This window comes from Caulobacter sp. GW821-FHT09B11, from assembly GCF_059418205.1.
On the sequence record NZ_JBWKPK010000031.1, the window covers coordinates 1 to 55,940 of the forward strand.

Sequence of the window (55,940 nt, forward strand, 5' to 3'; positions counted from 1 at the left end):
AGGTGGCGCGGCGCTATCAGCGCCGTGACGGAGGGGGCGAGTGACAGAGCGCTGAGCCCGGTCTCGCCCCCTCCACCACTGCGTGGTCCCCCTCCCCCGCAGGCGGGGGAGGAGAAGGATCAGTACGCCGGCTCGGGCTGTTTCACGTCGCCCTTGAGCAGCGCGAGATAGGCCTCGTCGGTGGTGAAGGGGATCTCCTTCACGTCGATCAGCACGCTCTTGTTGGAGCCGACGATCAGGATCTTGGGCAGGTAGAAGCCCTTGAACGTGTTCTGCACGGCGTAGGGCGTCGTGCCCACGCCGATGGGGCCGGTCCAGCCCGTGACCTCGATGGCCAGGCCGCCGACGAACTCGTTGTCGCGGATCAGCTGGATGCCGGTGGTGTAGTTCGGCGCCGCGCCCTGGACCTTGACGTTGAAGAAGCCCGGCGTACGCAGGCCGGTCCAGACGTAGGTCGCCTCGGCGGTTTCGAAAGGTTCGGGACCATAGAAACCCATCACGTGTCTCCTCTGGTTGTTGATCGCCTCGCTGGGCGACGCCCGATCGATAGCGCGTCACGGAAAACACAATCTGTGCGCGCATTCACAGAATAACCATTTCAAGCTGCACAATGGCGAGCTTCCCGCGAAACGGTCGTGAAAAAGGCGCGCGGCCTCGTAAACCTTGGCCTCGTCCCATACGTATCTTCCAGGCCAAGCCCGGAGACTCCGCGATGCTGATCCGCCACCGCCCCGACCTGACCGAGAACGACGTCACCGACCGGGGCCTCTATCTGCGACGGCGGGAGTTCATCGCCGGCGCGGCGGGGCTTGGGCTGGCGGGCCTGAGCCTTCCTGGATTGGGCGGAGCGGCGGCGGCCGCGCCGCTGGCCTTCACCAAGGGTTTCTCCACCCAGGAAAAGCCGACGCCGAAGGACGACGTCACCAGCTACAACAACTTCTACGAATTCGGCGTCGACAAGTCCGACCCGGCCGAGAACGCCGGCAAGCTGAAGACCCGCCCCTGGACCGTCCGCGTCGACGGCGCCTGCGAGGCGCCGCGCACCTTCGACATCGACGAGCTGATCAAGGGCCAGAAGCTGGAGGAGCGCATCTATCGCCTGCGCTGCGTCGAGGGCTGGTCGATGGTCATCCCCTGGGTCGGCTTCCCGCTGAAGGACCTGATCGCGGCGGTCAAGCCGACCTCGAAGGCCAAGTTCGTCGCCTTCGAGACCTTGATGCGGCCCTCGGAAATGACCGGCCAGCGCTGGGACGTGCTGCAATGGCCCTATCGCGAGGGCCTGCGCATCGACGAAGCCACCCACCCGCTGGCCCTGATCGCCGTCGGCCTCTACGGCGAGACCCTGCCCAACCAGAACGGCGCGCCGCTGCGGCTGGTGGTGCCGTGGAAGTACGGCTTCAAGAGCATCAAGTCGATCACCCGCATCAGCCTGGTCGAGCGCCAGCCGCCGACCGCCTGGAACCTGTCGGCCCCGCGCGAGTACGGCTTCTATTCCAACGTCAACCCGGCCGTGGACCACCCCCGCTGGTCGCAGGCCTCCGAGCGCCGCATCGGCGAGTTCCGGCGTCGCGAGACTCTGGCGTTCAACGGCTATGGGGAGTGGGTGGCGGACATGTACCGCGGCATGGATCTGAAGCGGAACTTCTGATGATGGACGACGCCGAAGCCACCCGCTCCTCCCCCGAGAAACGGGGGAGGTGGCGCGCTGCGGATACGCAGCGGGACGGAGGGGGCGAGGGACGGAGCGCCGTGCGTGCGGCCGCCCCCTCCACCCCTTCGGGGTCCCCCTCCCCCGCGCGCGGGGGAGGAGCAAGGAAGAAGCGCCCCTCCCGCACCCGCGACAACCTCGTCTACGCCGCCGTCTGGCTGGCCTGCGCCGCGCCGCTGGCGTGGCTGGCCTTCCGCGCCTTCACCGGCGACCTGGGGGTCAATCCGATCGAGACCCTGGTGCGGCAGCTGGGCGTTTGGGGCCTGCGGCTGCTGCTGGTCGGGCTGGCGATCACGCCCGCCGCCGTGATCCTGAGGAAACCGCGCCTGGTGCGCTTCCGCCGCACGATCGGCCTGTTCGCCTTCGCCTACGTCACCCTGCACCTCTCCAGCTACATCGGCGTCGATCTCTTCTTCGACTTCGGACAGCTGGTGAAGGACATCCTCAAGCGGCCGTTCATCACCCTGGGGATGGCTGCGTTCGCCCTGTTGGTTCCGCTGGCGGTGACCTCGACCAACGGCTGGGTGGTGCGGATGGGCCGCGCGGCCTGGAGCCGGCTGCACTGGCTGATCTACCTGATCGTCCCGCTGGGCGTGGCCCACTACTACCTGCTGGTGAAGGCCGATCACCGGCCGCCGCTGGCGTACGGCGCGATCCTGGCGGTGCTGCTGGGGTGGCGGGTTTGGCGGAAGGCGGCCGCCAAATAGGAACCTCCCCCTATGGGGGAGGCGATCGCGCAGCGATCGGTGGGGGGAATATCTTCCGAGGCCTCGAAAGCTGAAAACGTCCCCCCTCCGGCCCTCCGGGCCACCTCCCCCAGAGGGGGAGGATCTCGGTCGGCGCCGCGCCAGATGCTCCCCCTCTGGGGGAGCTGTCGGCGAAGCCGACTGAGGGGGTCCTACTTCGCCGCCGTCTTCGCATAGGCCTGCGCCTGGCCCAGCAGCCGCAGCACATTCCCGCTCCAGATCGCCTCGACGTCGGCGTCCGAATACCCCGCCGCCTTCAGGCGCGCGGTGATCTTGGGCAGGTCGGCGACGTCCTCGAAGCCTTCCACCCCGCCGCCGCCGTCCCAGTCGGCGCCGACGCAAACGGCTTTCGCCCCGCCGATCTTCAGCACGTGGTTCATGCTGTCCATGAAGATGTCGAAGTTGGCGCGGATCGGGGGGTACTTCTTGTCGAGCTCGCCGCGCTTCTTGGCGTAGGCGACGACGTCGGCCTGGGTGGCGACCTCGTCGGCCGGCGGCTTGCCCAGGGCTTCCAGGGCGGCCTTGCGCTCGGGGCTGGCGGGCGCGGCCTTCAGATAGACCGAGTTGATGCAGATCGCCCCGCCGCTGTCGGCGATGCGCTTGATGTGGGCGTCGTCGAGATTGCGCGGATGGTCGAAGACGGCCTTGGCGCCCGAGTGCGAGGCGATGATCGGAACCTTCGACAGGGCCACGGCCTGGTCCACCACGTCGTCGGAGGCATGGCTGACGTCGATCAGGATGCCCAGCCGATTGGCCTCGTCCAGCCAGCGCAGGCCCAGCGGCGAGAAGCCGTTCCAGATCTTGCCCTTGGGGTCGGTCGAGCTGTCGGCGAACTGGTTGTTGCGGAAGTGCACCGGCCCGGCCATCCGCACGCCGGTCTTGTAGAAGGTCTGCAGCAGGGTCAGGTCTTCGCCGATCGGCCAGCTGTTCTCGATGCTCTGGAAGGCGAACTTCTTGCCGGCCTTGTTGATGCGGACCGCGTCTTCGGGCGTGTAGGCCAGCTCGAACTTGTCGCTGTGGGCGGCGACCATCTCGCGGATCTCGGTCGCCCGGGTCAGGGCGAAGTCGCGGGCGTAGCGATAGCCCTCGGCGGTCAGGTCGCCCTGGCCGGTGTAGATGACGAAGAACCCGCCATCCAGGCCCCCGTCGTTCATCCGCGGCAGGTCCACCTGGGTGAAGTCCTGCCCCACCGTGTGGCGGTCGGTCATGCTCCAGCCCGGCCGCGAGAAGTGCTCGGGCGTGTCGAGGTGGGTGTCCAGCGTCAGGATGCGCTCGTGCAGCGCCCGATCGACCTTGGAGACCTCGGTCTTGCCCCCCTCATTCTTGGGCGCGTCGGCGGCGTTGGCGGAAGCGCCCAGCAGGGCGGTCGAGGCGAGCAGGACTGACAGCAGGCGACGCATGGGACACTCCGGAACAGCTGATCCGGTCAAGCTCGGGGGCGCCGCGCCCGGCGTCAAGGACATTAGATTTTCTTCGCGCCCACTTTTCGCGGGTGAGCGTCAGATCAGCCCCAGCGCCTTGAAGCTGGCCACCCCGTCGCGGCCCACCACCAGGTGGTCGTGGACGACGATGCTCAGGGCCTTGCCGGCGGTGATGATCTGCTTGGTCATCTCGATGTCGGGCCGCGAAGGGGTGGGGTCGCCGCTGGGGTGATTGTGCAGCAGGATGATGTTGGAGCTGGCCAGTTCCAGCGCCCGTCGCATCACCTCGCGCGGATAGACCGGGGCGTGGTCGACCGTGCCGTGGTTCATCACCTCGTCGGCGATCAGCTGGTTTCTCTTGTCGAGGAACAGCACCCGGAACTGCTCGCGGGACTCGTTGGCCAGGGCGACGCGCACATAGCCCAGCAGCGCCGTCCACGACGAGATCACCGGCCGCTTGGCGATGGTCTCGCGGCCGGCGCGCAAGGTGGCCTCGTGCAGGATCTTCAGCTCGACGGCCGCGGTCTCGCCCACGCCGGAGACGGTCTTCAACTCCTCGACGCTGGCGCCCAGCACCCCGGCGAAAGAGCCGAACCGGGCCAGCAGCGCCTTGGCCAGCGGTTTGACGTCGCCGCGCGGCAGGCTGCGGAAGAGATAGAGTTCGAGCAGTTCATAGTCGGGCAGCGCGGCGAGGCCCGCGGCCCTGGCCCGCTCCCGCAGGCGCTCGCGATGGCCGGTCTGGTGCGCGGGCGCGGCTTTGGCCGGCGCTCTGGGCGCGCGCGGCGCGGCCTCCGACACCTTCAAGGACTTGCCGCTGACCATCGCACCCCCTTGCGAGGGAAGGATTAGAGCTTAGCAATCTGGAGTTGTCGAGAGACCTTCCTACCCCAACGTTCGTCATCCCGGCCGAAGCGAAGCGCAGAGCCGGGACCCAGGGGCCGCCGCACCGCACCGGCGACCGCCCGGGTGGACGACCTCGCCGCCGAGCCCAGTCCCCTGGGTCCCGGATAAGCCCTGCGGGCTTTCCGGGATGACGACCTCTGGGATCTAGGGAAGCGAAATCAGAACGCCGGAACGACCGCGCCCTTGTACTTCTCCGCCAGGAACGCCTTCACCTCGGGCGAGGTCAGGGCCTTGGCCAGCTTGGCCACGCGCGGGTCGCTGGCGTTGTCCGGGCGGGCGACCAGGAAGTTCACGTAGGGGCTGGTCTTGTCCTCGATCAGCAGGGCGTCCTTGGCCGGGTCGAGCTTGGCGTCCAGCGCGTAGTTGGTGTTGATCACCGCCAGATCCACCTGGTTCAGCACCCGCGGCAGGGTCGCCGATTCCAGCTCCTTGAACTTCAGGTTCTTGGGGTTGGCGGTGATGTCCTTCAGGGTCGAGACGGGGTTCTTGAGATCCTTCAAGGTGATCAGGCCGTTGCGGGCCAGCAGCAGCAGGGCGCGGCCGCCGTTGCTGGGCTCGTTGGGGATGGCCACGGTCGCGCCGGCCGGCAGGTCGGCGATGGCCTTGATCTTCGAGGAATAGGCGCCCAGCGGCTCGATGTGCACGCCGGCGACCTTGACCAGGCCCCAGCCGCGGTCGGCGTTGACGGTGTCGAGATACGGACCGGTCTGGAAGTAGTTCACGTCCAGATGCTTCTCGGCCAGCTGGGTGTTGGGCTGGACGTAGTCGTTGAACACCTTGACGTCGATCTTCAGGCCTTCGGCCGCCAGCTTCGGCTTGATGAACTCCAGCACCTCGGCGTGCGGCACGGCGGTGGCGCCGACCACCAGGGTGTCGGCGGCCGACGGCGCGGGCTGACGGCTGCAGGCGGCCAGCAGGGCGAAGGCGGCGAGGCTGAGGAGGGCGGCGCGGCGGGCGACCATGAACGGCTCCGGTAAGTCGATAATTCCGGATGGGTATTGCGCGAAAACGCCGCCGGGGCGGAATCAGTTTTCCTGAGGCGGGGAAGAGGGTGACGTGGCGCACGCCCCTTTAACTCCCGTCATTCCCGCCCTTGTGGCGGGAACCCCTCTGTCAGCCGCAAGGGCGGTTGGGGCGGCGCGCCGAGCGCGCCGCTGCCGCTTCACGTGCAAGCGGAACCAGGGGTTCCCGCCACAAGGGCGGGAATGACGGGCGTTTAGGGGGATAGGTCCCTACGCCTCGTTGGCCGGATCTTCCGGCCCCTGGATCGTCCAGTTCGAGACGAAGTCGGGGCTGTCCAGCACCTCGCCGTTGGCCAGGGTGTAGGCGCCCTTCAGGGCCGGCTGGATGTTCGAGGTCTGGGGCGGCAGCAGGTAGGTGTCGCCGTCGTCCTCCTCGCCCAGCAGGTCGATCAGGATGCCCTCGTCGGCTTCGGCCGACAGGATGACGCCGTGGAACTGCTCGACCGCTTCGATCTCGCCGTCGGCGTCGAGGAAGGTCAGGCCCACCAGGATGGTCTTGCCCGGCAGGGTTTGCGCCAGGGCCTCGTCCCAGTGCTCGGGCGGCGGGGCGGGGAGGATGATGTCTTCGCTCATATCGGGGGTTTTAGGCGCCAGAAAGGGCCGCTGCAATCACCCCGGCCGCTTGGCCCGCGTAAGGTTCAGCGGCGCGTAGCCGGCGGCGGCGAAGAAGGCCTGGGCGCCCGTGTTGTCGGCCCAGGCGTCGAGAACCACGCTCGCCAGCCCCAGCAGGCGGGCCTCGTCCTCCAGCGACGCCAGCAGGGCCGAGGCGAGGCCCTGGCGGCGAACCGCCGGGTCCACCGACAGGTGATGCAGGTAGAGCCGTCGCCGCGCCAGGGCGAACGGCGTCTCGGGGCGGTCCTGGATTTCGGCCCAGGCATAGCCGACCGTCGCGCCGTCCAGCGCCGCCACCCGCAGGCGATGGCTCGGCTGATCGAGAAGCCCGCGCAGGAAGGCCGCCAGTTCGTCCGGGTCGACTTTCGGCTTGAAGACCTCGGGCGACAGCGCCGCGTGCAGGCTCTGGACCACGGCGTTCAGCGCGACCAGGGCCGGGATGTCGCTTTCGACGGCGGGCCTGATCGCGAGCGTGCTCACCGGTGCGAGACCCGCCGCACCACCGTGTCGCCGACCATCTGCAGCACCTGCACAAGGATCAGCAGCACCACCACGGTCACCACCATCACGTCGGTCTGGAAGCGCTGGTAGCCGAAGCGGATGGCCAGATCCCCCAGCCCCCCGGCCCCGACCACCCCGGCCATGGCGGTGTAGGAAACGAGCGCGATGGCCGTCACCGTCGCCCCGGCGATGATCCCGGGCATCGCCTCCGGCAGAAGCGCGCCCAGCACCACCTGCCGGCGCGAGCCGCCCAGGGCGAAGCTGGCCTCGACCACGCCCTTGTCGACCTCGCGCAGGGCGGTCTCGACCAGGCGGGCGTAGAACGGCGCGGCCCCGACCACCAGCGGCGGAATGGCCCCGGCCACGCCCAGCGAGGTGCCGACCAGCAGCACGGTCAGCGGGATCATCACGATCAGCAGGATCACGAACGGCACCGAGCGCAGGATGTTGACCAGCAGGCCCAGCACCGTATGTGCAGCCTTGTTCTCCAGCATCTGGCCCTTGCCGGTCAGGAACAGGATCACGCCCAGCGGCAGGCCCAGGATCACGGTCAGGGCCATGGAGCCGCCGAGCATGGTCAGGGTGTCGAGCGTGGCGAAGCCGATGTCGCTCCAGTCGATATTGGCGAACAGGCTCATCGGGCGTCCTCCAGGCGGTCGACCCGCACGCCGGCGGCCTCGAAGCGGGCGATGGCGGCCTCGATGTCGCCGCCGGTCAAAGCGAGGGTCAGCTGGCCGTAGGGGGCGTCGCGCAGCTTGTGGATGCGGCCGCCGAGGATCGAGTAGTCGACGCCGGTCTCGCGGGCCACCGCCCCCAGCACCGGCTTGTAGGTGGCCTCGCCCTTGAAGGTCAGCCGCACCAGCACCCCGGCCGGCAGGGCGACCTCCGAGGCCTCCTCCGCCTCGCCGACGAAGCGGCGGGCCGTGCCGCTGGCCGGATGCAGGAACACCTCCTCGACCGGGCCTTCCTCGACCACGCGGCCGGCCTCCAGCACCGCCACCCGGTCGCAGACGCGGCGCACCACGTCCATCTCGTGGGTGATCAGCACGATGGTCAGGCCCAGCTCGCGATTGAGGTCGGAGATCAGGGCCAGGATCTGCTCGGTGGTCTCGGGATCCAGCGCGCTGGTGGCCTCGTCGCACAGCAGGATCTTCGGCCCCGTCGCCAGGGCGCGGGCGATGCCGACCCGCTGCTTCTGGCCGCCAGACAGCTGGGCCGGATACTTGGTCGCGTGGTCCGACAGCCCCACCCGCGCCAGCAGCTCGGCCGTGCGGGCCTTGATCTGCGCGGGCTCCCAGCCCGCCAGCTTCAGCGGGAAGGCGACGTTCTGCTCGACGGTCTTGGACGACAGCAGGTTGAAGTGCTGGAAGATCATCCCCACCCGCCGACGCAGCGCCCGCAGGCCGGCGACATCCAGCGCCGCCACGTCGTCGCCGTCGACCACGACCTTGCCGCCGGTCGGCAGCTCCAGGCCGTTGATCAGCCGGATCAGGGTCGACTTGCCGGCCCCCGAGGCGCCGATGACCCCGAACACCTCGCCCTGGGCGACCTCGAGCGAGGCCTCGCGCAGGGCCGCATGACCAGACGCGCCGCGCGAGGCGGCGTAGGTCTTGGAGACGGAGTCGAAACGGATCACCGGCGGCGGGTCCTTACTTTGCGGCGGCGGCCACCGGCGTGGCGGCGCGCGGCGGGGCGTTCTTGACGTAGCGGTCCATCCAGTCGGTCATCTCCCACAGGGTGTGCATCACCGACTCCCGGGCGCGATAGCCGTGGGCCTCGTAGGGCAGCACGGTGTAGCGCACGGTGGCCCCCGCCCCCTTCAGCGCGGCGTAGAAGCGCTCGCTCTGGATCGGGAAGGTGCCGGAATTGTCGTCCGCCTGGCCGTGGATCAGCAGGATCGGCTCGTTGATCTGCTTGACGTAGGTGAACGGGCTCATCTTCGTATAGGTGTCGGTCGCCTGCCAGTAGGTGCGCTGCTCGGACTGGAAGCCGAACGGCGTCAGGGTGCGGTTGTAGGCGCCCGAGCGGGCGATGCCGGCCCGGAAGAGGTCGGTGTGGGCCAAGAGGTTGGCGGTCATGAACGCGCCGTAGCTGTGGCCGCCCACGGCGATGCGGTCGCGGTCGGCCACGCCCAGGGCCACTACCGCGTCCACCGCGGCCTTGGCGTCGGCGGTCAGCTGTTCCACATAGCTGTCGTTGGGCTCGGCCCCGTCCTTGCCGATGATCGGCATGCCCGGACCATCGAGCACCGCATAGCCCTGGGTCAGCAGGAACAGCGGGCTGGCGCCGCCCGGACGGGTGAAGCGGTTGCCCGCGTCCACCGTCTGGCCGGCCACCGAGGCGTCGGTGAACTCTTCGGGATAGGCCCACATCAGCATCGGCAGCGGGCCGTCCTTGGCCTTGTCGTAGCCGGCCGGCAGGTAGAGGTCGCCCGACAGCTTCACCCCGTCGGGGCGGCTGTAGGTGATGGTCTGCTTGGTGACGCCGGCGAACTGCGGGGCGCGGTCGGCGAAGGTCGTCAGGGCCTTGCCGTTCCCACCCTTCAGGGGTTTGACGAAGTAGTTGGGAACCTCGTCCTTGCTCTCGCGGCGGGTGATCAGGGTCTTGCCGGCCTCGTCGGCCAGGGCCACCGGCGCCTCGTAGTACGGGGCCTTGGCCTGCCAGACGCGCGCGGTCTTGCCGTCGGCCAGGTTCATGACGCCGACGAACGGATACTCGCCCTTGGCCGTGGCCCCGGCGCCGGTGACGAACACGCCCTTGCCGTCCGGCGTGAAGTGCAGCACCGCCTCGCCCTGGGCGTTGCGGCGGCTGACCGCGTCGCCCGGATCGCCGTAGCGGTCCTGGTAGTTGCGCTCCAGCAGCAGGCGGCCGGCGCCCGGCTTCGAAGGATCGACCGCCAGGCGCTTTTCCTTGCGGTTGTCGAACCAGCGGCTGGTGACCAGAGCAAAATCGCCACGGCCCCAGTCGATCCCAGCGTAACGCAAATCAAGGTCGATCAGCGTGGCCGGGGCGACGTCGAACGGCGCGGCCTGCATCAGCACCCGGTCGTGGATCTCGACCTTCTTCTTCGGATCGCCGCCGTCCTGGGCCTCGGCCCAGACCAGGGTGGCCGGCGCGTCGGCGCGCCACTCGGCGCTGCGCGGACCGGCGACCACCGCGTCGAAGGCCGACGACAGGTTATCGGCCAGCGGACGGTCGGCAAGGGTCTTGACCAGCTTGCCGTCGGTCGCGTCCAGCACCTGGATCTCGGTGGGGAAGCGGCCGGCCGGGACGAGGTAGCTGTAGGGACGCTTCAGGCGGGTGACCAAGAGATAGCGACCGTCGGGCGAGGTGGAGAAGCCGTTGACCACGCCGGCCGCGCCCACCGGGGTCGCCGCGCCGTCGGCCAGGGCCACGCGGGTCAGCTGGCTGGTGAAGTAGTGGTCGAACAGCGCCTCGTCATGGGCGTCGGCCAGCAGGTCCTGATAGGTGCGGATGGCGGCGGTGCGGCCGGCGGCCTGCTGCACGATCGGGCCTTCCGGCGCCGCCGGCTCGGCGGGCGCCGCGCCGCGACCGGCCGGGATCTGGCGCACCAGCAGGCCGCTGTCGCCCGGCAGCCAGTCGTAGCCGGCCCCGAAGGCGGCGTTCAGCACCGGGCCGGTCAGCCTGCGCGCCGTGGCCGTCTTCAGCTCGGCGACCCACAGCTCCAGGCCCGTGGGCGCTTCCATCACGAAGGCCAGGTGCTGGCCGTTCGTCGACCAGCGGGTCTCGATGAAGCGCGTGCCCTGGGGCAGAGCGACCTGACGCACCGCGCCGGACTTCACGTCCTCGAAGGCCAGGCTGTTCATCCAGTTGGTGCGGGCCTCGATCGGACCGTTGGTGCGCGGGTTCAGGCGATAGCCGCCCAGGCGCAGGATCGGATCGGCCACGGCCCGGATCGGCGGCAGGTTCTCGCGGCCCAGCACGGCCAGGGTCCTGCGATCGGGGCTCAGGGTCACGCCCGGCGTCGGGGCGGCGTCGAGGATCTGGGCGATCGGCGCCGGCGGCGTCCGATAGGCCTCGCCGGCCGTGGCGGCGGACGCACCGCCGATCAGAACCGCCAGCACGGCGGTCGAAGCCAGGGCCGCGGCGCGGCGACCAAAACGCGTATCGAACATGAAGCCCCCGGAACTCACAGGAAGGGGCAGCAATAGGCGGGCTTACGGCTCAGGTGAACGAAAAAGCGAGGGGGAAAGAGGGCGGCGGGCCCATTTTTGCCCTCGCGCTCCCTCCTCTCCCGTCATTCCCGCCCTCGTGGCGGGAACCCCTCTGTCAGCCGCAAGGGCGGATGGGCGGCGTGCTCAGCACGCCGCTTGCATCTCACGTGAAAGCGGAACCAGGGTTTCCCGCCACAAGGGCGGGAATGACGGGAAGTAAGGGAAGCGGGGACTGGCTCCCTACCGCCTAACCACCACCCCGCCCTTCATCACGAACACCGGCTTCTCCAGCACCGTCACGTCCGCCAGCGGGTCGCCGGACACCGCGATCAGGTCGGCGTAGCGGCCCGGCGTCGCCTGGCCGACGTCCTTGTCGCGGCCCAGGGCCTGGGCGGCGTTGAGGGTGGCGGCCTGGATGGCCTGCAGGGGCGTGGCGCCGTAGCGGACCATGACGGCGAACTGGCGGGCGTTGTCGCCGTGCGGATAGACCCCGGCGTCGGTGCCGTAGATCATCTTCACCCCGGCCTTCAGGGCCTTGCGGAAGTTCTCGCGCTGGACCTCGGCGATGTCGCGGTCCTTGCGCAGGTTGTCTTCCAGCACGCCGTTCCTGGCGCCCTCGGCCTGGGTGTAGTCGGTGTTGTAGATGTCCATCGAGAACCAGGTTCCCTTCTGGGCGGCCAGCTTGATCCCCTCGTCGTCGACCAGGCTGGCGTGCTCGATGGTGTCGATGCCGGCGCGGATGGCGTCCTTGATGCCGGCCGCGCCGTGGGCGTGGGCGGCGACCTTGAGGCCGGCCATGTGGGCCTCGTCGGCCACGGCGGTCATCTCGGCCAGGGTCAGCTGCTGCTGGCCCGGCTCGTCGCCGCGCGAGAAGACCCCGCCGGTGGCGCAGATCTTGATCACCTGGGCGCCGTATTTCTTCAGCGTCCGCACCGCCTTGCGGGCCTCGTCGGGGCTGTCGATGTTGTAGGGGGCCTTCTGGTCCATAGACGGCGGGAAGAAGGTGCTGTCGCAGTGCCCGCCGGTGGCCCCGATGGCGTAGGTGGCCGTCACCACGCGCGGCCCGGGCACCACGCCCTCGTCGATCGCCTCGCGCAGGCCCACGTCGTTGAAGCGGTCGGCGCCGACGTTGCGCACGGTGGTGAAGCCGGCGTTCAGCGTGGCCTTGGCGTTGGCGGTCTGGGTCACGCTCCAGAAGGCGTCGCTGAACTGCAGGGAATTGTAGCCGCCGTAGACGGGCGAGGCGTCGAGGTGCACGTGCATGTCGATCAGGCCCGGCAGCAGGGTCGCGCCCGGCAGGTCGACGGTCTCGGCGCCCTGCGGAATGGCGATCTCGCCGGCCTTGCCGACGGCGGTGATCCGGCCGCCGACCACCAGCACCAACGGGTTCTCGACATAACGCCCAGTGGCGACGTCCAGCAGCCGCGCGGCGGTGACGACCTTGGTCTCGGCCGCCTGGGCCAGGCCCGCCCCCAAGGTCGCGCTCAGCGCCAGGGCGGCCGCCAGGGTCGAAATCGTCAGTCCACGCATCCGGTCGCCTCGCGCTGATTTGCGAAACCGACGCTAGAGCGTGGCCTTGATCGTGGAAAGGGCGACCGCACGTTGCGGCCGCCCCTTTTTCGTCAGGCCTTGAAGAAGGCCAGCAGGTCCGGATTGATGATCTCCGGGTGGGTCGTGCACATGCCGTGCGGCAGGCCCTTGTAGGTCTTCAGCTCGCCCTTCTTGAGCAGCTTGGCCGAGAGCGGAGCGCTGTCGGCGTAGGGCACGATCTGGTCGTCGTCGCCGTGCATCACCAGCACCGGCACGTCGGCCTTCTTGAGATCGTCGGTGAAGTCGGTCTCGGAGAAGGCCTTGATGCAGTCGTAGTGGGACTTGATGCTGCCGGTCATGCCCTGGCGCCACCAGTTCCAGATCACGCCCTGGTCGACCTTCGCGCCCGGACGGTTGTAGCCGTAGAACGGACCGGCCGGCACGTCGAAGAAGAACTGGGCGCGGTTGGCGGCGGTGGCGGCGCGGAAGCCGTCGAACACTTCCAGCGGCAGGCCGCCCGGGTTCTTGTCGCTCTTGACCATGATCGGCGGCACCGCGCCGATCAGCACGGCCTTGGCCACGCGGCCCGGCTTGGCGCGGGCGACGTAGTGGATCACCTCGCCGCCGCCGGTCGAGTGGCCGACGTGGATGGCGTTCTTCAGGTCGAGGTGGTCGGTCAGGGCCGCGACGTCGGCGGCGTAGGTGTCCATCTCGTTGCCGGTGTCGGTCTGGGTCGAGCGGCCGTGACCGCGACGGTCATGGGCGATCACCCGGAAACCCTGGGCGTAGAAGAACATCATCTGGTTGTCCCAGTCGTCGGCCGTCAGCGGCCAGCCGTGGTGGAACACGATCGGCTGGGCGGTCTTGGGGCCCCAGTCCTTGTAGTAGATTTGAGTGCCGTCCTTGGTCGTGACGTAACCGCTGCTCATGGTCGTGGCTCCGTGGGAGGAAAGAGGCGCGGCCGAAGCCGCGGCGAAGGGCGGCGCGAGCGCGAAGGCCGCCAGGCCAAGGCCCGCGGTCAGCACGTCGCGGCGGGAGGCGCCGTCATCTGTGGAAGGATTGGTCATCGGTCGCCCCTCTGCATCGAACAGTCAGGGCGGCGCGTCGTCGCCTCCCCGAACGAGGCGCACAGTGGCCGACGGACCGGGAGCGGGCTTGAACATATCGGGCGACGCCTGGGACGAACGCGCTTCGACGTCGGGTGGGGGTAGCGGCCGGGCGCGCGGACGCCTCCCAGTTCTCCCGTCATTCCCGCCCTTGTGGCGGGAATGACGGGAAGATTGGAACCCTACTCCACCCGGGGCAGCACCAGGGCCACGCGCAGGCCAGGGCCCATGCCGTTGTATTCGCCCGGCCCCTCGGCCAGTTCCAGACGGCCGCCGTGCGAGGCGGCCACCGCCTGCACCAGCGACAGGCCAAGGCCCGCCCCCGGCTCGCTGCGGCTGTTCTCCAGGCGCACGAAGCGCTGGACGACGCGGGCGCGGTCGGCCTCGGGTACGCCGGGACCCGTATCGGTGACCGAGAACTCCAGCTCGCCCGACGAGCGGCGGCGCAGGCGCATCATGATCGCCCCGCCCTCCGGCGTGTACTTGATCGCGTTGTCGAGCAGGTTGGCCAGGGCCTGGGCGATGAACTCGCGATTGCCGCGCAAGCTGAGGGCCGGCGTCACCTCGGCCTTGAAGTCCAGCCCCTTGTCCTCGCACGACAGCTCGTAGAGCTCGGACATGTCGGTCGCCAGCTCGCTGGCGTCGAAGGGCTTCTGGTCGGGGGCCTGGCCGGCGGCCTGCAGGCGGGCGATGGCCAGCACGGCGTTGAAGGTCTTGAGCACGCCGTCGGCGTCCATCAGCGCCGTTTCCAGCGCCGCCACCGGATCGCCCTTGCCGTTCTCGGCGTCGATCAGGGCCACCTCCATGCGGGCGCGCAGGCGGGTCAGCGGCGAGCGCAGGTCGTGGGCGATGGCGTCGCCGGCGTGGCGCAGGCCGCCCATCAGCCGCTCGATGCGGTCGAGCATGTCGTTCAGGCCCTCGGCCAGCTCGTCATATTCGTCGCGCGTGCCGCGCAGCTTGGCGCGGGCGTGCAGGTCGCCCGAGCGCACGGCGTTCACCACGTCCACCAGGCCCTGCATGCTGCGGCTGACATTGCGGCTGATCAGCACCCCGCCGGCCAAGCCCAGGATGATGACCAGCGCCCCCGCCCCCCACAGGGCCCGGACGATCTTCATCACATAGCCCTGGGACTCGGCGACGTCGGCCCCGACGAACAGGATCTCGCCGCCGCTCAATCGCTCCTGAACCCCGCGCGCCGAGCGCCGCACCGGGGCGCCGTCGAGGTCGGTCTCGGTCAGGGTGAAGCCGCGCCAGGTCGGCCCCGAGCCGGTGAAGTCGTCGATCGGCGACTCCTCGATCGAGCCGGTGATCCGCTTGCCGTCCTTGCCGGCGAGGTAATAGAGAAACGGCCGCTCGCCGATGGCCCGCTCGACCAGGGTCTGGTTCAGGGCGTTGACCCCGCCCTGGCGATAGGCCGCCTCCAGGCTCTCCATCTCGCGGGTGATCTCGGCGTCGGCGCGGCGGTCCACCTCGCCGGCGGTGGCGATGTAGATATAGCCGAGGAAGGCCGTCGCCGCGGCGGCGAACAGGGCCAGGAACAGCAGGGTCAGCCGGAACGGCGTGGATCGGACGAGGCGCGGCAGGCGCATGGGTCTAGCTCTTCTTGCCCATCAGGGCGGCGGTGTCTTGGCGGCTGTCGAGGATGCGGAGCACCAGAATTCCAGCCTGATCGGGCAGCGGCCGGTAGACGATCACCCAGGGCGGGACCGAAAACGAACGCGGCGTCGCCGGGAAGTCAGGGCGCGGCCTGCCGAGCAAAGGACGCCGAGCCAACATTTCCAAAGCGGCCTCCAGCCGATCGGAAACCGCCCGAGCGCGCCCGATGCCGCTCTCACGCGTGATCCAAAGAGACAGCTTGAGCGCATCACTCCGCGCCCTGGAGCTCCTCTCGATCCTGCCCCCGACCATGTCGCTCGCTAGCGGCCTTCCTTGCGCAGGATTTCCTGAACCTCAGCCATGACGTCCTCCATGGTCCAGGGCTCGGCCTTGCCCTCGGCGAACTCTCGATCCGCCTCGATGATCGACTCGTTGATGGCGTCACGGTTCCGAACAATCCAGGCCTCCATCTCCTCCTCGGAGGGGATCGGGCCAAGGCCGTCGTCGACCTCGTCGTCCGGAACGGGCTTGGAAGGCTTGTTCATGGCGCTCAGCCTAACACGGGTCCCGCAGGCCGCCTACGGATCGAGCCGGTAGCCTGCCCCGCGCACGGTCTGCAGCATGGCCCGGTCGAACCCCTTGTCGATCTTCGAACGCAGGCGGGAGATGTGCACGTCGATGACGTTGGTCTGCGGGTCGAAGTGGTATTCCCACACCTTCTCCAGCAGCATGGTGCGGGTCACCGACTGGCCGGCGTGGCGCATCATGAACTCCAAGAGTTGAAACTCTCTGGGTTGGAGATCGATCTCCTTGCCCTGGCGATGGACCGTGCGGTTGATGAGGTTCATCTCGAGCTCGCCCACCTTCAGGGTCGTGGCCACCGCGCCCGTCTCGCGACGGCGCGACAGGGCTTCGACGCGGGCGATCAGCTCGGGAAAGGCGTACGGCTTGACCAGGTAGTCGTCGGCGCCGGCCTTCAGACCGTCGACGCGGTCGCCCACCTCGCCCAGGGCCGACAGGAACAGCACCGGCGTCTGGTCGCCTTCGCGGCGCAGGGTCGAGACCACCTCGACGCCGTTCTTCTTGGGCATCATGCGGTCGACGATCAGCACGTCGAAGCCGCCCTTGCCGGCCTCGGTCAGGCCCGCCTCGCCGTCCGGCGCGTGGACGCATTGGTAGCCGGCCTCGGTCAGGCCGTGGGACATGGCGGCGGCGGCCTCCAGATCGTCCTCGATGATCAGAATACGCATCAGCCAACCCCTCGTGCGCCGTCCGGATGGAGAAACAACCCACGTTCTCCCGATTCTGTCGACCGGAGCGATAGCGAGCGGTCTGATACCGGCTTTACGCGCGAGCGTACCTTAAACCTTGGTCACATACGAAAAATCCCGCCCCGGCATCTGCCGGGGCGGGATCGATCGGTTCACGCTGCGAGAACGCTTACGGCGCGATCTTCAGCGGCACGATGGTCGGACGGCCGGCGCGGACGATGCGCAGGTTGACGCTCGGACGCTGCAGCTTCTTGGCCGCCTCGACCTGGGCGTTGACCTCGGCGACGGTCGAGACCGCCTCGCCGTTGACGCTGGTCACCACGTCGCCCTTGCGCAGACCCTTCTCGCCGGCGTCGGACGAGGCCTTGACGCTGTCGATCAGCAGACCCTTCACGGCGGTGTCGATGCCGTTGGCCTTGCGGGCCGCGTCGTCCAGCGGCGACAGGCTCATGCCCAGGGCCTCGACCTTGGGAGCCGCCGGCTTGGCCGGAGCGGCCGGATCGTTGCCGTCCTCGTTGTCGTTGTCGGCCAGTTCCTTCTCGGTCGGACGCACGCCCGAACGGATCTCGACGGTGCGGGGCTTGCCGCCGCGCAGGACGGCCAGCTTGATCACCTCGCCCGGACGGGCCTTGGCGACTTCGCGGGTCAATTCCGAACCGCTCTTGATGGCCACGCCGTTGACAGAGGTGACCACGTCTTCCGGCATCAGGCCGCCGCGCTGGGCGGGACCGCCCGGCACCAGGTCGGCGACGATGGCGCCCTTGACGTCGGCCAGGCCCTGGGCCTCGGCCATCTCGCTGGTGAAGGGCTGAATCTGGGCGCCGATATAGCCGCGCACCACCTTGCCGCCGTTGATCAGCTGCTTGGCGGTGGCCTCGGCCACGTCGGCGGGGATGGCGAAGCCGATGCCCACCGAGCCGCCGGTCGGCGAGAAGATCGCCGTGTTCACGCCGATCACCCGGCCGTAGATGTCGAACGACGGACCGCCCGAGTTGCCGCGGTTGATCGGAGCGTCGATCTGGATGTAGTCGACGAACTGCGAGGAGTTGTCGCCCAGGTCGCGGCCATAGGCCGAGATGATGCCGGCCGTGGCGGTGCCGCCCAGGCCGAACGGGTTGCCGATGGTGATCACCCAGTCGCCGACGCGCGGACGGGCCTGGTTCTCGAAGTTCACGAACGGGAACGCCGCGCCCTTGGCCTTGGGATCGATGACCTTGATCACGGCCAGGTCGGTGCTTTCGTCGCGGCCGACGATGGTGGCCTTCAGCTCGCGGCCGTCCTTCATGACGACGTTGATGCCGTCGGTGTCGGCGTCGGCCACCACGTGGTTGTTGGTGACGATGTAGCCGTCGGCCGAGATGAAGAAGCCCGAGCCCGAGGACTGCTGCTTGGGCGCCTGGGCGGCGTCGTCGCCGTCCTCGCCCGGCTTCTGGCCCTTGGGCACGATGTCGAACGGCAGGCCTTCCAGGCCCGGAATGCGCAGGCGGGCCTTGGGATCGGCCTTTGACGTCACGTCGATCTGCACGACGGCCGGCGAGACCTTCTCGAAGATGTCGGCGAAGGACAGCGGCGCGCCGGGCGGCGGAGCGAACATCGGGGCGGCGGTGGCCGAGGCGCGCACCAGCTGCGGCTCCTGCTCCGCGGCGCCGGCCGGTCCCATCCGCATGCCCACGCCCGCCAGGGCGGCGCACGCGACGCCCGCCCCCGCGACGGCGCCAACAATGAATCCTGACTTCCGAGCAGCCATCTTTCGTCTTTCCTCAACCCACGGCGCTCTGCGCCGGGTTCTGTCGAACAGAACCTAGTCGCACCAGCAATTCGTGCAACGGTTCTAGGATTATCTTTCCTTCACCCACGCGGCGCTTCTTGCGGCGTCATCGCGGCGCAATCGTGTCATTCTTTCCCGAGCAGACCGCGCAGCCGCGCTTCCTCCTCGGCCGACAGCGCCTCGGGCGGCGCTTCCGCCTCCCGCCGTCGTCGCAACAGCGCGACCATCAGCCCGCCGCCGGCCAGCAGAACCGCCAGCGGCGTCAGCCACAGCACCGCGTTGCCGGCCGAGAACGGCGGCTTCAGCAGCACGAACTCGCCGTAGCGCTCCGTCAGGAACGCGCGGATCTCGCCGTCGCTCCGGCCCTGCTTCACTTGGTCGCGCACCAGCACGCGCAGGTCGCGGGCCAGGTCGGCCTCGGAATCGTCGATCGACTCGTTCTGGCAGACGAGGCACCGCACCTGCTTGAAGATTTCGCGCGCCCTGGCCTCCTGCCCCGGATCGGCCAGCCGCTCGGACGGGTCCGACGCCGCGGCCATGCAGGCGACGGCGGCCAGGGTAACAATCAGCACGCGCCCCTTCTCCCCTTGCGGGAGAAGCCGACGGATGAGGGGTCGCACAGAGGGTTCTGAGAGACCCCTCATCCGACCCGCTGCGCGGGCCACCTTCTCCCGCAAGGGGAGAAGGACCGCTTGGAGCGCGCTCACGCCTCAGCTCCCTTGGCTTTCCGCCCCACGCCGATCCGCAGCCGGCGGTCCGACAGCGACACCGCCCCGCCCAGGGCCATGATCAGCGGTCCCAGGAAGATCAGCCGCACCCACGGATTGACATAGGCCCGCACCAGCCAGGCCGGCTCGCCCGCCGGACCGGCCCGCCGCTCGCCGATGACCACGTAGAGGTCGTCCAGGCCGCGCGGGCACAGCGCCACCTCCGAGGTCGTCTGGCCGCCGACCGGGAAGAACCGCCGCTCGGGCTCGGCCGTGCAGACGAAACCACCCGTCTTCTTCTCGATCCGCACCACGCCGCGCTCGGCCAGGTAGTTGGGCCCGTCCAGCGTGCCGACGTCGGTCAGGGTCAGCACATAGGCGCCCAGTTCGATCTTGCCGCCGACGCCCAGGGCCTGGGCGCTCTCGATCCGCCAGGCGGTCTCGAAGCTGGCGCCCAGCACGAAGAGGCCAAGGCCGGCATGGGCGATGGTCATGCCCCAGGCCCCGCGCGGCAGGCCCGAGAGGCGCCGGCGCACCTCGGCCCAGGGCGCGCGGAAGGCCTTCACCCGCTCGGCCAGCTCGGCCAGCGCGCCGCCGATCAGCCAGAAGCCCAGCAGCAGGCCCAGGCTCGCCAGCGCCTTGCGCGGGGTGACCACGGCGTAGGCGGCCAGACCCAGCACGGCGGCGATCACCAGCGCCAGCCACAGCCGCCGCACGACGAGGCGGGCGTCGCCGCGCTTCCAGGCCAGCAGCGGCCCGGCCGGCAGGATGGCCAGGGCCAGCACCAGCAGCGGCGTGAAGGTCAGGTTGAAGAACGGCGGCCCGACCGAGACGGCCTCGCCGTCCAGCGCCTCGCGGATCAGCGGGTAGAGCGTGCCCAGCAGCACCGTCGCCGTCGCCGCCGACAGGATGATGTTGTTGAGCACGATGGCGCTCTCGCGGCTGACCGGCGCGAACAGGCCGCCGGCGTTCAGGCTGGGCGCGCGGATGGCGAACAGCACGAAGCCGAAGCCGGCCGCGACGCCCATGATCGATAGCAGCAGCACGCCCCGCGTCGGGTCGACGGCGAAGGCGTGGACGCTGGTCAGCACGCCCGAGCGCACCAGGAACGCCCCCAGCATCGAGAAGCCGAAGGCCGCCAGGGCCAGGAACACCGTCCACCCAGGCAGGGCGCCGCGCTTCTCCAGCACGATGGCCGAGTGCAGCAGGGCCGCCCCGATCAGCCAGGGCATGAAGCTGGCGTTCTCGACCGGGTCCCAGAACCACCAGCCGCCCCAGCCCAGCTCGTAATAGGCCCAGAAGGCGCCCAGGGTGATGCCGACGGTCAGCAGGCTCCAGGCCGCCAGGGTCCAGGGCCGCACCCAGCGGGCGAAGGCCGCATCGACCTTGCCCTCGATCAGGGCGGCGATCGCCAGCGAGAACACCACCGAGAAGCCGACATAGCCCGAATAGAGGAACGGCGGATGCACGGCCAGGGCCCAGTCCTGCAGCAGCGGATTGAGCGAGCGGCCCTCCACCGGCGGGTCCGGCAGGCGGGTCAGCGGGTTCGAGGCGAAGACGGTGTAGGCCAGGAACAGCACGCCCAGCGCGCCCTGCACCGCGATGGCGTAGGCCCGCAGGCGCGGCGGCAGGCGCTCGCCGAACACCGCCATGGCCGCGCCGTAGCCGGTCAGCACCAGGCACCACAGCAGCATCGAGCCCTCGTGGCTGCCCCAGGCGCCGGCCACCTTGTAGAGCAGCGGCTTGGCGGTGTGGGAGTTGGCCGTGACGTTGGCCACCGAGAAGTCGGAGGTGACGAAGGCGTAGATCAGCGCCGCGAAGGCGCAGGCCAGGGCCGCGAAGGTCGCGACGGCCGCGCCGCGTCCCGCGCCCGCCAGGGCACCCGAGCGCCGAGCGCCGCCCACGGCGGAAAGGCCGGTCTGGGCGACCGACAGCACCAGGGCCAGGACGAGGGCGAACGCGCCGAACTCGACGATCATCGGATGAGATCTCCCCTTCTCCCCTTGCGGGAGAAGGTGGCCCGCGCAGCGGGTCGGATGAGGGGTCGCGCGGACAGGGGAGCAAAACCCCTCATCCGTCGGCTGGCGCCGCCACCTTCTCCCGCAAGGGGAGAAGGGCCGCAGAGGTGATGGGAAGCGTTCAAGGCTTGCTCGCTCCGGGCGCGTCGTAGCTGGGCTTGCCGCTTCCCTCGCCGCGCCACTCGCCCTGCTCCTTGATGGCCTTGGCCACCTCGCGCGGCATGTAGCGCTCGTCGTGCTTGGCCAGCACCTGCTTGGCGACGAAGACGCCGCTCTCGTCGAACGATCCCGAGGCGACGATACCCTGCCCCTCGCGGAACAGGTCGGGCAGGTCGCCCTGGTAGCGCACCTTGCTGGTCGCTCTCTGGTCGGCGACGACGAACTCCACCAGGCCGTCGGGATGCTTGACCACGCTGCCGGCCTGCACCAGCCCGCCCAGCTGCACCTTGCGGCCGGCCTGCACGTGGGCCTCCTGGGCCTGGGCCGGGGTGTAGAACAGCGAGATCGAGTCCCGCATGCCGTACAGCGCCAGCCCCGCCGCCAGGGCGGCGACAGGCGCGATCGCCAGCAGGATGGTCAGGCGGCGGCGCGCCTTGCGGGATTTGGGCAGGAAGCTCATCGGGGGCTCGAAGCAGGCGGCGCATCGGCGGCCTGGCGCAGGGCGGCCAGCACGCGCGGCTGGTCCTTGAAGCGCTCGGTCGCGGTCTTCAGGGCGGCGTCGCGGCGAGCGGTGTCGCCCAGCACGCCATAGGCGCGGACCAGCCGCACCCAGCCGTCGGCGTTGTCGGGATCGGCGGCCAGCTTGGCGGCCAGGCTGTCGACCATGCCCTGGATCATGTCGGGGGTGACGCCGCCATCCGCCGCCGCCTGGGCGGCCTGCGAATTCGGCTCGACCAGCCGGCCGGCCTTGGCCGTGCGGTCGATCTCGGCGGTCAGGATCGCGCGGCGCTCGTCGGCCGGCGGCAGCGAGGCCAGCAGGCCGCGCCACCCGGCCAGGCCCTCGTCCAGCCGGCCGTCGGCGATCAGGGCCTTGGACAGGTGATAGCGGGCGGAAAGGTCGTTCGGGTCGCGCTTCAGCGCCTCGCTGAACGCCATGCGGGCGTCGGGACCGACCTGGCCGTTGTCGCCGGCCACGAAGGTCTCGCCGAGAGCGGTCCACAGGTCGGCCCGCTGCGGGGCCAGCCGCACGGCGCGGCGCAGGGCCTCGCCGGCCCCGACGGCGTCGCCGCCGGCGATGCGCACCAGGGCGAGGTTGCGATAGAGCTCGGGATCGTTGGGGCGGGTCTTGGCCGCCTGCTCCAGCACCGCGGCGATGCGCGGCGGGTCCAGCGTCGACGGATCGCTCGACTTCCACTCGGCCACCCGACGGGCGAACGGCTGGTCGGCCGCCCCGGGCGCGCCCACCAGTACATAGACCACCACCGCCAGCAGAGCGGCGATCGCGGCGACGGCCACCACCGCGCGACGCGGGCCTTTCCCGTCCTGGGGCCAGTCGGCCGCGCCCTGGTCGGCGGCGGCCAGCAGCCGGCGTCCGGCCTCGGCGCGGGCGGCCTTCAGCTCGCTGTCGGCCAGCAGGCCGCGCTCGGCCAGGTCGTCGATCTCGGAAAGCTGCCTGCGATGCACGGCCAGGGCCGGGTCGTCCCCGGCGGGCGCGAGCCCGTGCGCGGCCCCCCGCAGCACCAGGGCGGCGGCGGCGGCCGAAAGACCAGCGGCGGCGATCCAAAAACCGATCATGGTTCGCTGTTAGCCGCAGATCGACCCGCGCGTCAGTGAAAAAAACACGTAAGGCGCAGATTGAGTCGCGGCGCCCGCCGGGTCCCGGATCAGCGCCCGAGGCCCAACGTCCCACCGCGCCCCCGAAGTCGCCTCCCTCGCCCCTGTGGCGAGGACCCATGCCGGCGACCGCTCAGACCTCGACCAGCCTCGAAAGGCCTGAGCAACTGACCGATGGATCCTGGGCACGAGGCCCAGGAAGGCGATCTGAAGGGCGCCCGCCCCTAAGCCGCCATCGCCGCGACGGCGCGGCGGCGGACGATCTCGGCGGTCTTCTCGTCGCGGGTGTGGGCGATGTAGGCCGCGGCGATCTCGAGATAGGCGCGGGCCACCTGCGGGTCGCCGCCCTCGCCGGTGCGGGCCACGTGCAGGCTGTCCTCGATGTACTGGTCCAGCCGCTGGTTCAGCTTCTCCAGCACCTTGGCGCGGGTCGAGCCGTAGCCGGCTTGGGCCGCGCAGGGCCGCAGGTCCTCGATGAAGGCCAGGGCCGAGGCGGCGCGGCGCACCAGGGCCGCGTCCGGCGCCTCTTCGAGCTTCGGCACGCCCTTGCCGCCGCCCATCTTGCCCATCATCGAGATCGGCCGCAGCGGCAAGGCCAGGCCCAGCTCCTTGTCGGCGGCGTTCATCCGCGTCTCGGCCGCCTGGGCCGCGGCCTGCTTGAACTTGGCCAGGCGCTTGCCCCACGGGCCGTCCTTGGCCACGTCGACCGCCTGTTCGAACTCGGTCAGCTGTTGGGCGATGCGCTGGGCCGAGGCCGCCGCCTCGCGTCCGGCCGCCTCGCCGCCCTCCAGGTCGAAGCCGCGCACGTGCTCGATGCTGGCCTCGATGTCGGCCAGCATCCGCTCGCCGAATTCCTTGACCTCCGACGAGGCCAGGTAGCGGTCGTTGGGACGGTCCATCACCGCCGAGATCACCCGCAGGATCCGCCAGGGCTCGGGCAGGTGCGCCGCCAGCATCTCGAACATCCGCGGCCCGGCGTCGTCGCTGATCGCGCAGGCGTCGCGATAGGCCAGGCGCGCGGCCGCCGCGCGCTCGCCGCTCATCCGGCTGACCCATTCCGACAGTCGCGGCAGGGCGTTGCGGACGATCACCGACAGGTCGAGATAGTCGGCCAGCTCGTCGGCGTCGCAGATCTGGGCGATGGCCTCGTAGTCGGGCCGATCGGCCGCGCGCAGGCCGCGGGCGGCGATCTTGCACAGCTCGTTGAAGACGTCGGGCGCCCCGTTGTCGAGATCCCAGGGATTGCAGCGGGCCGCGCCCTCGGCGACCTGGCGCGGGGCCTCGACCTTCAGCGCCTTCCACAGCAGGGCCAGCGCCCGGCGCGGGAACTGCGGCAGGCCTTCAGGCCGCGGCTGGCACAGGGGCGCGATGGGGGAAAGAATGGTGTTGCGGACGTAGCGGTCGGCGGTCTCGTCCTCGACCATGGCCCGCACGGTCGCCAGCGCCCCCTGCCCGCCGGCGTTGGCCAGGGCGAGCTCCAGACTGCGCAGAGCCGCATCGGGCGCGGTCTCGACCAGCGTCCTGAGGATCTGCAGTTTGTGCGCGGCGATTGCGGGCATCGATCTCCGCCGGGGACGGGGGATGTCCAGGCAGCGTCAACCATGTTGCCAACGAGGTTAAGACTTTCCGAAACCGCTGCTTTTTCAACGCCGCAAGGCGGGGCGAAGTGTCGCGGCGCTGAAAGCTCCACCTTGACGACAGCGCGCTATCGCCTGAGTGGCGCGCGGCGGCCTCAACCCTCGGCGCGCGGCAGCGACAGCACCACCCGCAGCCCCCCGAGGGGCGAATCGTCCAGCGTCACCGAACCGCCATAGGCCCGCGCCAGTTCGTCGACGATCGACAGGCCAAGCCCGGTGCCCGGCGTGTGCTCGTCCATCCGCTGGCCGCGCTTCAGCGCCTGGGCCCGCTGCTCGGCCGGAATGCCCGGGCCGTCGTCGTCGACGGTCAGCAGCATGCGGCCCTCGCCGTCCGCCTTGGCCTCGGCGCGAATGCGGGCCTTCGACCACTTGCCGGCGTTCTCCATGACGTTGCCGGCCAGCTCCATGAAGTCCTGCCGCTCGCCCTGGAAGCACAGGTCTTCCGGACAGCGCCAGTCGATCTCCACGCCCCGCCCGTCAGCCTTGTCCTGGAAGATCCGCTCCAGGGTCACGGCCAGTTCGTCGAGGATCGGCTCCACCGGCGTGCGCTCGCCGCTGGTCTGCGAGCGCGCCGCCGCCCGCGCCCGGCGCAGGTGGTGGTCGACCTGCTCGCGCATGGTCTGGGCCTGGCGCTCGACGACTTCCGCCAGCGCCCCGCCCTGCTGGCTGGCCTCGGTCAGCATCACCGACAGCGGCGTCTTCAGGGCGTGGGCCAGGTTGCCGACGTGGGTGCGCTGGCGCTCGACGACTTCCTGGTTGTGCGCCAGCAGGCCGTTCAGCTCGCCGGCCAGCGGCTCCAGCTCTTCCGGATAGGGCCCGACCAGTCTTTCCGCCTTGCCGCTGCGCACCCCGGCGATCTCGCGACGCAGGCGGAAGATCGGCTGCAGGCCAAAGCGCACCTGGACGACGATGGCCACGATCAGGCCCACGCCCAGCAGCAGCAGGGCTAAGGCCGTGATCCGGCCGAAGCGGTCGGCGTCGTCGTCGATCGGGGAGCGATCCTCGGCGGCGATGAACACCACCGGCGCCGGATGCCCCGGCAGCCGCGTCAGGATCGCCGCCGCCCGCAGCGGCTTGTCCTGCGGCCCGCGCATGTCGAAGTAGAGGGTCTTGCCCGGATCGGCGGTCAGCCGGTCGATCTGGGCGGTGGACAGCATCAGGTCGCTGTCGAACAGCGAGCGCGAACGCTCGATCGCCGAGAGCCCGCCGCCGCTCTTCTGGGCGAAGATCGCCCAGTAGCGGCCGGAATAGGCCCGCGTGGCGCGGATGTCGGTCAGGAACGGCGCCTTGACCACCCCGTCCTCCACCGTCGAGCCGGCATAGAGGTCGTCGGTCAGCACCGCCAGCGACTGGTCGAAGCGGCGGATGGCGGCGTCGCGGAACTGGGCGGTCAGGAAGGCCCCGGCCGCCAGCAGCACGAACAGCGTCCAGATCGCCGCCAGCAGCACCAGCCGCCGGACGAGCGAGCGCTTGCGGAAGTCGAGCATCAAGCCTCGCCCCCGCGCGCGGTCACCCCGCGGTCTCGCCTTCCAGCGGGATCAGGCGGTAGCCGAGGCCCCGCACCGTCTCGATGCGGTCGGCGCCCAGCTTCTTGCGCAGCCGGCCGATGAACACCTCGATGGTGTTGCTGTCGCGGTCGAAATCCTGGTCGTACAGGTGCTCGACCAGCTCGGTGCGGCCGATCACCCGGCCCTGGTGCATCATCATGTAGTGCAGCAGGCGGTATTCCAGCGAGGTCAGGCGCAGCGGCTCGCCGTTGACGCTGGCCCGCGCCGCGCGCGGATCCAGGCGCAGGCCGCCGCAGGTCAGGCTCGGCGCGGCGTGGCCGGCCGAGCGCCGCAGCAGCGCCCGCAGGCGCGCCAGCAGCTCTTCGGTGTGGAAAGGCTTGGTCAGGTAGTCGTCGGCCCCGGCGTCGAAGCCGGCGACCTTTTCGCTCCAGGCGCCGCGGGCGGTCAGGATCAGCACCGGCGTGGCGACATTGCCGCGCCGCCAGCGCTCCAGCACCGACACCCCGTCCACCTTGGGCAAGCCGAGGTCCAGGATCACCGCGTCATAGGGCTCGGTCTCGCCCAGGAACTGGGCTTCCTCGCCATCGGCGGCGTGGTCGACGGCGTAACCCGCGTCGGAGAGGGCCAGCTTCAGCTGGCGCGACAGGTCGGGATCGTCTTCGACGAGCAGGATGCGCATGTCTCGAGGAACTCCCTAGAGCCTGTCCGGTTCGGACGGTCCCGTCCGAACCGGATAAACAGGCTCGCAAGCAAAAGGTAGAGCGTGACGAACGCCGAAATCGCTCATGGTCTCAGCCGTCACGCTCTACCCGCCGCTGAGGATGCGGCCGCTCTCGGCGTCGACGATGAAGTCGATTCGGCGGCCGTCCGTGGTCGCCCAGCGGATGCGATAGTTGCGCCCCTCCAGCCCTGCGTCGAGCAGGCGGCCGGGGGTGCGGCGGGCGATATTGTCGATGACCGCGCTCAGCGGCACCAGGCGGCCCGACTGCACGCCGCCACGCGCCTGGTCCTGCCGGGCGCGCCAGTCGGCGCCCAGCGAGTCCGGGCCGCGCTGGGCCAGAGCCGCGCCCGGAAGGGCGGCGACGATGGCGGCTGCGGCGAGTATGGCGCGGATCGGCTTCATGTCGTCCGGTTTAGAGGAGCACGGCTGAATGGAGACTGAACGCGGGGTTTATGAACGGTGTGCGACGTCCTGTCACGGTCCAAGGCCCCGCCCGACCACAATCTAAAATCACATAAAGATATCTTTATGTCCTTGTTGACAATGCCGGCCGACCCAGGCTTGATAAGCGGGTCGTGGTCTGCGGACGTTTTGCGTCCAAAGCTAAGAGGGAAGCCGGTGTGAAACCGGCGCTGCCCCCGCAACTGTGAGCGGCGAGCGGCCGTCCGATACGTGTCACTGATGCGCCGAACTCGACTCGGTGGCGCATCGGGAAGGCCAGGACGGCGGCGTCGACCCGCGAGCCAGGAGACCTGCCTCGACAGATAACGTCCTCCGGCGGGGTGCCCGGTCTGGTCGCTAGTCCAGGCGCGGGTCGGCCAGCCCGTTCGCGCGCCTATGCCTGCGCCCCGTCCAGCCTCCGTCACCATCGAGACAGAGGCTATGAAATGACCGTCACCGTCGCCGCCCTCGGCTTTCCCCGCATCGGCCCGCAGCGCCGCCTGAAGACCGCCCTCGAAGCCCACTGGGCCGGCCGTCTCGACGCCGAAGGGCTGGAGACCGAAGCCGCCGCCCTGCGCGCCCTGGCCTGGCGCCGCCAGGCCGACCTCGGGGTCGACCACGTCCCCAGCGGCGACTTCTCGCTCTACGACCACGTGCTCGACACCGCCGTCATGGTCGGCGCCGTCCCGGCCGTCTACGGCTGGACCGGCGGTCCGATGGACCTGCCGCTCTACTTCGCCATGGCCAGAGGGACGCAAGGTGGCGGAACGCAGGGCAGAGAAACCTGCGACCACGGCTGTTCGCACGAAGCCTCCGGGACCGGCTTGCCGGCCATGGAGATGACCAAGTGGTTCGACACCAACTACCACTACCTCGCGCCTGAACTGGCCCCCGGCCAGGCCTTCACCCTGGCCTCGACCAAGGTCGTCGACGCCTTCCTCGAGGCCAAGGCCCGGGGGATCCACACCCGCCCGGTGATCCTCGGCCCCGTCACCTTCCTCAAGCTGGCCAAGTCGAAGGCGAAGGACTTCCAGCCCCTCTCCCTGCTGTCGGCCCTGCTGCCGGTCTACGCCGAGCTGCTCCAGCGCCTGGCCGCCGCCGGCGCCGACTGGGTGCAGGTCGACGAGCCCTGCCTGGCGCTCGACCTCACCGACTTCGAGCGCGCCGAGATCCGCCGCGCCTACGGCGCCCTGACCCACGCCGCCCCGCGCATCAGCATTCTTCTCGCCAGCTATTTCGGGACCTATGGTGACAACCTCGCCACCGCCGCCAACCTGCCGGTCGAGGGCCTGCACCTGGATCTGGTCCGCGCTCCGCAGGACCTGGACGCTGTCCTCGCCCTGGCCCGCGACAGCCTCGTCCTGTCGCTCGGCGTCGTCGACGGCCGCAACGTCTGGCGCGCCGACCTGGAAGCCATCCTCGACCGCGTCGAGCCCGTCGTCTCCGCCCGCGGCCCCGACCGCGTGATCCTGGCTCCGTCCTGCTCGCTGCTGCACACCCCGCTCGACCTCTCGATCGAGACCGGCCTCGACCCGCGGGTCAGCCAGTGGCTGGCCTTCGCCGTCCAGAAGCTGGAGGAGCTGTCAGTGCTGGCCAAGGCCCTCAACCAGGGCCGCGCCGCCGTCCGCGACCAGCTCGCCGCCTCCAGCGCCGCCGTCGCCTCGCGCAAGACCTCGCCGCTGATCCACGACGCCGCCGTCCAGGCCCGCGCCGCCGCGCTGACACCGGCCGACGCCGCCCGCGCCACGCCCTTCGCCGAGCGCATCGCCCTGCAGCAGGCCAGACTCTCCCTGCCGCCCCTGCCGACCACCACCATCGGCTCATTCCCGCAGACCGCCGCCGTCCGCCAGGCCCGCGCCGCCCACGCCAAGGGCGCGCTGCCCGACGCCGACTACGAGGCCTTCCTGCGCGCCGAGACCGCCCGCGCGGTGGCCTGGCAGCAGGAGATCGGCCTCGACGTGCTGGTCCACGGCGAGTTCGAGCGCAACGACATGGTGCAGTATTTCGGCGAGCGCCTGACGGGCTTCACCTTCACCAAGCACGCCTGGGTCCAGTCCTACGGCTCGCGCTGCGTGCGACCGCCGATCCTCTACGGCGACGTCTCGCGCCCCGCGCCGATGACGGTGGAGTGGTGGCGTTACGCCCAGGGCCTCACCGCCCGCCCCATGAAGGGCATGCTGACCGGCCCGGTCACCATCCTGCAGTGGTCGTTCGTCCGCGACGACATCCCCCGCTCGGAAACCTGCCGCCAGATCGCCCTGGCCGTCCGCGACGAGGTCGTCGACCTCGAAGCCGCGGGCGCCGCGATCATCCAGATCGACGAGGCCGCCCTGCGCGAGGGCCTGCCCCTGCGCCGCGGCGACTGGGACGCCTATTTGGCCTGGGCCGTCGAGGCCTTCCGCATCGCCGCCTCGGGCGTGGCCCCCCAGACCCAGGTCCACACCCACATGTGCTATTCGGAGTTCAACGACATCATAGCCGCCATCGGCGCCATGGACGCCGACGTCATCTCCATCGAGACCGCCCGCTCGAAGATGGAGCTGCTCGACGCCTTCGAAGCCTACGCCTACCCGGCCCAGATCGGCCCCGGCGTCTACGACATCCACGCCCCCCGCAGCCCCGCGGCCGCCGAGATGCTCGACCTCCTGGAAAAAGCCGGCCAGCGCCTTTCGCCCGCCCAGCTCTGGGTCAACCCCGACTGCGGCCTGAAGACCCGTCGCTGGGAAGAAGTGGAACCGGCCCTGGCCAACATGGTCGCGGCGGCGAAAGCGGCGCGGGCGGCGCTCACCACCTGACCGACAAAGGGCGCGCCGAACCGGTGCGCCCCACCCTTTCCTCCCGTCATTCCCGCCCTTGTGGCGGGAACCCCTCTTTCGGCCGCAAGGGCAGTAGTGGCGGCGTGCTCAGCACGCCGCTTGCGTTTCACGTGCGAGCGGAACCAGGGCTTCCCGCCACAAGGGCGGGAATGACGGGAGTTTTGATGGCTTGCGCTTCCACTCAGCCAACCCCGGCGCGTGCATCCACGAACTGCGGCCTGAAAACCCGTCGCTGGGAAGAAGTGGAACCGGCCCTGGCCAACATGGTCGCCGCGGCGAAAGCGGCACGGGCGGCGCTCACCGCCTGACCGACAAAGGGCGCGCCGAACCGGTGCGCCCCACCTTTCCTCCCGTCATTCCCGCCCTTGTGGCGGGAACCCCTCTCTCAGCCGCAAGGGCAGTTGAGGCGGACCGCCAGCGGTCCGCTGGCGCCTCACGTGCGAGCGGAACCAGGGCTTCCCGCCACAAGGGCGGGAATGACGGGAGTTTTGATGGCTTGGGCCTCCCACTCAGCCAGCCCCGGCGCGTGCATCCACGAACTGCGGCCTGAAGACGAGGCGCTGGGAATCGCTGGGAAGAGGTGGAGCCGGCCCTGGCCAACATGGTCGCGGCGGCGAAAACGGCGCGGGCGCTGATCGACGCCTGACCGACAAGTGGGCGCGCCGAACCGGTGCGCCCCAACCTTTCCTCCCGTCATTCCCGCCCTTGTGGCGGGAACCCCTCTATCAGCCGCAAGGGCAGTTGAGGCGGACCGCCAGCGGTCCGCTGGCGCCTCACGTGTCAGCGGAACCAGGGTTTCCCGCCACAAGGGCGGGAATGACGGGAGGGTTTACGGCGCCCACTCAGCCAGCCCCGGCGCGTGCATCCACGAGAAGAACCGCCCGCCTTGCGCATCCGCCAGCACCAGCGCCTCGCGGAACATCAGCCGCAGGGCGCGGTTGGTCAGGGGCTGCTCGCGCCGCAGGAACAGCATCCCGCGCTCGATGTCGGCGCGGGCGATCCGCCAGCCGTGAACCTCCGCCAGCGCCGCGATCACGCCGGCCGGCAGGTCGAGCCGTATCTCGACCGTATGCGGCCGCCGCCGGTCCAGGCCGTGCGACGCTCGAAAGCACCACAGCAGCGAACGGGGCCGCCAGGCGCGCAGGATGGTCGCGCGCAGGTCCGCGGGATAGCTGTAGCGATCCAGGGCCTACCGCCGCTTCGGCGTATACGGCTTCTGGTCCCGCCAGGCCTGGGCGAACTTCTCCAGGTCCTCGTCGATGGTCTCGGGCAGGGTGACGACGAGCCGGGCGTAGAGGTCGCCGCGGTGGCCCTTGGCGTCCGAAAGACCCCGGCCCTTCAGCCGCAGCTTCGAACCGCTGTTGGCGCCCTTGGGCACGGTGACGTTCACCGGGCCGTCGGGCGTCGGGGCCTCGACCTTGCCGCCCAGCACCGCGTCGGGGATCGAGACGGGCAGGTCCATGACCAGGTGCTCGCCTTCGCGGCGGTAGATCGGGTGGGGCTTGACCGCCAGTTCGATCAAGGCGTCGCCCTGGCCGCCGCGCCCCGGGCTGCCTTGCCCCTTCAGGCGAAGCGTCTGGCCTTCGTGGGCGCCGGCCGGGATGGTCACGTCGATGGTGCGGCCGTCGGAGAAGGCCACGCGCTTCTTGCCGCCCTTGATCGCCTCTTCCAGGTCGATCTCCAGCTTGGCGCGCACGTCGGCGCCCTTGGCCGAGAAGCCACCGCCGAAACCACCGCCGCCGCCGCCGCGATTGCGGCCCAGGATGTCGCCGAACAGGTCGTTGAGGTCGACCTCGGGACCCTCGCCGCCGCGCCCGAAGCCGCCGCCCCGGTTGAAGCCGCCGCCGCCGAACGGATTGCCGCCCGCGCCGCCGAAGCCGCGCATGGTCTCGCGCCCGTCGGCGTCGATCTCGCCGGCGTCGAACTTCTTCTTCTTCTCGGCGTCGCCGAGGATGTCGAAGGCCGCGCTGACCTGCTTGAACTTGTCCTCGGCCTTCTTGTCCCCGGGATTGGTGTCGGGGTGATACTGCTTGGCCAGCTTGCGGAACGCCTTGCGGATCTCATCGGCGCTCGCGCCGCGGGAAACACCAAGCTCCAGATAGGGGTCGCGCGCCAAGGAAGGCCCTCGAAGGACTAGGGATAAAAAGCCGAAGCTCCTCACTTAGGCGGTTCCGCGCCGGGCGCAAGCCAAATGTTGCATTAATATCACAGACCCGTTGCCGCAGGCGCGCCCCAGCCCCAGCTCGCCGAGCCCTGCCGCACCCGCGCCGACAGGCTGCCGGACGGCCCGGACGGCAGGTCCGCCGCCCGCATCGCCGCCGTCCAGACGAACCCCGCCGCCTCGACATCTGCGGTCCGCACCACGGTCTCGCCGTCCAGGATCTCGACCCGCCACAGCGCCTCGCCGGCCGGAACCTCCGCCTCCCAGCCGTCGCCGCCGACCCGCGCGCGGGCGATCCACGACAGCCGCGTCTCGCCGTCCGCCGTCCTGGCCCGCAGATGCGCCGGCGACCACGGCCGCAGGGCCAGCCCCCGCCACGTCGCCTCCACCTGCGCCATCGCCGTTCCCGCCGCCGGACCGCCGGCCGGCGCCGCCCGCCAGACCAGCGGCAGCCCCCGCTCGGCCAAGGCCAGATCCGCACGGACCAGCGCCTCGTCCACCAGCACCGCCTCGGCGCCCGCCGAAACGAGGTCCGCCACGTCCGACCCGCCTTGCCCGCGCAGCAGGCCGGTGAGGGCGAAGACCTCGGCCCCCACCGCCTCGGCGGTCAGGAACTGCAGCAGCTCCCAGCCCTCACCGTTCCGAACGGCCAGCAGGTTCTCGCCGGCCAGCACCGCCGAGCGGCTGCGGCTCTGCGGGACGCCGCCCTCCAGCCGCACCACCAGCCGCGTCGCCCGATCGAAGCGATGGCGCGGCCCGGCCGGCAGGTCGCTCAGGGTCACGCCCACCGTCGCCGGTCTCGTCGCACCGGCCCGCACGCGCAGCGCATCGACCGCCACGCCGGCATGCACGTCGAAGGCCCGCCAGGGCCGGCCCGACACCGCCGCCAGCGGCCGCGCGTCGTCCTCCGCCCCCGGCAGCGGCGGCAGGTCCAGCACCACCAGGGCCGGCGGCCCGGTCACCGAGGCGGCCGGCGCCGGGCTCCAGTCGATCGCTCCGGCCGCGCCCGGCTCGGGCAGAACCGGCAGCAGCCGCGCCCTCGGCCGCTCGTCCAGATCCACCCGCGCCACCCGCCAGGCCTCGCCGTCCAGCGCCGGCCGATCCCCGGCCCGCCAGCGCAGCGCGGCCAGAGGCGACAGGTGCACGATCCGCTCGCGCCGCACGGCCGCCTCGGCATCCAGCCGACGCGTGGCGACCACCGCCGCCTCGGCCGCCGTCAGCACCAGGGGCGCGTCGACATCCAGGGTCTCGCCCCCTCCCTCACTGAGCCCATCACGCCGCACGATCAGCGCCCCGGCCTGGTAATCGCGCGCCAGATCCACGAACCGCAGCCGCACGGCGCCCGCCGCCGGCTCCAGTCGCCGCGCCGCGCTCTGCGGCGCCTCGCGATCCTCCGGCCAGGCCAGATCATCGCCCGCCAGCATTCCCGCCGCCGGCCCCGAGCGCGACACCAGCCGCACGCCCCCGCCACGCTCCACCACGTCCAGCCCGAAGGCCTCCGTCAGCGGCGCCAGGGCGTCGCGCACCCGCATCGGCCGCTCGACCACATAGCCGGCGACCAGGCCCGAAGCCTCGCCCGGATCGATCGCGACCCCGCCCCGCGCCGCCACCGCGAGCGCCAGTTCGCCTACGCCCATTGCGCCCGCCCGGCCGTTCAGCCAGTGGCCCAGGCTCCAGTTCGGCGCATCGGCCCACACGCCCGACCGCGCCGGGAAGTCCGGAAACGGCCGCGCGTCCCAGCACCACGCCGAAGCCTGCTCGATCATCGGCCCGCCATAGATCGGCGAGACCGGATTGGCGGCCGGCTCGGCGATCCAGGCCAGCACCGCCTCCAGCGCCCGCCTTTGCCCTAGCTCATCGCGCGTCCCGTTCGAGAACGGCGGCAGGGCGCTCTCGGCGCTCTTGGCGTCGACGAACAGGTTCGGCGCATTGGCCCCCCTTGTCCACCGCCCCGCAGCCGAACTCGATCAGCCGGATCGGCTTGGACTTCGGAACCCAGGCCGTGGGCGTCGCCGACCGCGCCCCGCCCGGCCGGTCGTGATGGGGCTTGCTCCACCAGCTCAGCAGGTCCTTGGGTCGGAACACCCACGGCTCGCCATGGGCGCCGTCGGTGATCGGCGTGCGCGCCTGCGCCGCCCGAGCGGCGTCCGACGCATAGAACCAGTCGAAACCCTCGCCGCCCGTCAGTCCGCGCCGCAGATAGCCACCGTCATGCGGCCCGTCCCAGCCGGCGACGGCGTCCAGATGCCCCTCTCCGTCCCGCCAGTCGGTGATGGGTGGATAGTAGTCGATCCCCACGAAGTCGATGTTCGCATCGGCCCACAGGGGGTCGAGATGGAAGTGGACGTCGCCCGAGCCGTCGGCCGGCTGCGACCCGAAATACTCGCTCCAGTCGGCGGCGTAGCCGAGCCTGGTGGCCGGTCCCACCAGCGCCCGCACCTGCCCCGCCAGGACCTTCAGCGCGTTCACCGCCGGAAAGCCCGCCGCGTCGCGCACCTTGGTCAGCCCGACCAGTTCCGAGCCGATCAGAAAGCCGTCCACCCCGCCGGCCTGCGCCGCCAGGGCCGCGTAGTGCAGCACGAACCGCGCAAAGCCCCAGGTCCCGCCGAAGAAGGCCCCGACCTGCGCCGTCGCCGCCGCCGTCCTGTGCGGCGACCCCGTCCGCCCCGGCGCCGGATGGCAGGTGATCCGCCCCCGCCACGGATAGGCCGCCTGCCGGGCGCCGCCGTACGGATCGGCCAGGCCGTTGCCCGCGGGCACGTCCATCAGCACGAACGGATAGAGCGTCACCGCCAGGCCCCGCCGTTTCAGCTCCACGATCGCCTGCACCACCGCCGCGTCGGCCGGCGTGCCGCCATAGGCCACGCCGCCGACGGCGGTCGAGATCGCATGCGCCCCGCTCCGCGCCAGCCCCGCCACGCTCCAGGCCATCGGCTCGGTCGGCTTGTCGGCCAGCTCCACGCCCGGCCGGATCTCGCAGGCCCCGCAGCGCAGGTCGGTCCCGAACCACGACACCACCAGGTTCACATGCCTCACCTTCGGCAGCTGCGCCTGCAGCTGGTCCAGCGACACCAGAAGATCCGCCCGCCCCTCGGCGTTGTTGAGGTTCTCCGCGCTGGTCCGCGTCAGCCCCGAGCGCCGCAGCACGACGTCGGTCGCCAGCACGAACTCGCCCGCCCCTGGGATCAGGCACACGCTCTCCAGCCGGCCCTCCAGCGCCGTCCCGTCGCCCGCCGGCCGGCGGAACACCTCGAACGACAGCTGCGGCGGCCGCCCGCCGAAGTCGTCGAGCATCAGGTCCTCGAACACCACATAGGCTGCGCCTCGAAAGGCCGGCGCGGCCTCCTCGCCCTCCACGGCCACGATCAGCGGGTCGGGAAGCTGGTCCTCGGTTCCGCGATGCACGCGCATCGTCACCCCGTCCATGTCCAGCGCCTTGCCGTCGGCCCACACCCGTCCGATCCCGTCGATCGTCCCCTCGCCCACGGCCAGGGCGAACGACAGGCTGTAGCCGTACGACCGCGTCCGCCCGGCCTTGCCGCCGCTCGTCGTGCGATGCTCGCGAAACCGCGCCGCCCAGATCACTTGCCCGGCCACCCGCGCGCGGCCGAACACGCACGGCATGGCCGCGCCCTCGGCCGCCGCCGTCAGCTTCAGTTCGGCGATCCGCGGCCCGACCTGCCGGGCCGGGCTCAGCGAAGCGATCAGGCTCTGGTCGATCGCCGCCCCGATCGTCGCGCCGATGGCGCTTCCCGTCTGGCCGAACTGCGAACCGGCCGCCTGCAGGATCATCTGGGCCATCAGACATGCTCCGGAAAGGAAAAGACGGCCGCCAGCCGGGGCCGCCACCAGGATCCGAGCCAGGTCTCGACGCAGGCCCGGCCCCAATAGGCGTGGATCATCCGCGTCCCTCCTCCATCCCAGGAGGTCGAAAGGATCGCGCAGTGCTTGGCCGGCACGCCCCGCGCCATGCGGAACACCAGCACGTCGCCCGGCCGCGCCGCCGTCGGCTCGATCGGCGTCAGCACGCGGCCCAACCCCGCCAGCAGCGGCTCGCCAGCGCCCAGCTCGGCCCAGTCCGGGCGATAGGGCGGCGGCGTGATCTCGGCCCCGCCCAGCCCCCGCCACACCCCGCGCACCAGCCCCAGGCAGTCGCAGCCGACGCCCTTGAGACTGGCCTGGTGCTGATAGGGCGTGCCGATCCAGCCCCGCGCCTCGGCCAGGACGCGCTCGCCAATGGAGTAGGCCCGGGCGCTCATCGCCGGCCTCCGTCGTTGAGCTCGCCCTCGACCGGATAGAGCGTCAGGAAGTCCTCGCCCGGCAGGGTCGGAAAGCCCCGGAAATTGAGGCCGTTGGCGAACACCTCGCGGCAGGTCGCCCACCGCCGGTCGCAGGTCGCGCCCGGAAAGTCCGCCAGGTTCACGCCGCACCGCGCATCGCCCAGGCCGGCGTCGCAGCCGCGGGCGTAGGTTCGCCCCACCACCCGCTCCAGCGCCGCCGCCGGTCCCTCCAGCTCGGCGGTGAAGGCGTCGCCCGTCCACGACACCCGCGCCACCCGCGCCCGCCACAGCTCGGCGAAAAGGTCAGGCGCGCTCCAGTCCACCCGCCGGCAGACCACCGCCGCCCCGTCATAGAGCCCGGCCTCGACGTCCGCCGCCGTGATCGCCGCGTCGTCGAACGCCCCGAGCGCCGCCGCCAGGCCCGGCGCGAAGCCGGCCTCGTCCTCGACCGCCCCGGCGCTCCAGCCGCTGGCGGCCCGGCAGGCCGCGCCCTCCACCACCAGATCCCGGTCATGGTCGGTGAAGCCCAGCACTACGCCGTCCGTCCGGGTCAGCACCCAGGCGTGGCAGAGGCTGGCCGCCCCGCTCTCGATGCGCTGGGCCAGCGCTTCCGGCACAGCGCGCATCAGACCCGCACCTCGACCAGCGACACCGCTCCGACCCTGGCCGCGCCGAACCCCTCCAGGGTCACGTCCAGCCGGTCGAGGTCGAACCGCACCGGGGTGTCGAACAGGAAGCCGGCGCTCACCATCGCCCCCGCCGCCGGCGCAGCCGCCAGGGTCACCAAGCCGCTCGCGGCGTCGATCGCGAAGGCCCCGGCCGCCTGCTCGACGCCCGCCACCGCCACCCGCACGGTTCCGGCCTGCGGCTTGGCGATCATGCGGACCACCGCCGTCTCGCCGCTTCCATAAGCCTTGACCAGCTGGAACACGGTCCGCGTCCCGTCGCCGGTCCCCAGCGCCTGGTCGGTCGGGGCCGTCGCCGCCGACGGCGCGCACGACTTGAAGTCGGCCGGATCCCGGAACCGGAAGCCATGCAGCCGCCCCCGCCGCGCCTCGAAGAACGCGACCAGCTCGGCCGCCTCGTCCAGGCTCCGGCTGGCCGTGCCGATCAGGAACCGCCGCCGCCCCTGGACCCAGGGGCTCGACCGCCGCTCGAAGCCCGACGCCAGCCCGACCACCTCGGTCCGCCGCTCAATCCCGCTGGTCCCGCCGAAGGCCAGGCGCAGCGGCAGGCGCGTCTCGTGAAAGGCGCTCATCCGAGCCCTCCTTGACAAGGATATGGAATGTGAGTGATTGCTTACTTACATTTTGTCGGAGACCGAACCGTGCCCCTTCTCGCCCTGCTCCTCTCGCCGCGCGGCGCCGTCGGCCGCCGCGACTTCTGGCTGGGCCTGTTCCTGCTGGCGGCGATCGACGCGGCCATGGGCCTGGCCGCCATGCCCTACGGCGCGCGGGCCTTCTTCGCCGCCCCGGTGCTCGGACCCTGGTTCGGCGACATGGACGCCGACGGCGCCCTGCCGGGCCTCGTGGAAGTCTGGGGGACGGGCGCAGTGATGATGCTGTTCCAGGCCTGGATCAGCGGCGTGCTCTGCCTCAAGCGCCTGCGCGACATGGGCCGTACGCCATGGATTTTGGTCGCGGTCTGGCTGCTCAATCTCGCCCTGCAGGGCGGCGGCCGCGTCTGGATGGCCGGGCTCGACGGCATGGCCGTCATCGTGCCCTTCTTCGTAGCCCTGCCGACGATCGCCATCGTCTGGCTGGTCTTCCTGGCCTGGTTGGGTTTCACACCGAGCCGGGTTAAACCCCACCTGGGTTAAACCCCACCTGGTTAAACCCTTGTCATGACGCCCATTTCACTTAAAGCGCGAGCCCGCCGGGCCTAGTCTCCCTTTCAAGGTTGGGAGACTGAAAAGACATGGACTGGAAAACCCTGATGTTCACCGCCGACGGCCGCATCGGTCGTCAGGCGTTCTGGATCGCCTGGCTGATGCTGCTGGGCGTCAACGTGGTCGCCGGCTGGATCCCCTTCATCGGGTGGGCCGCCTCGCTGGTCACGCTGTTCTGTTTCATCTGCATCTACGCCAAGCGCCTGCACGACATCGGCAAGACCGCCTGGTGGCAGCTGCTGCCGATCCTGCTCGGCCCCGTCCTGCTGATGGGCTCGGTGATGTGGCTGGTGTTCGGCTCGGCCGCCATCGCGCTCGGCGGCGGCGACCCGGAGTTCTTCGCCCTGGCCAGCGTCGGCGGCATGGCCGTCGCGGCCGTCCTCGGCTTCCTGGTGACGGTCGGCTTCACGCTCTGGGTCGGCTGCGCCGAAGGCCAGACCCGCGACAACCGCTGGGGCGACCCGCCCCTGCACGCCCTGGCGGTGTAAGGATCCCAAGGCCCGCCGAGCAATCGGCGGGCCTTTTCCATGACCCCTCCCCTTTTCCTCCCGTCATTCCCGCCCTTGTGGCGGGAACCCCTGGTTCCATACGCACGTGAAGCGCCAGCGGCGTGCCCGGCACGCCGCCCCTGCTGCCCTTGCGGCTGAAAGAGGGGTTCCCGCCACAAGGGCGGGAATGACGGGAGGAAAGTAGCGCTTCGCCGGCCTACAGCCGCCGCGCCCCCAGACTCACCGCCCGCGCCAGGGCCTGGGCCAACTGGGCGTCCGACCGCGCCAGGCCGCCGACGTCGCCGCCGCTGACCTGCACCGTCACGCTCATGCCGCCGCTACCCAGCGGCTCCACCGTCCCCGCGCCCGCCGGACGGAACACCTCCGGCCCGCGCTCGCCGACCAGATAGGCGCCGCCGCCGGTCACCGCCCCGCCGTCGGCCCGCGCGCCCGAGAAGGCCGAGGTCAGCGCCGTTCCCAACGCTTCGCCCAATCCCCCGCCGCCGCTCCCGCCGGCCGCCGCCTGCACGGCCGCCAGCACCGCCCGCGCCAGTTCGGCCAGCGACACCTCTCCGTCGGCCGCCGCCCGCGCCAGCGAACGGGCGAGACTCGTCCCCGCCGCCCCGAAGGCGTCCTCGATCGAGCGCGCCGCCGCCCGCGCCGGGGCCTCCAGCGCCGCCAGGGCTTCGCCGGCCTCGGCCGCCTGGATCGTCATGTCGTCGAAGCCGCTCACGCCGCCGCCTCCTCGTCGTCATCGGGAAACCGCGCCATCAGCGCCTCCAGCGCCGGACGCGGCAAGGCCGGCGACGCCGGCGGACCGGCCAGCGCCCGCCACTCCGGCAGCGACAATCGCCAGAACGCCGCCGGCGGCACGCAGAACTCCCGCGCCGCCCGGGCCAGCATCTCGTTCCAGGCCGTCACGCCGCGGCCGCCAGCGCCTTGGCCACCGCGGCGGCCGCCTCGCGCACGTCCAGGCGCGCCACGTCCAGCGGCGGGCCGTCCTCGTCCAGCAGCGCCTGCAGCACCGCCAGCAGGTCGCGGGCCGACATCCTGGCGATGCGTCCCGGCAGCTGGCTCCAGTCCTCCAGACCCAGCGCCTCCTCGATCCGCGCCAGGGCGCCCAGGGTCAGGCACAGCGTCCGCGTCGTCCCGGCCAGCACGGCGGTGACTTCGCCGCGCCCGGGGTTGTGGATGGTCATCTTCGTTTCCCTCCAGCTTTCGAACTCGAAAATCTTCGTCATCCCGGAAGCCTCGCAGAGGCTTCCGGGACCCAGGGGACCGGGCTCGGCGGTCGGGTTCACCGCCCTCACGGGCGCCGGCGCAGTGCGGCGGCCCCTGGGTCCCGGCTCTGCGCGCTGCGCGCTCCGGCCGGGATGACGCGCGTTGGGGCTAGATCGCCGTGAAGCTCACCTGCCCGGCCGAGGCCAGGGTCAGGGCGAAGGCCGCCTCGCCGTCGTGCTGGCCGGCATATTCCAGCGCCGAAACCAGGAACGGCCCCTCCAGCTGGGCGAAGTCGGGGATCACCAGCCGCCAGGTCCTGGCCGTCTGCGAAAAGAAGCTGTCGCGCACCGCCGCGTCCGACGCCGCGTCGCGGAACACGCCGCTGCCCGACACCGAGGCCGAGCGCACGCCCGCCCCGGCCAGCAGCTCGCGCCAGCGGCCGGCGCTGTCGCCGTCGGTGGCGTCGACCGTGCGGGCGTTCAGGCTGATGGTCCGGGCCCGCAGGCCCGCCACCGTCACGAAGGTCTGGGGCGACCCGCCGTCGCCGATCTTCAGCAGCATGTCCTTGCCGGCTTGCGCGGCCATGGACGCCTCCATCGTTTGAGAAAAAGGAAAGGGTCAGGCCGGCTCGCTGACGGCCCGCACGCGCAGGATCCCCAGCGTCAGCTCGCCGTCCGAGGCGGCGAACACGTCGGCGTAGCGCACCCGGCACGACGCCAGCCGCCGCCCCGGCGCGCTCAGCGCCGCGTCGTGCAGCGCCAGCCGCGCCGCCGCCGTCATCGCCCGCGCCTCCTCCGGCCCGCCGAACCGCGAAGCGCAGGTGATCGTGACCACATGCTCCAGCAGGTCCTCGCCCACGGGCCGGCTCTCGATGCGGCCCACGCTGATGCAGGGATAGGTCAGCATGCGCGGCGGATCGGCGTGGATGCGGCCGCCGACGATGGCGCTAACCGCCGGCGCCGCCGCCAGCGCCCCGGCCAGGGCGGCGGCCAGATCGCTCTCGAGCCCACTCACAAGCCCGCTCAAAGCCGTGCTCCCCGATAGGGCGCGAGCCACGGCTCGACCAGCGACAGCGGCGGCGGCTTCTCGCCGTCGCGGTGCTCATAGGCGTGGCAGGCCAGGACGAGCACGGCCAGGCGCAGCGGCGCGGGCGCGGCGGCGTTCAGCACCACGCCGGCCGCCTGCCCGACCCGCGCCTCGGCGGCGTCGATCAGCAGGGAAACCAGCGCGTCCTCGCCGCTCCCGCCCACGCGCAGAAACCCCTTGGCCTCGGCCAGGGTCACGGAATTGGGCATGGGTTTTTCCGATGATTTTGAAAGGAAGGCCGCAGCTTCGACCTTCAGGCACCTCCCCCTGTGGGGGAGGCGATCGCGTCAGCGATCGGTGGGGGAGCGGCCGCTAACCCGGCCGCCAACCCGAAAGCTGAAAACGTCCCCCCTCCGGCCCTGCGGGCCGCCTCCCCACAGGGGGAGGTTCCCGAAGCGCCGGAGAAGGGTCTTCAGGGCTAGCTCGCCGCGAACTTCAGCAGCTTCACCGCGTCGAAGTTCTGCACCCCGCCGCCGACGCGCTTCGTCGTGTAGAACAGCACGTGCGGCTTGGCCGAGTACGGGTCGCGCAGCACCCGCACCCCGGCGCGGTCGACGATCAGGTAGCCCTTCTCGAAGTCGCCGAACGCCACCGCCAGGCTGCCCGCGGCCACGTCGGGCATGGCCTCGATCTCGGTCACCGGGAAGCCTAGCAGGCTGGCCGACTGCCCCGGCTGCAGGGCCGCGTTCCAGATGTAGTTGCCCTGGGCGTCCTTGAACTTGCGCACGGCGCTGACCGTGCGGCGGTTCATCACGAAGCGGCCGTTCTGGCGGTACTGGGTCTTGGCCGCGTAGATCAGGTCGATCAGCTTGTCGGTCGGGTTGCTGGCCGGCCAGTTCCCGGCGACGCCCGTGGCCAGATAGCCCAGCTGACCCCACGTGTACGAAGCGTCCGCCGCGGCCGTGTAGGACAGCAGGCCCTTGGGCTTGTTGACCCCGTCGCCCGAAACGAAGGCGCTGGTCTCCTGGGCGGCGAAGGCGTCCTGCACCTCCTCGGCCAGCCACTCGTCGATGCTGACATAGGCGTCGTCGAGCAGGGCCTGGGTCGCGGCCGGGCTGGCGTAGAGCTCGCCGGCCGGGAAGTCGATCACGTCCAGCGTCGGGGCCGTGGTCTCCGGACGGGCGGCGGTCTCGGCCACCCAGGCGGCGGCCAGGCCGGCGGGGCTCACCGGCTTGCGGAACGTGCCGCCGCCGATCGTGCGCACCTGGCAGATCTCGCGCATCGGGCTGGTGGCCGCCAGGCGGCGCAGGATCTGCCGCTCCAGCTCCGGCGGGGCCACATAGCCGCCGGCCGTGGCCACGCCCTCCGACAGCCCCTTGGCCTCGAGAAGACCGCCAAGAAGACCCGCCGTCTCGCCGGTCTTCACATAGCGGTCGAAGGCGGCCTTGCGCTCGTCGACCCGCGCGGCCGGGGCCTCGCCGGCCAGGGCCGGACGCCGGCTCTCGGCCAGGATGCGGTCCAGCCGGTCCTGGGCGCTGGTCAGGGCCGCGTCGATGCGCGCGGCCTTCTCCTCCAGCAGCACGTCGGCGGCCTTGCTCTCGATCGCCGCCAGCCGCTGGTCGTTGGCCGCCTTGAAGCCCTCGAACGCCGCCAGCACCTCGGCAAACGCCGCCCGAGCCTCCGGCGAGGCCGGGACCTGTTTGGTTTCCTTCATGGAGTTCTCCGTCACGGATGACCTTCTCCCCTTGCGGGAGAAGGAGGGGCCCGCCGGCCGCAGGCCGGTGGGAGGATGAGGGGTCGCGCGGAACGACCGGCGAGACCCCTCATCCGGCCGCTTTCGCGGCCACCTTCTCCCGCAAGGGGAGAAGGAAAACTTCAGCCGACCACCTTCAGCCGCGCCCCGGGCAGCATCGGGAACGTCACGATCGACACCTCCCACAGCTCCACCCGGCTCAGCACCCGCAAGCGTGCGTCCGTCCGCGCCTTGACCTGCCGAAAGCCGATCGACAGCCCGTCCAGCGCCCCCGCCGAGACCAGCGCCGCCACCAGCCGCCCGCGCGGCGTCGCGGTGATGATCCGTCCACGGACGAAGAGGCCGCGCGTGTCCTCGAACGTCTCGTCCCACACGCCCACCGGCTCGGCCTCGTCGTGCTGGTGCAGCATGCGGATCGCGCCCGCCCCGCCGTTTTCCAGGCTGGCCTTGAAGGCCCCGGCGGCGGTGACGTCGTCGTTGAGGTCGCGGGTCCAGAACAGCGAGGCGTAGCCCTCGATGCGGAGATCGTTCATCGGGCGTCCCCATCCAGCTTGGCCTCGATGCGCACCAGCGCCGCGCGCGTGGCGTCGGCCTGGGCTTCCAGCCGCGCCAGCCGCTCGGCCACCGGCGCCTGGGCCTCCAGCCGCCGCGTAAGATCGTCGATCCGCGCGCTGGCCCGCCCGGCCCACATCAAGGCGGCCGCCGCCTGCAGCACCACCGCCACCAGCACGGCGGCCGAGATCTGGCGGTCCAGCCGCCAGCGGTTTGTCGTGGTCATGGGAAAAGACCCCCTCAGTCGCTACGCGACAGCTCCCCCAGAGGGGGAGCATCTGGTTCGTGCTCAAAGATCCTCCCCCTCTGGGGGAGGTGGCCCGGAGGGCCGGAGGGGGCCGCCCCGCGAGGGGCGGCTAAAGCTCCACCCCCGCCAGCCTTCTCCGCTCCGCATCAGTCAGGAAACTCGCCGCCTCCAGCCGCGCCCACAGCGCGTCACGCTCGGCGCTCAAGGCGGGCACCGCGTCCAGGTCGCACCCCACCCGCGCGCCGGGGAACTTCACCCCCAGCCACGCCGTCAGCGCCCGCGCCGCCCGCTCGGCCAGGGGTACGACCGTGTGCCGCCAGAACGCGCCATTGGCCTCGCGATAGTTGGCGTAGGTGTTGTCTCCGGGTATCCCCAAGAGCTGCGGCGGAACCCCGAACGCCAGGGCGATCTCCCGCGCCGCCGCGTGCTTGCCCTCGACGAAGTCCAGGTCCGCCGGGGTCAACGACATCGGCTTCCACTCCAGCCCGCCCTCCAGCAGCAGCGGCCGGCCGGCGTTGTCGGCGCCGGCGTGGGCGCCCGCCAGCTCGGCCTTCAGCCGCTCGAACTGCTCCTCGGAGAGCCGGTCCCCGTCGCGCCCGCCATAAACCAGCGCCCCCGACGGCCGCGCGGCGTTGTCCAGCAGCGCCTTGTTCCACGCCCCCGAGGCGTTGTGCACGTCGATGGCGAAGGCGGCCGCTTCCAGCGGCGAGGCCCCGTAGTGGTCGCTGGTCGGGTTGAACAGCTTCAGGTGCAGCACCGGCAGCCAACCGTCGGCGTCGCGCGCGATCCGCGCCGTCCGCCCCCCGGCCTGGTAGTCATAGGCCGCCGGCCAGCCGCGCGGCCCCGGCACCACCGCCATACGGTCGGGCCTGAGCGCATAGAGCTCGCCCGGCTGCTCACCGGCCGCCTCCAGGTAGCCGTTCCCGGCCACCTGCAGATGCCCGAAGAACGCCTCCATCAGATCAGGCCCGCCCTGCTCGGGATTGGGCCGGGCCAGCAGTTTGGCCAGCGGATGGTCGTCGCTGCGCCTGCCGTCGTGGAACACCGCCAGCGGCACGGCCGCCGCGGCCTCGGCGATCATCCGCACGCAGCGATAGGCTACGGGGTTCTTCCCAAACCCCTCGGCCGCCAGCGTCCCATAATCCCGAGGCGTCCACTGCGCCCGCCCGCCGCTGGTCAGGGCGACCAGCCGGGCGGCCCGCGAATCCTTGATTTCCGGCGCGCGCCGGGATGCGAAGAGGGGCATGGCCGCTCCCGTGAGGGTTGAGAACAAATAGAGAACAATGTAATGTTAAGGCGACGCATCGATCGAAGATCCTCCCCCTCTGGGGGAGGTGTCGCGGAGCGACGGAGGGGGACCCCGGTGGACGCGCCCAAGCGCACCCGACGAAACGCCAAGACGCTCCGCCGCGCCATGAGCCTGCCGGAGGTTCTCCTCTGGATCGGCCTCAAGGCGCGTCGCCTCGAAGGCCTGCACTTTCGCAAGCAGCACCCTGTCGGGCCGTACGTGCTCGACTTCTACTGCGACGCCCTGAAACTGGCGGTCGAGGTCGATGGCTATGCGCACGACACCGCTGATCGCCCCTGGCGTGACGCCCGTCGCGACGCCTGGCTTCTGGCCCAGGGCATACGCACCTTGCGCATCCCCGCCGTCGAGGTGCTGGCTTCGGTCGACGACACCCTCGCCACGATCCTGGTCAACGCCGGCGCTGACCCCCTCCGGCCCTCTGGGCCACCTCCCCCAGAGGGGGAGGATCTTGGCGCTTCAGATGCTCCCCCTCTGGGGGAGCTGTCGCGAAGCGACTGAGGGGGTTTTCCCCAAACGAAAAACGCCCCCCGAGCCGAAGCTCGGAGGGCGCTCTTTCAGGTCAGAAACTCAGATCAACGCAGCTTGGCGCTGACCGAGACGCCGACGATGCGGGGCTCGTTGAGGACCGAGGCCATGTAGTTCTCGATCACGCCTTTGAGGTTCTTCTCGTTGGTGATGTTGCGGCCGAACAGGGCCACCTCATACGCGCCGCCCGGAGCCGAGTAGCCCAGCTTCACGCCGCCCTCGAAGTTGCCGTCGGAGTAGAACTCCTTGGTCTTGTAGAGGACGTAGTTGGTGTAGCCCTGCTGGTTCCAGTCGGTGGACGCGAACAGCAGGCCGCCGTTGCCCAGCGGGATGTCGTAACGCGCGGTGAAGTCGATGTTGTACTCCGGCGCGTTCGGCAGCGGCTGGCCGTCGATCTGGGCGTAGACGTTCGAGCCGATCTGGATCGTCGGGTTCTGCACGGTGCAGACCACCACGCTGTTGAGCGCGCAGACCTGGGCGTAGACGCGCTTGTCCTTGATCTCGCTGTGCAGCAGCGAGAGGCCGGCGGTCAGGGTCAGGTTGGCGATCGGCTTCCACTGGGCTTCGGCTTCCATGCCGTAGGCCTCGGCCTTGTCGGCGTTGAACAGCACGCCGTTGCCGTTGCTGTCGTTGCCGTTCAGCTGGATGTCGCTGACCTTGTAGGTGAAGGCCGTGGCGTTCAGGCGCAGGGTGTTGTCCAGCAGCTGGCTCTTGAAACCGGCTTCCCACGACAGGATCGTCTCGGAGTCGGCCGTGGTGAAGTCGCTGTTGAACACCGCCGAGCGGCCCTGGATGGTCGGGCCGCGGAAGCCGCGGGCGACGCGGGCGTAGACGCTGACGTCGTCGGTCACCTTGTAGAGCGCCGACAGGTCCCAGCTGGGCTGGCTGTCGGACAGCTTCACATAGCGGCGGCCGGCATAGGTGACGACGCCGGCGGCGGTGTCGGCCGACTTCAGCAGACGGGTCTTCTTGGTGTCGTCGGTCTGGCGCAGGCCGCCGGTGACCGTCAGCTTGTCGGTGACGTCATAGCTGACCTGACCGAACACGGCCCACGAGGTGTTGACGTTCGACAGCGACACCCAGTTGTTCGGGTTGGTGCGGACGAAGAAGGCGCGCTGGTAGAAGTTGGTGATGTCGCGGCTGTCGAAATAGTAGCCGCCGACCTGCCACTTCAGCGGACCGTCGGTGTCGCTGGCCAGGCGGATTTCCTGGGTGATCTGGTCGAGATCCTTCACCTGGCCCTGCGACTGGCCAAAGCCGTTGGGCACGCCGCCGACCGGATAGTTGGCCGCCGCGCCGCCGTCGGTGTCGCCGCGGCTGTAGCCGCTGGTGCCTTCATAGGCGCTGATCGAGGTCAGCTTCACGCCGCCGAAGTCGTAGTCGATCTTCAGCGAGGTCCCGAACGTGTCGTAGGCCTGCGGGTTGTTGACCGCCTCGTCGTAGGCGACCTTGTCGCGCTCGGCGTAGGCGGTGCTGTTGGAGCCCTTCTTCAGGCCGGCGCGGTGGAAGAGGGTCGAGGTGCCCTCGTAGCTGCGGGCGTGGGCCGAGGCCAGGACCGACAGGTTCTCGGTCGGGGTGGCCAGGATCTGCAGGCGGATGTCGCGCTCGTCAAAGCCGCCCATGGCGTCGCTCTGCGGCGTCTTGGTGCCGTCGGCGCTGGTCCCGGTGAAGGTGTTGTCCACCCAGTCGTCGCGGTGCTGGTAGAGGGCCGAGACGCGGAAGGCCAGCTTGTCGGCCACGATCGGGCCGCCGATGCCGCCGTCGAAGGTGGTGGTGCCGTAGCTGCCGTACGAGGCCTGGGCCTGGCCCTGCAGGGTCTGGGTCGGCTTGGCGGTGTCGAACTTGATGATGCCGGCGGTGGTGTTGCGGCCGAACAGCGAGCCTTGCGGACCGCGCAGCACTTCGACCTGCTGGACGTCGAACACCGGGTTCGACTTCAGCACCACGTGCTCGAGCACGACCTCGTCCTGGATGATCGACACCGGCTGGGAGGCGCCGAGGTAGAAGTCGATGTTGCCCAGGCCGCGGATGTAGAAGCGCGGGAAGATGCGGCCCGTGGTGGTCTCGGCGTAGAGGCCGGGCACGCGGCCGGCCAGGGCCAGGATGTCGTCGCCGCCGGCCTGCAGGGCGCGCAGGTCAGAACCGCCGACCACGGCGACCGACAGCGGCGTGTCCTGCAGGTTCACCGAGCGGCGCTCGGCGGTGACGATGATCTCTTCCAGGCTGGTCGAGTCGGTAGTTTCTTGGGCGTTGGCGACGGCGGCGCTGGCGAGCGCGCCCATCGCGCAGGTCAGCATCAGCGCCGACCGGGCGATCATGGACTTGGACACGAAGTAATCCCCTTTTTACGTAGAAGCGCCTGTGGTTGTTGATTATTTCCACAGAACAGCGTCCGCGTAACAGGCGCTTGCGAAACTGTCATGACAGCCGCTGGCGCCGGTTGGGGATAATGTCAGCTTACGAACAATAAAGCGGCGCCGGCCGTCAGATCTGCGACAGCCCGAGCCACAGCAGGCCCAGCAGCAGCAAGACGAACGCCATCTGGGTGGTCACCCAGACGACGCCGGTCTTGAGCACCGCGCCGAAGATGTTGGAGCCATAGACGCCGCGCAGGGTCTGGAACAGGTTCACCGGCGCCCAGAGCAGCGCCACCAGGACGCCGACCTCGTTCACCTGTCGCGGCAGGATCAGCACCACCGCCCACAGCAGGAAGATGAACGACAGGTAGTTCATCGAGACGATCAGGTGATCGTACATGAAGAACTTCCGCCGGTAGAAATAGCAGCCGGCCAGCGACAGGGCGAGGATCGGCAGCAGGAACACCGCCAGCCTGTGCCCCCAGCCGAAGACCAAGGCCATGAAGTAGCCGGGCGTGGCGACGGCCTTGTTCAGCTGGGTGTTCAACCATTCCGCCTTGGCCTTGTCCTTGGCCAGGGCGTCCTTGCTGGGCCCCACGAACCGCAGCTTCGTGCCGTCCTTGCCGACCGTGAGGACGCCGTCCTCCTGAAGGTCCTTGGCGGCTTCGGCCGACGCCTGGCTCGCCGCGCCGCCGTCAGGCTTGTCGTGAGCGGTCTTGCCCGCCTCGCCGTGGCCGGCCCCGTCCGAAGCCGCGTGCTCGGTGCGGTGCTGCGCATCGTGCACGGCCTTGTGGATCACCGTCTCGGCCGAGAGGATGAACAGCAGCAGCGAGACCAGGAACAGCCGGAACGGCGGCACGTGCCGCGCCCGCTTGCCGTCGAGGTATTCCCGGCTCAGCCGACCCGGCCGCGCGAACAGCCACGGCACGGTGCGCCACAGCCGGCCGTCGAGGTGGAACATCCCCTCGATGGCTTCCCAGGTGACGTGGAAGATCGACTTGTGATGGTTCGACGCCTCCTGGCCGCAGGCGTGGCAATAGTGTCCGACCAGCTCGGTCTCGCAGTTGTCGCACCTGGTTCCGGGCGGCGGCGCGGCATGGGCCGAACGGCCGTCCGACTTGAACCGCGCCAGCCAGCCGCCCAGCGCTCCGCCGGTGATCGCCTCGAGTTCCTTCACGCAAGCCCCCACGCGCGCTGCGAGCGCGATTCCGTCAACTACCCGCATAACGATGTATGACAACTCGGCCGAACGCGCACCTGGGGAACGCCGGAGCGGGAAAATCGCGGCCGGTTCGCCCAGACGCAGGGCGCCGGCCCGACGGTCTCAGTCGAGATAGTCCCAATAGGCCTTGCCATCGAGCGTGCGCAGCTTCAGGCGCGCGGCCGATTGCTCGACATTGAAGAACATCAGGTGCTCCTCGTCGGCGGCCTCGTGCCGATAGACCAGCGCCGCCCCCCCGGCGTCCGCCTTCAGAAGCCCGGCGGCCTCGGCCGGGCACGGCACGGCGCGGGTGTCGCTGAAGGCGAACTTGGCGTGGCCGGCGGCGATGTCCGGCATGGCGTTCCAGGCGCGCAGCGGATCGGCGAAGGTCCGCTCGGAAGAGCCGAGGGCCGCGAAGACCAGGCTGTCCTGCATGACGCGCTTCTCGACCAGCACGGGCTCGCCATCCAGCAGGTGCAGGGCGCGCAGGTGCAGCACCCGCCGCTCCTCGGTGTTCGTCCGGTCGACCTGGAAGTCGAACATGCGGTGGATCACGTCGAGGATCCGGACCTCGTGCACCGGCGCCTGATGCAGGCCGTCCCAGAGGTCCAGGCCCGGCAGGCGCATGTCGGCTTTGAGCGTGGTCTCGGTCATGCGGTGTTCCCCGTGGACGACGCCCAGGCGCCGGTTCGCGCCATGGTGTAGCTTTGCGACCCTTAACGCGGAGGTATCGGGCCTACCGCGCGGGACCGAACCTCGCCACCAAGTCATAAGCCTCGCCGGGGAACAGCTGGCGCACGCGGGTGACGGGCTCGCCGGCCCGCCAGGTGCGGCGTTCGACGGCCAGCAGGGCGGTCCCGACATCCAGCGCCAGCAGTTCGGCGATGGCGGCTTCCGCGCCGACGGCGCTGATGCGGCTTTCCGCTTCCGTCCACGGCACGTGGTGCAGCAGCCAGGCGCCGGGCGGCTCGGCGGCGAAGTCGGCGGCGGCGGCCTCGGGCACGGCGGCCAGGCTGATCAGCCGGTCCTCCAGGGCGAAGGGCCGGCCGCCGGCCACGTGCAGACCGCGCAGCACGATCAGGTCGCCCTCGCCCGCCAGCTCGGCCTCGTCGCCGTCGTCGGGATCGGCGGGGCGACGCTCGGCGGCCAGCAGCACGAAGGCGTAGGTCTCGCCGCGGGCGGTGATCTCGGCCTGGATGTCGGGGATGTCGAGGACCGTGGAGTGCACCTTGGGCCGGGCCACGAACGAGCCTGCCCGGCGGCGACGCACGATCAGGCCCGCATCGGCCAGGGCCGACATCGCCTTGTTCACGGTCATCCGCGAGCAGCCGTACTGGGCCATCAGCTCGGTCTCGGAGGGCGCGCGGTGGCCCGGCGCCCAGACGCCCGAGCGGATCAGGCCCTCGATCTCGTCGCGGATGCGCTGGTGGAGAGGAACAGCCGTCAAGACAGCAGGTCCTTCAGGACCTGGCGATAGCGCTCGGCGATAGCGTCGCGATGACGGTGGCGACCGCCGGAAACCACGGGCCGCCCGGCGCGCCAGACGCTGTCGATCGCGCCGTGGCGGCCGGCGAAGACCAGGCTGTCGATAAGCGCGTCGCCGCTCCGCCCGACGATGGCCGTATGCTCGCGGTCGAGGGTGACGAAGTCGGCCGGCGCGCCGCGGCGCAGGCCCGGCCGGCCTCCGCCCAAGGCCTGGCTGCCGCCGGCCACGGCCGCGCGCCACAGCTCCCCGCCCGTCGAACGCTTGGGACCGCCGGCCAGCACGTTGCGGGCCCGGCGCGTCAGGCGCTGGGAATATTCCAGCACCCGCAGTTCCTCGGCGGCATCGATCAGCACATTGCTGTCCGAGCCGATCCCGAAGGCCCCGCCGGCGGCCTGGTAGTCGTGGGCCGGGAAGACGCCGTCGCCCAGATTGGCTTCGGTGATCGGGCAAAGGCCGGCGACCGCGCCGCTCTTGGCCAGGCGTTCGGTCTCCATGGCGTTCATGTGGGTGGCGTGGACTAGGCACCACGACTTGCCGACGTCGGCGTGGTTCATCAGCCAGCGCACCGGGCGCTGGCCCGTGGCGGCCAGGCAGTCGTCGACCTCCTTGGTCTGCTCGGCGATGTGGATGTGGATCGGACCGCCGGCCGCCAGCGGCGTGATGGCCGTCAGCTCCTCAGGCGTCACGGCGCGCAGGCTGTGCGGGGCGATCCCGACCACCGCCTCGGGCAGGCCGGCGACGGCGGCGCGGCTGGCCTCCAGCAGGCGGGCGTAGCCGTCGACGTCGGTGACGAAGCGCTTCTGCCCCTCGCCCGGCGCCGCGCCGCCGAAGCCGGCATGGGCGTAGAACACCGGCAGCAGGGTCAGGCCGATGCCGGTCTCCTCGGCGGCGGCGGCGATCCGCGCGCCCATCTCGGCCGGGTTGTCGAAGGCCGCCCCGTCCTTGTCGTGGTGCAGGTAGTGAAACTCGCCGACGCGGGTGAAGCCGCTTTCCAGCATCTCGACCTGGCCCATGGCGGCGATCGCCTGCAGGGCGTCCGGATCCAGCCGCTCGACGAAGCGGTACATCAGCTCGCGCCAGGTCCAGAAGCTGTCGCTCCCCTCGCCGCGCGCCTCGGTCAGGCCGGCCATGGCCCGCTGGAAGGCGTGGCTGTGCAGGTTGGGCATGCCCGGCAGGGCCGCGCCCAGGCGGGGCTCGTTTCCGGCGACGACATCGGTGTCGATCCGGGCGATGCGGCCGTCCGACAGGGTCAGGCGAACGCCTTTCGCCCAGCCGTCGGCCAGCAGGGCGCTCTCGCACCAGACGACGACGTCTTTCGGAGCCTCGGGCGCCACCTGCGGAGCGACCTCGACGGAGCTCTCCTCTGGCAGCTGGGGGGACGCCGGTTCGGGGGCTTCAAGATTCTCGGCGTCGCTCACTGGACAATCCTCGTCGCTCGCGAATATGTCTATACATATTGAACCGGGCCGCAAGGGTCGCGGGAACGACTCAAAGCGGCTCGGAGGCGTTGGCGATGCGGTGCGATCGGGTTTGGATCAAGGCCCGCCTTGCGACCCTCGCCGAAGCCGCGCCCGGCCTGGGCGTCGTCGAGGACGGCGTCATCGCCGCCAAGGACGGTCGCATCGTCTATGCCGGCCCTGCCTCCGACGCCCCTGCCTTCGAGACGGCCGAGGCCATCGACTGCGAAGGCCGCTGGATCACGCCCGGCCTGATCGACCCCCACACCCACCTGATCTTCGGCGGCGACCGCGCCCACGAGTTCGAGCTGCGGCTGGCCGGCGCGTCGTACGAGGAGATCGCCCGGGCCGGCGGCGGCATCGTCTCGACCATGAAGGCCACCCGCGAGGCGACCGAGGACCAGCTGGTCGCCGCCGCCCTGCCCCGCCTAGACGCCCTGATCGCCGAGGGCCTGACGACCATCGAGGTCAAGTCCGGCTATGGCCTCTCCCTCGAACACGAGCTGAAGAGCCTGCGCGCCGCTCGCGCCCTGGCCAAGGCGCGGCCCGTGTCGGTGAAGACCACCTTCCTCGGCGCCCACGCCCTGCCGCCGGAGTTCAAGGGCGACGCCGACGGCTATATCGACCTCGTCTGCCGCGAGATGATCCCCGCCGTCGCCGCGGAACGCCTGGCCGATGCGGTGGACGGTTTCTGCGAGGGCATCGGCTTTTCCCCCGCCCAGATCCGCCGGGTGTTCGAGACCGCCCGCGCCCACGGCCTGCCCGTGAAGCTGCACGCCGAGCAGCTGTCGAACCTCAACGGCGCGGCGCTCGCCGCTGAGTTCGGGGCGCTGTCGGCCGATCACCTGGAGCATCTGGACGAGGCCGGGATCGCGGCCATGGCCAAGGCCGGCACGGCGGCCGTGCTGCTGCCCGGCGCCTACTACTTCGTGCGCGAGACGAAGCTGCCGCCGATCGAGGCCCTGCGCGCGGCCGGCGTGCCTTTGGCGCTCGCGACCGACTGCAACCCCGGCACCTCGCCTCTGACCAGCCTGCTGCTGACGATGAACATGGCCGCCACCCTCTTCCGCCTGACGGTGGACGAGTGCCTGGCCGGCACCACCCGCGAGGCGGCTCGCGCCCTCGGGGTCCTTTCCGATCGAGGCACGCTGGAGGCCGGCAAGGCCTGCGACCTCGCCATCTGGGACGTCGAGCGTCCCGCCGAACTTGTCTACCGCATGGGCTTCAACCCGCTCCATGCGCGCGTCTGGAGTGGTGTTTCGTGACCGAAGTCGTCGTCCTGAATCCCGGCGAGGTCTCCCTCGCCCAGTGGAAGTCCGTCTATCGCGGCGCGTCGGCCCGCCTGGCGGACCATGCCTGGCCGGTGATCGAGGCCAGCGCGGCGGCGGTGACCCGCATCCTGGCCAAGGGCGAGCCGGTCTACGGCATCAATACGGGCTTCGGGAAACTGGCCAGCGTGCGCATCGGCGACGAAGATCTGGCCACGCTCCAACGCAACATCGTGCTGTCCCACGCCGCCGGTACGGGCGAGCCTTCGCCGGTTGCGGTGATCCGCCTGATGATGGCCCTGAAGCTGGCCAGCCTGGCCCAAGGCGCCTCGGGCGTGCGGGTCGAGACCGTCAAGCTGTTGGAGGCCATGCTGGCCCTGGGCCTGACGCCGGTGGTGCCGAGCCAGGGCTCGGTCGGCGCCTCGGGGGACCTGGCGCCGCTGTCGCACATGGCCGCGACCATGATCGGGGTCGGCGAGATCGACGTCGGCGGCGTGCGCAGGCCGGCCGCCGAGGCCCTGGCCCGCGCCGGCCTGTCGCCCGTCGAGCTTGGCCCCAAGGAGGGCCTGGCCCTGCTGAACGGCACCCAGTTCTCGAACGCCAACGCCCTGGCCGGCCTGTTCGAGGCCGAGGTGCTGTTCCAGTCGGCCCTGGTCACCGGCGCGCTGTCGACCGAGGCCGCCAAAGGGTCGGACACGCCGTTCGACCCACGCATCCACGCCCTGCGTCGCCACGCCGGCCAGATCGAGACCGCCGCCGCCCTGCGCAGCCTGATGGCCGCTTCCGACATCCGCGCCTCGCACCTCAAGGAGGACGAGCGCGTGCAGGACCCCTACTGCCTGCGCTGCCAGCCGCAGGTGATGGGCGCAGCGCTGGACGTGCTGCGCCAGGCGGCGACCACCCTGGCCACCGAGGCCAACGGCGTCTCCGACAACCCGCTGATTTTCCCGGAAGCCGACGAGGCCCTGTCGGGCGGCAACTTCCACGCCGAGCCCGTGGCCTTCGCCGCCGACATGATCGCCCTGGCCGTCTGCGAGATCGGCTCGATCGCCGAGCGCCGCATCGCCATGCTGGTGGACCCCGCCCTGTCGGGCCTGCCGGCCTTCCTGACGCCCAAGCCGGGCCTCAACTCCGGCTTCATGATTCCGCAGGTCACGGCCGCGGCCCTGGTGTCGGAGAACAAGCAGAAGGCCTATCCGGCCAGCGTCGACTCCATCCCGACCTCGGCCAACCAGGAAGACCACGTGTCGATGGCCGCCCACGGGGCGCGCCGCCTGCTGTCGATGGTCGAGAACGCGACGGCGGTGATCGGCATTGAACTGCTGGCCGCCGCGCAAGGCTGTGACTTCCATGCGCCCCTGACCTCCAGCGCCGTCCTCGAGGCCGTGCGCAAGGCGGTGCGGGCGCGGGTGCCGCACCTTTCCGACGACCGCCACTTCCATCCCGACATGGAAGCGGCCAACACTCTGGTGCGGACCGGCGCGGTCATCGTCGCGGCGGCCGGCGTTCCCTTGCCCGGAGCGACCTGATGAGCAGCGACTGGCTGGAAGTCTGGCGGGGCGACGCGCCCCTGATCGTCAGCATTCCCCACTCGGGGTCCTTCATCCCCGAGGACATCGAGAAACGGCTGACCTCGCCCTGGCTGGCCCGCAAGGACGCCGACTGGTGGATCGAGCGGCTCTACAACTTCGCCGACGACCTGGGCGCCACGACGGTGCGGACGGCGGTGTCGCGCACGGTGATCGACGTCAATCGCGACCCGTCGGGAGCCTCGCTCTATCCGGGCATGGCGACCACAGCCCTCTGTCCCACGGACACCTTCGACGGCGAGCGGCTCTATGCCGAGGGCCAGGAGCCGGACGAGGCCGAGATCGCCGCCCGCCGCGAGCGCTGGTTCATCCCCTATCACGCGGCGCTGCGGGCCGAGATCGACCGACTGCTGGCCCTGCATGGCAAGGTCGTCTTGTACGACGCCCACTCGATCCGCTCGCGGGCGCCGCGGCTGTTCCCGGGTGAGCTGCCGGTGTTCAACATCGGCACGAATTCCGGCCAGAGCTGCGATCCGGCCCTGGCCGCGGCGGTCGAGGCCGCCTGCGAGACCTCGGGCCTGCCGATGGTCACCAACGGCCGCTTCAAGGGCGGCTGGATCACCCGCCACTACGGCAAGCCCGAGCGCGGCATCCACGCCGTGCAGATGGAGCTGGCCTGCCGCGGCTACATGGACGATCCCTCGCCCCGCATCACCCCGCAGTCCTGGCCCTCGCCCTACCGCCCGCCGAAGGCCGCGCCGATGCGCAGCGTGCTGACCGACGTGCTGAAGGCCTGCATCGAATTCGCCACCCCCGCTCCTCCCCCGTGAAACGGGGGAGGGGGACCGCGAAGCGGTGGAGGGGGCGACCGCCGCACTCCTTCACTCGCCCCCTCCGTCACGGCGCGTATCCGCGCCGCGCCACCTCCCCCGCTTCGCGAGGGAGGAGCATGCCCGCCCTGCCCTCCTCTCAGACGAGTCCCGCATGACCCGCCTCGACAACACCCGCGTCATCCGCCCCGCCACCGGAACCGAGCTCACCGCCAAGTCCTGGCTGACCGAAGCCCCGCTGCGGATGCTGATGAACAACCTGCATCCCGACGTCGCCGAGCGGCCCGAGGAGCTGGTGGTCTATGGCGGCATCGGCCGCGCCGCGCGCGACTGGGAAAGCTACGACAAGATCGTCGAGACCCTGCGCCGGCTGGAGGACGAC

At 70.7% G+C, this 55,940-nt stretch carries 53 protein-coding genes, 4 pseudogenes and 1 riboswitch (1 of these 58 running past the window's edge); of the genes and pseudogenes, 12 read left to right on the plus strand and 45 right to left on the minus strand.

Annotated features, from left to right (window positions below; genetic code table 11):
- Positions 1–119 precede the first annotated feature (119 nt).
- Positions 120–497 carry a hypothetical protein gene (locus AC07N1_RS20120; RefSeq protein ID WP_494673406.1) on the minus strand — a complete coding sequence of 126 codons (378 nt, stop codon included), beginning with the start codon at positions 495–497 and terminating at the stop codon, positions 120–122.
- Positions 498–712: 215 nt separating this feature from the next.
- On the opposite strand from AC07N1_RS20120, the gene msrP reads away from it, so the two are divergent.
- Entirely contained in the window at positions 713–1,648 is a 936-nt protein-coding gene (gene msrP / locus AC07N1_RS20125; protein ID WP_494673407.1) for a protein-methionine-sulfoxide reductase catalytic subunit MsrP, read from the plus strand.
- Positions 1,649–1,749: 101 nt separating this feature from the next.
- Positions 1,750–2,415, plus strand: coding sequence for a protein-methionine-sulfoxide reductase heme-binding subunit MsrQ (gene msrQ, locus AC07N1_RS20130; protein ID WP_494673408.1), 666 nt, complete (start codon positions 1,750–1,752; stop codon positions 2,413–2,415).
- 191 nt (positions 2,416–2,606) lie between these two features.
- Here msrQ and AC07N1_RS20135 read toward each other — a convergent pair whose 3' ends face one another.
- The 16 genes from AC07N1_RS20135 to AC07N1_RS20210 all read right to left on the minus strand — a co-directional run bounded on the left by AC07N1_RS20135 (position 2,607) and on the right by AC07N1_RS20210 (position 18,928).
- On the minus strand, positions 2,607–3,854 hold the full coding sequence (locus AC07N1_RS20135; protein WP_494673409.1) for a dipeptidase: 1,248 nt from the start codon (positions 3,852–3,854) through the stop codon (positions 2,607–2,609).
- 99 nt (positions 3,855–3,953) lie between these two features.
- A complete protein-coding gene (gene radC / locus AC07N1_RS20140; protein ID WP_494673410.1) occupies positions 3,954–4,697 on the minus strand; it encodes a RadC family protein in 744 nt (247 codons plus the stop codon).
- A 239-nt stretch (positions 4,698–4,936) separates the two neighbouring features.
- A complete protein-coding gene (locus AC07N1_RS20145) occupies positions 4,937–5,740 on the minus strand; it encodes a MetQ/NlpA family ABC transporter substrate-binding protein (RefSeq protein WP_494673411.1) in 804 nt (267 codons plus the stop codon).
- A gap of 270 nt (positions 5,741–6,010) precedes the next feature.
- The gene (locus AC07N1_RS20150; RefSeq protein ID WP_494673412.1) at positions 6,011–6,373 is read right to left on the minus strand and encodes a hypothetical protein; all 363 of its coding nucleotides are present in this window, start codon (positions 6,371–6,373) and stop codon (positions 6,011–6,013) included.
- Between the two features lie 36 nt (positions 6,374–6,409).
- Entirely contained in the window at positions 6,410–6,892 is a 483-nt protein-coding gene (locus tag AC07N1_RS20155) for a GNAT family N-acetyltransferase (RefSeq protein ID WP_494673413.1), read from the minus strand.
- Complete coding sequence (locus AC07N1_RS20160; RefSeq protein WP_494673414.1) at positions 6,889–7,551, minus strand: methionine ABC transporter permease; 663 nt, start codon at positions 7,549–7,551, stop codon at positions 6,889–6,891. Before AC07N1_RS20160 ends, AC07N1_RS20155 begins: the two co-directional genes overlap by 4 nt.
- Positions 7,548–8,549: a methionine ABC transporter ATP-binding protein gene (locus AC07N1_RS20165; RefSeq protein WP_494673415.1), complete on the minus strand. Its 1,002-nt coding sequence runs from the start codon at positions 8,547–8,549 to the stop codon at positions 7,548–7,550. The genes AC07N1_RS20160 and AC07N1_RS20165 overlap by 4 nt, the downstream gene beginning before the upstream one ends.
- Positions 8,550–8,562: 13 nt before the next feature.
- Positions 8,563–11,049 (minus strand): S9 family peptidase, encoded by a 2,487-nt coding sequence (locus AC07N1_RS20170; RefSeq protein ID WP_494673416.1) that lies wholly within the window; start codon positions 11,047–11,049, stop codon positions 8,563–8,565.
- 279 nt (positions 11,050–11,328) lie between these two features.
- Positions 11,329–12,618, minus strand: coding sequence for a Xaa-Pro dipeptidase (locus tag AC07N1_RS20175; RefSeq protein ID WP_494673417.1), 1,290 nt, complete (start codon positions 12,616–12,618; stop codon positions 11,329–11,331).
- Between the two features lie 92 nt (positions 12,619–12,710).
- On the minus strand, positions 12,711–13,547 hold the full coding sequence (locus tag AC07N1_RS20180) for an alpha/beta fold hydrolase (RefSeq protein ID WP_494673459.1): 837 nt from the start codon (positions 13,545–13,547) through the stop codon (positions 12,711–12,713).
- A 359-nt stretch (positions 13,548–13,906) separates the two neighbouring features.
- Positions 13,907–15,313, minus strand: a complete 1,407-nt coding sequence (locus tag AC07N1_RS20185) for a sensor histidine kinase (protein WP_494673418.1) — start codon at positions 15,311–15,313, stop codon at positions 13,907–13,909.
- 4 nt (positions 15,314–15,317) lie between these two features.
- Positions 15,318–15,632, minus strand: a complete 315-nt coding sequence (locus AC07N1_RS20190; protein ID WP_494673419.1) for a type II toxin-antitoxin system RelE/ParE family toxin — start codon at positions 15,630–15,632, stop codon at positions 15,318–15,320.
- A gap of 8 nt (positions 15,633–15,640) precedes the next feature.
- Complete coding sequence (locus AC07N1_RS20195; protein WP_494673420.1) at positions 15,641–15,865, minus strand: hypothetical protein; 225 nt, start codon at positions 15,863–15,865, stop codon at positions 15,641–15,643.
- Between the two features lie 33 nt (positions 15,866–15,898).
- Positions 15,899–16,570: a response regulator transcription factor gene (locus AC07N1_RS20200; RefSeq protein WP_487287981.1), complete on the minus strand. Its 672-nt coding sequence runs from the start codon at positions 16,568–16,570 to the stop codon at positions 15,899–15,901.
- A 190-nt stretch (positions 16,571–16,760) separates the two neighbouring features.
- Entirely contained in the window at positions 16,761–18,338 is a 1,578-nt protein-coding gene (locus AC07N1_RS20205) for a Do family serine endopeptidase (protein WP_494673421.1), read from the minus strand.
- Positions 18,339–18,484: 146 nt separating this feature from the next.
- Positions 18,485–18,928, minus strand: coding sequence for a cytochrome c-type biogenesis protein (locus AC07N1_RS20210; protein ID WP_494673460.1), 444 nt, complete (start codon positions 18,926–18,928; stop codon positions 18,485–18,487).
- A gap of 18 nt (positions 18,929–18,946) precedes the next feature.
- Between AC07N1_RS20210 and AC07N1_RS20215 the strand changes: the two are divergent.
- A pseudogene (locus AC07N1_RS20215) lies at positions 18,947–19,047 on the plus strand (hypothetical protein); the annotation flags it as partial.
- Between the two features lie 15 nt (positions 19,048–19,062).
- Here the strand turns inward: AC07N1_RS20215 and AC07N1_RS20220 are convergent.
- From AC07N1_RS20220 to AC07N1_RS20250, 7 genes are all read right to left on the minus strand, one after another.
- Positions 19,063–21,045, minus strand: coding sequence for a heme lyase CcmF/NrfE family subunit (locus AC07N1_RS20220; protein ID WP_494673422.1), 1,983 nt, complete (start codon positions 21,043–21,045; stop codon positions 19,063–19,065).
- Between the two features lie 160 nt (positions 21,046–21,205).
- On the minus strand, positions 21,206–21,703 hold the full coding sequence (gene ccmE / locus AC07N1_RS20225; RefSeq protein WP_494673423.1) for a cytochrome c maturation protein CcmE: 498 nt from the start codon (positions 21,701–21,703) through the stop codon (positions 21,206–21,208).
- Positions 21,700–22,818, minus strand: a complete 1,119-nt coding sequence (gene ccmI / locus AC07N1_RS20230) for a c-type cytochrome biogenesis protein CcmI (RefSeq protein WP_494673424.1) — start codon at positions 22,816–22,818, stop codon at positions 21,700–21,702. Before ccmI ends, ccmE begins: the two co-directional genes overlap by 4 nt.
- Before the next feature lie 263 nt (positions 22,819–23,081).
- A complete protein-coding gene (locus tag AC07N1_RS20235) occupies positions 23,082–24,416 on the minus strand; it encodes a hypothetical protein (protein WP_494673425.1) in 1,335 nt (444 codons plus the stop codon).
- A gap of 173 nt (positions 24,417–24,589) precedes the next feature.
- The gene (locus AC07N1_RS20240) at positions 24,590–25,981 is read right to left on the minus strand and encodes a sensor histidine kinase (RefSeq protein ID WP_494673426.1); all 1,392 of its coding nucleotides are present in this window, start codon (positions 25,979–25,981) and stop codon (positions 24,590–24,592) included.
- 22 nt (positions 25,982–26,003) lie between these two features.
- Complete coding sequence (locus AC07N1_RS20245; protein WP_487287973.1) at positions 26,004–26,681, minus strand: response regulator transcription factor; 678 nt, start codon at positions 26,679–26,681, stop codon at positions 26,004–26,006.
- A 126-nt stretch (positions 26,682–26,807) separates the two neighbouring features.
- On the minus strand, positions 26,808–27,125 hold the full coding sequence (locus AC07N1_RS20250) for a PepSY domain-containing protein (protein ID WP_058349335.1): 318 nt from the start codon (positions 27,123–27,125) through the stop codon (positions 26,808–26,810).
- A 157-nt stretch (positions 27,126–27,282) separates the two neighbouring features.
- Positions 27,283–27,497, plus strand: a riboswitch (cobalamin riboswitch).
- Positions 27,498–27,610: 113 nt separating this feature from the next.
- Here AC07N1_RS20250 and metE point away from each other — a divergent pair.
- A complete protein-coding gene (gene metE / locus AC07N1_RS20255; protein WP_494673427.1) occupies positions 27,611–29,959 on the plus strand; it encodes a 5-methyltetrahydropteroyltriglutamate--homocysteine S-methyltransferase in 2,349 nt (782 codons plus the stop codon).
- An 850-nt stretch (positions 29,960–30,809) separates the two neighbouring features.
- Here metE and AC07N1_RS20260 read toward each other — a convergent pair.
- From AC07N1_RS20260 to AC07N1_RS20285, 6 genes and pseudogenes are all read right to left on the minus strand, one after another.
- Positions 30,810–31,016 carry a hypothetical protein gene (locus AC07N1_RS20260; protein ID WP_494673428.1) on the minus strand — a complete coding sequence of 69 codons (207 nt, stop codon included), beginning with the start codon at positions 31,014–31,016 and terminating at the stop codon, positions 30,810–30,812.
- A 153-nt stretch (positions 31,017–31,169) separates the two neighbouring features.
- Positions 31,170–32,096: a DnaJ C-terminal domain-containing protein gene (locus tag AC07N1_RS20265; RefSeq protein ID WP_494673429.1), complete on the minus strand. Its 927-nt coding sequence runs from the start codon at positions 32,094–32,096 to the stop codon at positions 31,170–31,172.
- An 89-nt stretch (positions 32,097–32,185) separates the two neighbouring features.
- A pseudogene (locus AC07N1_RS20270) lies at positions 32,186–35,942 on the minus strand (baseplate multidomain protein megatron).
- A complete protein-coding gene (locus tag AC07N1_RS20275; protein WP_494673430.1) occupies positions 35,942–36,400 on the minus strand; it encodes an NlpC/P60 family protein in 459 nt (152 codons plus the stop codon). Before AC07N1_RS20275 ends, AC07N1_RS20270 begins: the two are co-directional and overlap by 1 nt.
- Complete coding sequence (locus AC07N1_RS20280) at positions 36,397–37,047, minus strand: phage/gene transfer agent baseplate hub protein (protein ID WP_494673431.1); 651 nt, start codon at positions 37,045–37,047, stop codon at positions 36,397–36,399. The genes AC07N1_RS20275 and AC07N1_RS20280 overlap by 4 nt, the downstream gene beginning before the upstream one ends.
- Positions 37,047–37,679: a phage distal tail protein, Rcc01695 family gene (locus AC07N1_RS20285; RefSeq protein ID WP_494673432.1), complete on the minus strand. Its 633-nt coding sequence runs from the start codon at positions 37,677–37,679 to the stop codon at positions 37,047–37,049. Before AC07N1_RS20285 ends, AC07N1_RS20280 begins: the two co-directional genes overlap by 1 nt.
- A gap of 69 nt (positions 37,680–37,748) precedes the next feature.
- Here AC07N1_RS20285 and AC07N1_RS20290 point away from each other — a divergent pair, with 69 nt between their 5' ends.
- Positions 37,749–38,240 (plus strand): hypothetical protein, encoded by a 492-nt coding sequence (locus AC07N1_RS20290; RefSeq protein ID WP_494673433.1) that lies wholly within the window; start codon positions 37,749–37,751, stop codon positions 38,238–38,240.
- Positions 38,241–38,338: 98 nt separating this feature from the next.
- Entirely contained in the window at positions 38,339–38,797 is a 459-nt protein-coding gene (locus tag AC07N1_RS20295) for a DUF805 domain-containing protein (RefSeq protein WP_494673434.1), read from the plus strand.
- A 217-nt stretch (positions 38,798–39,014) separates the two neighbouring features.
- On the opposite strand, the gene AC07N1_RS20300 is transcribed toward AC07N1_RS20295, so the two are convergent.
- The 10 genes and pseudogenes from AC07N1_RS20300 to AC07N1_RS20345 all read right to left on the minus strand — a co-directional run bounded on the left by AC07N1_RS20300 (position 39,015) and on the right by AC07N1_RS20345 (position 45,012).
- Positions 39,015–39,512, minus strand: coding sequence for a phage tail tape measure protein (locus tag AC07N1_RS20300; protein WP_494673461.1), 498 nt, complete (start codon positions 39,510–39,512; stop codon positions 39,015–39,017).
- Positions 39,513–39,526: 14 nt separating this feature from the next.
- Positions 39,527–39,718: a phage tail assembly chaperone gene (locus AC07N1_RS20305; protein ID WP_494673435.1), complete on the minus strand. Its 192-nt coding sequence runs from the start codon at positions 39,716–39,718 to the stop codon at positions 39,527–39,529.
- Positions 39,715–39,996, minus strand: a complete 282-nt coding sequence (locus AC07N1_RS20310; protein WP_494673436.1) for a GTA-gp10 family protein — start codon at positions 39,994–39,996, stop codon at positions 39,715–39,717. Before AC07N1_RS20310 ends, AC07N1_RS20305 begins: the two co-directional genes overlap by 4 nt.
- A 190-nt stretch (positions 39,997–40,186) precedes the next feature.
- A complete protein-coding gene (locus AC07N1_RS20315; protein WP_487287960.1) occupies positions 40,187–40,603 on the minus strand; it encodes a phage major tail protein, TP901-1 family in 417 nt (138 codons plus the stop codon).
- Positions 40,604–40,636: 33 nt separating this feature from the next.
- Positions 40,637–41,032 (minus strand): DUF3168 domain-containing protein, encoded by a 396-nt coding sequence (locus AC07N1_RS20320; protein WP_494673437.1) that lies wholly within the window; start codon positions 41,030–41,032, stop codon positions 40,637–40,639.
- Between the two features lie 8 nt (positions 41,033–41,040).
- The gene (locus AC07N1_RS20325) at positions 41,041–41,313 is read right to left on the minus strand and encodes a head-tail connector protein (RefSeq protein WP_487287958.1); all 273 of its coding nucleotides are present in this window, start codon (positions 41,311–41,313) and stop codon (positions 41,041–41,043) included.
- Between the two features lie 209 nt (positions 41,314–41,522).
- Positions 41,523–42,758 (minus strand): phage major capsid protein, encoded by a 1,236-nt coding sequence (locus AC07N1_RS20330; protein WP_494673438.1) that lies wholly within the window; start codon positions 42,756–42,758, stop codon positions 41,523–41,525.
- A gap of 161 nt (positions 42,759–42,919) precedes the next feature.
- Positions 42,920–43,330 carry an HK97 family phage prohead protease gene (locus AC07N1_RS20335; protein WP_494673439.1) on the minus strand — a complete coding sequence of 137 codons (411 nt, stop codon included), beginning with the start codon at positions 43,328–43,330 and terminating at the stop codon, positions 42,920–42,922.
- Positions 43,327–43,575 (minus strand): hypothetical protein, encoded by a 249-nt coding sequence (locus tag AC07N1_RS20340; RefSeq protein WP_494673440.1) that lies wholly within the window; start codon positions 43,573–43,575, stop codon positions 43,327–43,329. The genes AC07N1_RS20335 and AC07N1_RS20340 overlap by 4 nt, the downstream gene beginning before the upstream one ends.
- 130 nt (positions 43,576–43,705) lie before the next feature.
- Positions 43,706–45,012, minus strand: a pseudogene (locus AC07N1_RS20345) (phage portal protein).
- On the opposite strand from AC07N1_RS20345, the gene AC07N1_RS20350 reads away from it, so the two are divergent.
- Positions 44,960–45,403, plus strand: a complete 444-nt coding sequence (locus AC07N1_RS20350) for an endonuclease domain-containing protein (protein ID WP_494673441.1) — start codon at positions 44,960–44,962, stop codon at positions 45,401–45,403. The pseudogene AC07N1_RS20345 and the gene AC07N1_RS20350 overlap by 53 nt on opposite strands.
- 74 nt (positions 45,404–45,477) lie before the next feature.
- On the opposite strand, the gene AC07N1_RS20355 is transcribed toward AC07N1_RS20350, so the two are convergent.
- From AC07N1_RS20355 to AC07N1_RS20375, 5 genes are all read right to left on the minus strand, one after another.
- Positions 45,478–47,727, minus strand: a complete 2,250-nt coding sequence (locus AC07N1_RS20355; RefSeq protein ID WP_494673462.1) for a TonB-dependent receptor — start codon at positions 47,725–47,727, stop codon at positions 45,478–45,480.
- Positions 47,728–47,914: 187 nt separating this feature from the next.
- Entirely contained in the window at positions 47,915–48,964 is a 1,050-nt protein-coding gene (locus AC07N1_RS20360) for a DUF3667 domain-containing protein (RefSeq protein ID WP_494673442.1), read from the minus strand.
- A 147-nt stretch (positions 48,965–49,111) separates the two neighbouring features.
- Positions 49,112–49,642: a UTRA domain-containing protein gene (locus AC07N1_RS20365; RefSeq protein WP_494673443.1), complete on the minus strand. Its 531-nt coding sequence runs from the start codon at positions 49,640–49,642 to the stop codon at positions 49,112–49,114.
- A gap of 82 nt (positions 49,643–49,724) precedes the next feature.
- Positions 49,725–50,435 (minus strand): histidine utilization transcriptional repressor HutC, encoded by a 711-nt coding sequence (gene hutC / locus AC07N1_RS20370; RefSeq protein ID WP_494673444.1) that lies wholly within the window; start codon positions 50,433–50,435, stop codon positions 49,725–49,727.
- On the minus strand, positions 50,432–51,808 hold the full coding sequence (locus AC07N1_RS20375) for a formimidoylglutamate deiminase (protein ID WP_494673463.1): 1,377 nt from the start codon (positions 51,806–51,808) through the stop codon (positions 50,432–50,434). Before AC07N1_RS20375 ends, hutC begins: the two co-directional genes overlap by 4 nt.
- Positions 51,809–51,987: 179 nt before the next feature.
- On the opposite strand from AC07N1_RS20375, the gene hutI reads away from it, so the two are divergent.
- From hutI to hutU, 5 genes and pseudogenes are all read left to right on the plus strand, one after another.
- Entirely contained in the window at positions 51,988–53,196 is a 1,209-nt protein-coding gene (hutI, locus tag AC07N1_RS20380) for an imidazolonepropionase (protein WP_494673445.1), read from the plus strand.
- Complete coding sequence (hutH, locus tag AC07N1_RS20385; protein ID WP_494673446.1) at positions 53,193–54,728, plus strand: histidine ammonia-lyase; 1,536 nt, start codon at positions 53,193–53,195, stop codon at positions 54,726–54,728. Before hutI ends, hutH begins: the two co-directional genes overlap by 4 nt.
- Entirely contained in the window at positions 54,728–55,558 is an 831-nt protein-coding gene (hutG, locus tag AC07N1_RS20390) for an N-formylglutamate deformylase (RefSeq protein WP_494673447.1), read from the plus strand. The genes hutH and hutG overlap by 1 nt, the downstream gene beginning before the upstream one ends.
- A gap of 25 nt (positions 55,559–55,583) precedes the next feature.
- A pseudogene (locus AC07N1_RS20395) lies at positions 55,584–55,674 on the plus strand (hypothetical protein); the annotation flags it as partial.
- A gap of 38 nt (positions 55,675–55,712) precedes the next feature.
- Positions 55,713–55,940 carry the beginning of a urocanate hydratase gene (gene hutU, locus AC07N1_RS20400; RefSeq protein ID WP_494673448.1) on the plus strand. 1,437 nt of this gene lie beyond the right edge of the window, so 228 of the gene's 1,665 nt are visible here — the first part of the coding sequence; the start codon lies at positions 55,713–55,715; its stop codon lies off the right edge, out of view.

Bases quoted from the DNA above. Each gene is read 5' to 3' on its own strand.
- AC07N1_RS20120 (WP_494673406.1), bottom strand. From the start codon at position 497: ATGGGTTTCTATGGTCCCGAACCTTTCGAAACCGCCGAGGCGACCTAC.
- msrP (WP_494673407.1), top strand. From the start codon at position 713: ATGCTGATCCGCCACCGCCCCGACCTGACCGAGAACGACGTCACCGAC.
- AC07N1_RS20135 (WP_494673409.1), bottom strand. From the start codon at position 3,854: ATGCGTCGCCTGCTGTCAGTCCTGCTCGCCTCGACCGCCCTGCTGGGC.
- radC (WP_494673410.1), bottom strand. From the start codon at position 4,697: ATGGTCAGCGGCAAGTCCTTGAAGGTGTCGGAGGCCGCGCCGCGCGCG.
- AC07N1_RS20145 (WP_494673411.1), bottom strand. From the start codon at position 5,740: ATGGTCGCCCGCCGCGCCGCCCTCCTCAGCCTCGCCGCCTTCGCCCTG.
- AC07N1_RS20150 (WP_494673412.1), bottom strand. From the start codon at position 6,373: ATGAGCGAAGACATCATCCTCCCCGCCCCGCCGCCCGAGCACTGGGAC.
- AC07N1_RS20160 (WP_494673414.1), bottom strand. From the start codon at position 7,551: ATGAGCCTGTTCGCCAATATCGACTGGAGCGACATCGGCTTCGCCACG.
- AC07N1_RS20170 (WP_494673416.1), bottom strand. From the start codon at position 11,049: ATGTTCGATACGCGTTTTGGTCGCCGCGCCGCGGCCCTGGCTTCGACC.
- AC07N1_RS20175 (WP_494673417.1), bottom strand. From the start codon at position 12,618: ATGCGTGGACTGACGATTTCGACCCTGGCGGCCGCCCTGGCGCTGAGC.
- AC07N1_RS20180 (WP_494673459.1), bottom strand. From the start codon at position 13,547: ATGAGCAGCGGTTACGTCACGACCAAGGACGGCACTCAAATCTACTAC.
- AC07N1_RS20185 (WP_494673418.1), bottom strand. From the start codon at position 15,313: ATGCGCCTGCCGCGCCTCGTCCGATCCACGCCGTTCCGGCTGACCCTG.
- AC07N1_RS20190 (WP_494673419.1), bottom strand. From the start codon at position 15,632: ATGGTCGGGGGCAGGATCGAGAGGAGCTCCAGGGCGCGGAGTGATGCG.
- AC07N1_RS20195 (WP_494673420.1), bottom strand. From the start codon at position 15,865: ATGAACAAGCCTTCCAAGCCCGTTCCGGACGACGAGGTCGACGACGGC.
- AC07N1_RS20200 (WP_487287981.1), bottom strand. From the start codon at position 16,570: ATGCGTATTCTGATCATCGAGGACGATCTGGAGGCCGCCGCCGCCATG.
- AC07N1_RS20205 (WP_494673421.1), bottom strand. From the start codon at position 18,338: ATGGCTGCTCGGAAGTCAGGATTCATTGTTGGCGCCGTCGCGGGGGCG.
- AC07N1_RS20220 (WP_494673422.1), bottom strand. From the start codon at position 21,045: ATGATCGTCGAGTTCGGCGCGTTCGCCCTCGTCCTGGCCCTGGTGCTG.
- ccmE (WP_494673423.1), bottom strand. From the start codon at position 21,703: ATGAGCTTCCTGCCCAAATCCCGCAAGGCGCGCCGCCGCCTGACCATC.
- ccmI (WP_494673424.1), bottom strand. From the start codon at position 22,818: ATGATCGGTTTTTGGATCGCCGCCGCTGGTCTTTCGGCCGCCGCCGCC.
- AC07N1_RS20235 (WP_494673425.1), bottom strand. From the start codon at position 24,416: ATGCCCGCAATCGCCGCGCACAAACTGCAGATCCTCAGGACGCTGGTC.
- AC07N1_RS20240 (WP_494673426.1), bottom strand. From the start codon at position 25,981: ATGCTCGACTTCCGCAAGCGCTCGCTCGTCCGGCGGCTGGTGCTGCTG.
- AC07N1_RS20245 (WP_487287973.1), bottom strand. From the start codon at position 26,681: ATGCGCATCCTGCTCGTCGAAGACGATCCCGACCTGTCGCGCCAGCTG.
- AC07N1_RS20250 (WP_058349335.1), bottom strand. From the start codon at position 27,125: ATGAAGCCGATCCGCGCCATACTCGCCGCAGCCGCCATCGTCGCCGCC.
- metE (WP_494673427.1), top strand. From the start codon at position 27,611: ATGACCGTCACCGTCGCCGCCCTCGGCTTTCCCCGCATCGGCCCGCAG.
- AC07N1_RS20275 (WP_494673430.1), bottom strand. From the start codon at position 36,400: ATGAGCGCCCGGGCCTACTCCATTGGCGAGCGCGTCCTGGCCGAGGCG.
- AC07N1_RS20280 (WP_494673431.1), bottom strand. From the start codon at position 37,047: ATGCGCGCTGTGCCGGAAGCGCTGGCCCAGCGCATCGAGAGCGGGGCG.
- AC07N1_RS20285 (WP_494673432.1), bottom strand. From the start codon at position 37,679: ATGAGCGCCTTTCACGAGACGCGCCTGCCGCTGCGCCTGGCCTTCGGC.
- AC07N1_RS20295 (WP_494673434.1), top strand. From the start codon at position 38,339: ATGGACTGGAAAACCCTGATGTTCACCGCCGACGGCCGCATCGGTCGT.
- AC07N1_RS20300 (WP_494673461.1), bottom strand. From the start codon at position 39,512: ATGACGATCCAGGCGGCCGAGGCCGGCGAAGCCCTGGCGGCGCTGGAG.
- AC07N1_RS20310 (WP_494673436.1), bottom strand. From the start codon at position 39,996: ATGACCATCCACAACCCCGGGCGCGGCGAAGTCACCGCCGTGCTGGCC.
- AC07N1_RS20315 (WP_487287960.1), bottom strand. From the start codon at position 40,603: ATGGCCGCGCAAGCCGGCAAGGACATGCTGCTGAAGATCGGCGACGGC.
- AC07N1_RS20325 (WP_487287958.1), bottom strand. From the start codon at position 41,313: ATGCCCAATTCCGTGACCCTGGCCGAGGCCAAGGGGTTTCTGCGCGTG.
- AC07N1_RS20330 (WP_494673438.1), bottom strand. From the start codon at position 42,758: ATGAAGGAAACCAAACAGGTCCCGGCCTCGCCGGAGGCTCGGGCGGCG.
- AC07N1_RS20335 (WP_494673439.1), bottom strand. From the start codon at position 43,330: ATGAACGATCTCCGCATCGAGGGCTACGCCTCGCTGTTCTGGACCCGC.
- AC07N1_RS20340 (WP_494673440.1), bottom strand. From the start codon at position 43,575: ATGACCACGACAAACCGCTGGCGGCTGGACCGCCAGATCTCGGCCGCC.
- AC07N1_RS20355 (WP_494673462.1), bottom strand. From the start codon at position 47,727: ATGCTGACCTGCGCGATGGGCGCGCTCGCCAGCGCCGCCGTCGCCAAC.
- AC07N1_RS20365 (WP_494673443.1), bottom strand. From the start codon at position 49,642: ATGACCGAGACCACGCTCAAAGCCGACATGCGCCTGCCGGGCCTGGAC.
- hutI (WP_494673445.1), top strand. From the start codon at position 51,988: ATGCGGTGCGATCGGGTTTGGATCAAGGCCCGCCTTGCGACCCTCGCC.
- hutG (WP_494673447.1), top strand. From the start codon at position 54,728: ATGAGCAGCGACTGGCTGGAAGTCTGGCGGGGCGACGCGCCCCTGATC.